We start from the raw sequence: 57,671 nt of genomic DNA on the forward strand, positions 1-57,671 counted from the left end.
GCCGCGGCGAGGCGGACACGCACCTGCCCGGGTCCGGGCGCCGGCAGGTCGATGTCGTCGATCCGCAGCGGTGCTCCCACCGCGGGCAGGACGGCGGCGCGGGTCATGGGGCATGCCTCCTCGTCGGGGGTCCGCGGCCCGTGGCCGCGTATGACTCGTCCGAAGGTACCCGCGGGTACGGCCGGTGCCCAGGGCCGTTGACGGGTCCAATCCTCTGGTGAACCATAGGATTCACGGACAGGTACCGAGCACGATCCGATCCTCACGAGGGAGTGGCGATGAGCGGGAGCGGCGGCACGGCGGGCGCGGGCAGCGCGGGGCAGGCAGCGGGCGGCGGCGAGGCGACGGGCACGGACGCGGTCGAGCGGGCCAGGAAGGCCGCGGGCGGCCTCGCCGGGCTCTCCGGATTCGGCAACGAGCACAGCTCGGAGGCGGTGCCGGGCGCCCTGCCGAGCGGGCGCAACGCGCCGCAGCGCGCGCCGCTCGGCCTGTACGCGGAGCAGCTGAGCGGCACGGCGTTCACCGAGCCGCGCGCCCACAACCACCGCTCCTGGCTCTACCGGATCCGACCGTCGGCCGCGCACCCCGCGTACCGCAGGATCGGCAACGGCACCCTGCGCGGCGCCCCCTTCACCGAGACGGAGCCCGACCCCAACCGGCGGCGCTGGGACCCCCTGCCCGAGCCGGCGCCGGGCACCGACTTCCTGGCGGGCCTCTGGACGCTGGGCGGCAACGGCGACGCGACGCAGCGTGTCGGCATGGCGATTCACCTCTATGCCGCCAACGCGCCCATGCAGGACACGGTGTTCGGCAACGCCGACGGCGAGCTGCTGATCGTCCCCGAGGACGGGGGGCTGCTGCTGCGCACCGAGTTCGGGCTGCTGGCGGCGCGCCCCGGCGAGGTCGCGCTCGTCCCGCGCGGCGTCAGATTCCGCGTCGAGCCGCTCGACACGGCGGTCAGGGGCTACGTGTGCGAGAACTACGGCCGCCCCTTCGAGCTGCCCGAGCTCGGCCCGATCGGCGCCAACGGGCTCGCGAACGCACGGGACTTCACGGCGCCGGTGGCGGCGTACGAGGACGTCGAGCGCCCCGTGCGCGTGGTGCACAAGTTCTGCGGGAACCTGTGGGCCGCCGAGTACGACCACTCGCCGCTCGACGTGGTCGCGTGGCACGGCAACCACGTGCCGTACGTCTACGACCTGCGGCGCTTCAACGTGATCGGCTCGATCAGCTACGACCACCCGGACCCGTCGATCTTCACGGTGCTCACCTCACCGTCCGACACCCCAGGACTCGCGGGCGTCGACTTCGTGGTGTTCGCACCGCGCTGGCTGGTGGGTGAGGACACGTTCAGGCCGCCCTACTTCCACCGCAACGTCATGAGCGAGTACATGGGCCTGGTGCAGGGCGCGTACGACGCGAAGCAGGCGGGCAAGGGCGGTTTCGTGCCGGGCGGCGGCTCGCTGCACAACATGATGTCGGCGCACGGGCCCGACCGCACGACCTACGAGCGTGCCAGCACCGCCGAGTTGAAGCCGCAGAAGGTCGACGACGGCCTGGCGTTCATGTTCGAGACCCGGTGGCCGGTCACGGCCACGGCGCAGGCGGCCGGCGCCTCCCACCTGCAGCCGGACTACGACCGGGTGTGGCAGGGCCTGGAGCGCCACTTCCGGGCATGAGCGGCGGCGCGGGGGCCCCGGCGGGCGACGCCGGGGCCGGCGCGTTCGCGCCCGACTCGCTCATCCTCAACCGCAAGCTCCCGCTCTGGTACCAGGTGTCCCAGTCGCTGCGCGCCTCGATACTCGGCCGCCATCCCGGCGACCCCCTGCGGCTGCCCACCGAGGAGCGCCTCGCCGCGCACTACGGCGTCGGCGTCCTCACGATGCGCCAGGCGCTCGGCGAGCTGGAGGGCGAGGGCCTGATCAGCAGGCACCGGCGGCGCGGCACGTTCATAGAGCCCGGGGCGCGCCGCAGCGCGCCCCGGCGCCTGCTGGGCTCGGTCGACGCGGTCGTCGCGCAGCAGTCGGGCGACGTGACGACGGTACTCGGCCACGGCCCGGCAAAAGTCACCGGCGAATTGGCCGAATACTTTCCCGATCTGGCCGAGATCATGTCGTACACCCGGCTGCGCCGCGACCGGGCCAGTGACGAGCCCGTGAGCTGGGCGGAGAACGCGGTACGCCCGGACGTCGCCGCGCGCCTCGACGCGGCCGACCTGGAGGACGCTCCGATGACCAAGGTGCTGCGCGACGTCGCGGGGGTCGCCATCGGCAGGATCACGGACACCGTTCGCGCCACCCTGGCCGACCCGGTGACCGCGGAACTGCTCGGCGTTCCGCTGCTCAGCCCGATCCTCCACTACACCGGCGTGACGCACGACGAGGCGGGCAGGGTGGTGGACGTCGCCAGGATCCGTTACCGCGGCGACAAGTTCTCGTTCTCGGTCACCGTGGAGGCATGACGGCCGGGAGGCATCCGGGGTCGTTACGAGCTGGTGCACGATCGTGCACCGTCTCGTTAGGCTTCCCGGCGGGATCGCCGACCGATCAGGAGGGGGTACGGGTGGCCGACACGTCAGGCGCGCCCACCGGCGCGACCGCCGGGGCTCCGCAACTCGCCGACCTCATGCCCTGGTCCGTGGCGCCGCTGCGGCTCGGCAGGACGTGGGTCCTGGCGCCCGACGCGGCGTCGCTCGCGGCCCGCTGGGAACGGCTCGTGCGCGCGGAGGGCGCCGAGCGCGACGCGCTGTTCTCCCCGTCCCGCGCACGCACCCAGCACACGCCCGTCGCCGCGCTGCCCGGCGGCGCACCCTCCACGGCGCGCTTCGCCCGGGAGGACGACCGCTGCCCGCCGCCGCTGCGCGTCGCACACGGCCCCTTCGACGAGCAGTGGCTGATCCCCGATCACCGGCTGATAGACGTGGCGCGCCCGGAGTTGTGGCGGGTCGCCGACCAGCACCAGGTGTTCGCCGTCGAGCAGGGGCACGTGCCGGGGGACGACGGCCCGGCGCTGCTGGTGTCGGCAGCGCTGCCGGACGGCCGCTCCCCCGCGAGGCGGCCGGGCCGTATCCGCCCGCTGTACCGCAGGCCGGGCGGCACGGAGCCGAACATCACGCCCGGGCTCACGGCGCTGCTCTCCGCGCGCCACGGGCGCGACGTCGGCGCGTACGAGGTGCTCGCCTGGGCGCTGGCTGCGGCGCGTACCACGCCGCGCGGCTGCGCCGTGCCGCTGCCGGCCGACACCGCGCTGTGGGAACGCGGCGTGGAACTGGGCGCCGAGCTTGCGCGGATACAGACGCGCGGCACGCGCGGCGGCGAGCGGCCCAGGCTGCCCGGCGGGCGGCGCCCCTATGTGCGGGCAGCGCTTCCCGCACGCCCCGGTGGCCTGTCCTACACGCCCGATGACGAGACGCTCCACGTGGGCGGCGCGGGCAGGATCTCGCCCGTCCCCGAGGGCGCGTGGGCGTACAGGGCGGGCGGCGTCCGGGTGCTGGAGCTGTGGTTCGACCGGCGCACGGCACGCGGTGAACCGGGCACGCTGGACGCGATCGTGCCCGCGGCGTGGCCCCAGGCGTTCACGTCGGAGCTGCTCGAACTGATCACGGTCCTCGCGCTGCTCGCGGATCTCGCGCCCCGCCAGGAGGCGCTGCGCGCCGAACTCGGGGCCGACCGGGCGCGCACCACGATCGGCAGGGCCGAGCTGCGGGCGGCGGGCGTGCTGCCGACGCCTGCCGCGGCGCAGCGCCCCGCGTCGGTGCTCGACCACCACGAAGAGGGCCCGGACGGGCAGTTCGCCCTCATCTGAGCCAAGGCGTCCCGAGCCAGGGCCGTACGGCGCCGTGCGGGCCCGTACGCCGCCGGGTGGGTGGGGAGGCGGCGGACAAGGGTGACGCGGCGCGGCTGACGGGCCGTCGGGACGACCGGCCGGGACCGGGCGGTGGGCCCGGGCCGGTCAGCGGCGGTTGCCGAACAGGGAGCGGCGCAGCCGCCTGAGGGGGGCGAACAGCGAGACCATGGCGCCCTTGCGGGTACGCGTCCGCGTCTCGTCGCGCGAGGTGAGCTCGCGCATCAGCAACGTCGCCTCCGCCGACTCGCGCGGAGGCACGGCAGGACCGCCGAGTACCGCGAGGTGCCGGTCGAGACGCGAGCTCGTCGCGCTCGTCCCGCACGTGATCGCAGGGACTCGCGCCCTGCTGTGCGCCGTTATCTGCTTCATCTCACTCCCCACCCGTACGACTGGGCCCGGCCCCGGGCACATTAACCCTATCGCTACACCGTGACACCCGTGTATCCCGTCTCAGGCACCAAGCACACCCGTACGAGTTGGGTCGATGATCGTTCTGTACCGGCTATTTCAGGGCGAGTTGGACAGATCGGCCGCCAACTCGGGGCGGGATGTCCGGTTCATGGGATTACGCGCGAGATCGCGCCCTCAGAGGACCGCGGGGGCACGTTTCCGCCCGCGCGCCCGTCGGCGGCTGCGGCGGGCGGGCGGGCGGGCGGTCCGGAGACGCGCGGGCGTCAGGACGCGGCGGAGGTGAGGACCGGCAGGTAGCCGCCGGACTGGCCGGCCGCCGTCGGGTGGTACGACTCGCTGATGTGCAGGATGTTCACGCTGTGCAGCCATGAGGTGCCCGAGGAGCAGATCTCGTGGCCGGCGAACCTCTGGGTGACGTCGCCGAAGGTGAAGCCGTGGTCGGCGGCGCGCTTGGCCGTCACGGCGTTGAGGTGGTCGGCCGCGTCGTTGATGGCGGAGCGCTCGGTCTCGCTGAGGCCGACGATGCAGGAGCCGTTCAGCTCGTAGAAGCGCGGATAGCCGAGGACGACGACATGGGCGCCGGGCGCCTTGGCGCGGATGGCGTCGTAGAGGCTGTCGAGAGAGCCTGGAAGCGTCTTGTCGATATAGCTGTTGGCAGTGGCGAGGTCGCTGAGGCAGGTCGACTCGGACTTGAGCACGCACGCCGTCATGACGTCGGAGAATCCCGCGTCGTTGCCGCCGATGGTGATCGAGACGAGATCGGTCGCAGAGGACAGCGACGAGAGCTGGCTCGCCTTGACGTCACCCGTACGAGCACCGGAGCAGGCGGCGAAGGTGAACGTGGCGGGCGCGTGCGCGGCCGCCCAGAGGGCGGGGTAGGCGCGCGGGGTGCGCTTGCAGTCGCCGCTCGCACTGTCGTAGTCGCCGGAGCCGAGGCCGGAGGAGTACGAGTCGCCGAGCGCCACGTAGTCGACGCCGGCGGCGGCGTGCGCGGCGGCCGCCCCGGTGAGGGCCAGGGTCACTCCGAGTGCGAGCGAGGTGGCGAGGGCCGCGAGTCTGGAACGCGTACGCCGTGTGGTGGGACGTTGCATGAGACCTCCCGTAGCAGTTTTCTGCTGCCGCTCAGCGGTGTGCCGCCGTCAACGTTGGTACCAGCAGAGCCGCTTCACCGGTAGTGGACATGACAGGATTGTTACCGACGGGTACCGAAGACGTCGGCGCCGCGGATACCCGTACCGTAGATAGCGGACGCCCCTCCACTGCGCAGAAACGCTGGTGACTTCGATGCGCGTGGGGCGGAAGAAAACCTCTGGGACGAAATGGATGATCGAAGTCGACCGCCTCTTTGCGTAATCGACCGTCGAAGAACGGCCAATGTACGGAAAAGGCCAGCCACTCTCCGGGTCTTGCCATACAGTCCCTTTCGTCAATACCGTCGTACATCCACCCGCATCGGTTCTTGATGTACACCGGCCCAAGGGGAGGGCTCAGAAGCCGGAAAAGGACCGGAGCGGGGCGCGGTAGGGGGGTGCCGTGCTCGGTTGTCCTCGGGCAGTCCTGTCCGCGGGCAGGGCCGAGTCATGGGCCGCGCGCGGGAGGTAACACCAGCTCAGCACGGTGCACGGAGCTCGCTTCCGCATGCCCTGGCTGAGAACCCCCCTTTCGAACCGGTAACTCAGCCGGACCGCCCGGGGGTGGGCGGTCCGCCGGACGAGAGGGAAATGACTCGTGAGCTCCATTCTGCGCCCGGCCGCCTCGGGCCTCGATCGGTTAACTTCTCCCCGCCGCGAGGCACGGGAGTATCTGCCGATCTCGTCCCATCTCGCCATAGCCCCGCCCGTCAGCGTGGTCATCCCGGCCATGAACGAGGCGGAGAACCTTCCGTACGTGTTCAAGACGCTGCCCGACTGGATTCACGAAGTCGTGCTCGTGGACGGCAATTCCACTGACGGCACGGTCGACGTGGCGAGACGCCTGCGGCCGGACGTCAAGGTCGTTCAGCAGCGCGGCAGAGGCAAGGGGGACGCCCTGATCAGCGGCTTCGCCGCGTGTACCGGGGACATCATCGTGATGGTGGACGCGGACGGCTCGGCCGACGGCCAGGAGATCGTCAGCTATGTCTCGGCGCTCGTCTCCGGCGCGGACTTCGCCAAGGGCTCGCGCTTCGCCAACGGCGGCGGCACCGACGACATGACGTTCGTCCGCAAGCTCGGCAACCGCGTCCTGTGCGCCACGGTGAACGCCAAGTTCGGGGCGAGGTACACCGACCTCTGCTACGGGTACAACGCGTTCTGGCGCCACTGCCTGGACGCCATCACGCTGGACTGCACGGGCTTCGAGGTCGAGACCCTGATGAACATACGGGTCGTCAAGGCAGGCCTCAGGGTGCAGGAGATACCGAGCCACGAGTACGACCGCATCCACGGGGTCAGCAACCTGAGCGCGGTCAGGGACGGGTTGAGGGTGCTCAAGGTGATACTCAAGGAGAAGGGCGTACCGCGCTCAGGGCGCCGCTGGACGGGCCGCCCCGGCGCGTTCGGCAGGGTGGCGCTCGGCGAGGCCTCCCCCGGCGAAGCACGGCTCGGCGAGGCTCCCGTCGGGGAGGCCCGGTGAGCCGACGCTCCTGCTCGGTGGTGATCTGCGTCTACACCGAGGAGCGGTGGGCCGACATCCTCGCGGCGGTCGACTCGGTACGCGCACAGGACCCGGCACCGCTGGAGACCGTGCTCGTGGTCGACCACAACGAGGCGCTGCGGGCGCGGCTGACCGCCGCGTTCGCGGCGGCCGGCGGGGTGCGGGTGCTCGCGAACGCGGGCCCCCGCGGCCTGTCCGCCGGGCGCAACACCGGTGTGGCGGCGGCACGCGGCGAGGTCATCGCCTTCCTCGATGACGACGCCGTGGCCCAGCCCGGCTGGCTGCGCCACTTCGACGAGGCGTTCGACGACCCCCGGGTGCTCGCGGTCGGCGGCCGTACCCTGCCGGCCTGGGCGTCGGGGCGGCGCCCGGCCTGGTTCCCCGAGGAGTTCGACTGGGTCGTCGGCTGCACCTACCGCGGGCTGCCGGCGGGCCGGGTGCGGGTGCGCAACGTGCTCGGCGGCAACGCGTCGTTCCGGCGCTCGGCGTTCGACGCGGCCGGCGGGTTCGCGACGGGCATCGGGCGCGACGGGGACCGGCGGCCCCTCGGGTGCGAGGAGACCGAGCTGTGCATCCGCCTCGCGCGCGCGGTGCCGGGCGCGGTGGTGCTCATCGACGACAGGGCCGTCATCCACCACAAGGTGCCTCCCGCGAGGGAGCGGTTCGGCTACTTCCGCACGCGCGCGTACGCGGAAGGGCTGTCCAAGGCGCTCGTCGCACGGAGCGTCGGGGCGGGCAAGGGCCTGGAGTCGGAGCGCCGCTACGCGACGCGCGTCCTGCCGGCCGGGATCGTACGGGGCCTGCGCGACGCGACGCTCCTGCGGCCCGGCGGCGCCGCCAGGGCGGCGGCGATCGTCGTGGGCGTGCTGACGACGGCGGGCGGCTACGCGGTGGGCCGGGCACGCACGCGCGGCGGCGCCGTCGCGTTCTCGTCGGGCCCGATCGCGCCCTTGGCGCCCGCGCCCGACGGGGCGGAGGCGGCATGAGGACCACGACGGCGGGCACGGGCCCCGTCCCGATCCTGATGTACCACGCGATCGCGCGGACGCCGTCACCCGCGACCCGCGCGCTGTCGGTCGCGCCTGAGGCGTTCGCCGCGCAGATGGCGCTGCTCAGGGAGCGCGGCCGCACGCCGCTGACGACGGCGGCGCTCGGCGAGGCGTGGCGCCGCGGCGGCGCGCTGCCGCCGCGCCCCGTGCTGATCACCTTCGACGACGGGTACGAGGGCGTGCACCGGCACGCCCTGCCGGTCCTCGCCGCGCACGGCTTCACCGCGACGGTGTTCGTGTCGACGGGATGGCTGCGCGACGGGCGGGGGGCGGGCAGCGGCGCGCCCGGCACCATGCTCGACTGGGACCAGGTGCGCGAACTGGCCTCGGCGGGCCTGGAGATCGGCGGCCACAGCCACACGCACCCGCAACTCGACCAGCTCGGCGAGCGGCGGCTGCGCACGGAGATCGAGCGGTGCCGCACGATCACGGCGGAGGAGACGGGCACGCCGCCCGTGTCGTTCGCGTACCCCTTCGGCTACTCGGACCGCCGGGTGCGGCGAGCGGTGCGGGAGGCGGGTTTCGCCCAGTCACTCGCGGTGCGCAACGCGCAGGCCGTCCGCGAGCAGGGCCCTTACGCCCTGGCCCGGCTGACGGTACGCCGCAGGACGGGCATCGAGGAGTTCGGCCGGCTGATCGACGGGGTGGGCGTCGCCCGGGCGTTCGCCGTGGACCGCGCGCTGACGAAGGGATACGCGGCGGTGCGCAGAGCGCGAGCGGCGACACGCACGCTCACCGCGGCGGGCGCGGCCCGCCACTGACGCGCGCCCGGCGCGCACCGGGCGGGCAACCGGCCGAAACGGCCCCGGGGCCCGCCCGACGTCGGGCGCCGACGGCTCCGGGCCCGGGGCCCGGAACCCGGGTCCTGCCGGCCTCACGGCGCCGGAGGCGGGACCGTCCGGAGGAGTACTGCCCGGAGCGCATCGGCTGCCCGCGCCTGGGCGCGAGTCGGCTCCCGCCGCCCGGCCGGGCCCGCGCGGGGGCCGGCCGCCGCGGCGCCCACACGGCACAGACGCCCGCCGGTCCCGGACAGCCGCAGGGCCCGAAACCCGGAGACCGGTGGCCCGCTGGTCGCCCCGTCATGCGCTGGCGACCGGATCATCCCGGCACCCGCAGAGGTCAGGAGGAGGCCACGCCGAGCAGCCTGCCCGGCCGACGCAGCGGGCAGAAGCCAGGGCGCCCGGGCACGTCGGCTGCCCGCGGGGCCGCGAGTCGGTCACCGCCGCCGGACGGGCAGCCGGCCACTGGGGCCGGGTCGCCCGCGCGGCCCCGGCAGCGCGCGGCCCCGGGCTGCCAGGGTCCGGGACAGTCAGGCGGTCCGGGACCCGACCCGATTGCCAGGAGCCCGTTGGCGTGCCCGGTCGGGCGCGACCCAGGGCGTAGCGCCCCCGCCCCGGGGGCGCTACGCGTATGCCGCGCGCAGGGCCGCGTCGAGCGCGTCCCGTGCCTCGCTCGGGGTCAGGCCGAGGCGCCGTGCCCGGAGGGCGAAGGCGCGGGCCGCCTCCGCCACCTCGCGCGCCGCCGCGTCCCCCGCCGCCGCGACGAACGTGCCGTTGCGGCCGCGCGTCTCGATCACGCCGTCCGTCTCCAGCGCCCGGTAGGCCTTCGCCACCGTGTTGGCCGCGAGGCCGAGGTCGGCGGCGAGGCCGCGCACGGTGGGCAGCTTGTAGCCCACGGGCAGCTCGCCCTCGCGCACCCGCTCCGCGACCTGGGTCCTCAGCTGTTCGTAGGGGGCGTCCGCGCCCTCGGGGTCGATCACGATCCGCAACGTCACACCGCCGATTGTCCTCCTCTTCCCACCCCCGGGAAAAATGGCGCGCGCCGGGGCCGCCGCGCCGCGTACGGTCTTCGGCCATGGCCCTGATCGTCCGTGACTTCCGCCCCGACGACCCGGGGGACGCCGCGGCCGTCGTCCGGGTCAGGCTCGCGGCCCTGCCGCACCTGGTGCTCACCGAGGAGTACGTCAGGTACCGGGCCGCGACGGCCCACCCGGGCGAGCGCTTCCGCCTCCTCGTCGCCGAGGAGGACAGCCGGGTCATCGGTGTCTGCGGGACCCTGCTGCACTACGACAGCCCCGTGCCCGGCCAGGGTTCGGCCAACCCCCAGGTGCACCCGGACCACCGCGGCCGGGGCGCGGGCGCGCTGCTGCTGCGCGCGGCGGAGGACCACCTCGCCGCCGCCGGGGCGAGCGCGGTCTTCTCCTGGGTGCTGGACGAGCCCGCGCACCGCGCGTTCGCCGCACACCACGGCTACCGCCCGGGCAGGGCAGCCCACTTGCAGCACCTCGACCTGACGGCCGCGCGGCTGCCCGAGCCCGGCGTGCTGCCCGCCGGGGTGCGGCTGCGCACGTTCGCCGGGTACGCCGGCGACCCGCGCCCGCTCTTCGCGGCGGACGCGGAGGTTACGGCCGACGAACCGGGCGACGTGGCGGCCGAGTTGGCGGACTTCGACGACTGGCTGCGCCACACCTGGCACGACCCGCGCCTCGACCGGGACCTGACGTCCGTGGTCGAGGTCGACGGGCAGGTCGCCGCGTTCTCCCTCGCGCACACCGACGGAGGCAGCCGCTACTGGTCCGGCATGACGGGCACCCGGCGGGCGTACCGCGGCCGCGGCCTCGCCCGGCTGGCGAAGACGGACTCGCTGCGCAGGGCGCGCGCCGCGGGCTTCACCGACGCGCACACCGGCAACGACGCGGAGAACGCCCCGATGCTGGCGGTCAACCGCCGCCTCGGCTACCGCGTCTCGGCCACGGAGCTGCGCCACGTCAAGGCGCTCGCCTGACGCTCTCCCCGTACATCACCCCCGCCCCGGCAGCCGGCTGACCGGCAGCGCGACCGCCCGCGAGGGGCCGTCCGGCGCGTAGGCGATCGTGTCGCCGTCCTCGTGCCAGTGCAGCACGAACCGCTCACCCGCCCGGTAGGCCGCGAGGCCGGCGGCGCAGTACGCCACCATGTCGCCGGGCAGATCGGCGAGCGGATGCCAGGACAGGCCCGCGCACTTGTCCGGCTCCCTGTTGCTCGGCTCGGTGTCGGGCGCGATCCCCGCGCCGTACTCCGCCTCGAAGAACCAGCCGGTGCGCGGGGCGCCGCCGGGGCCGCGGTGCTGCATGACGAGCGCGGCCCTGACGTCCTCCGGGGCGAGGCGCACCCCGATCTCCTCCCAGGTCTCGCGCAACACGGCGGCGCGCACGTCCTCGCCGTCCTCCACGTGGCCGGACGGCGCGTGCAGCAGCCCGTCCGCGTACCCGGTGCCCGAGCGGCGCGCGAGCAGGACCTCGCCGCCCCTGCGCAGACGAAGCATGGCGGACCATGCTGATCAACCGGTTCGGTACCGTCCGTCCGTTCTTGAGGCTGCTGGTCAGCGTGGTGGACTTCGACGCCACCCCGGTGGGTGAGGCCGTGCTGAGCGCGCTGTTGTCGCTGCCGGGGCTGATGGGCGGCAAGAAGGTCGGACCGGCTGAGATCGACACCGGTCTGCTCACCGGCTCCTGGCGGCGTCTGGTCCTGGCCGCGCCCCATCTGGAGCCGGGAACGGTGTTCTGGAGGGCGTACACGTTCTGCGTGCTGGAGCACCTGCACCGGATGCTGCGCAGCAAGCAGGTCTTCGCCCGCAGCTCCTCCAAGTGGGGCGACCCGCGGGCGAAGCTGCCGGCCGGCGAGGCATGGAAGCAGGCAAGGCCGACTGTGCTGGCCTCGCTCAACCTGCCCGGTGAGGCGGGCGGGCACCTGGTGGCGCGGGCCGCGCTACTGGAGGGCACCTACCGGGAGGTCGCCGCCCGGGTCCCGGACAACGCACAGATCGTCTTCGACGGCGACGGCCGTCTGCACTTCGCCGCCCTGGAGCCGGAGCCCGAACCGGCGTCCCTGCTGGAGCTGCGGGCCGCGGTGAACGCGATGCTGCCGCGGGTGGACCTGCCTGAGGTGCTGCTGGAGGTGTTCTCCTGGACCGGCGCCGACCAGGCGTTCACCTCGGTCACCGGCAGTGAGGCGAGGCTGAAGGACCTGCCTGTGACGATCGCGGCGCTGCTGGTCGCCCATGGCTGCAACGTCGGCTACACCCCGGTGACGGGCGGCGCGGATGCGCTGAAGTACGGCAGGTTGTCCCACGTGGACCAGACGTATCTGCGGCCGGCGACCTACCGGGCCGCGAACTCGACCCTCATTGAGCATCAGGCGTCCATCGATCTCGCGCAGGCGTGGGGCGGGGGCCTGGTCGCCTCGGTGAACGGGATGCGGTTCGTCGTGCCCGTCCCCAGCGTGTACGCGCGGCCGAACCAAGGCCGCCACGCGCTCGCCCGGAAGATCTTCCACGGCCGGGCAGGACAGCTCTACCAGCGCTACCGGGACGCCATGGAGGACCAGATCGGCGCGCTGGGCCTCGTCCTCAACGCACTCGTACTGTTCAGCACCCGCGGCTCTCCCCACGTGGACGAGTTGTGATGGGGCAGCGGCGGGGCCGGCGCCGGACGGTGCATCCCTGTGGGGCCGGACGCGCGGGCCAGGCTGGACGGAAGGGGTCAGTGTCAGCGCGGTACGCCGAGGCCGTCGAGGACGATGCCCACGGCCCGGTCGAGTGCCTCGCCTTCGCTGAGGTCCGTGGCGTATGCGAGGGCGCGCAGGAGGAGGGAGACGTCGTCGCCGGTGACGTCGGGGCGCGCGGAGCCGGCGGCCTGGGCGCGGTGGAGTGCGCCTTCGAGGGCCGCGCGGAAGGCGTCGGCGGCCTCGGTGACCGGCCGGGACAGGCCCCTGCCGTCGTCGTCGTGCGGGGGCAACAGGTCCAGCAGGGTCACCTTCACCGGCCCGGCCGCCGCGAGGGACTTCATCAGGGAGGCGAAGGCTTTTCCGGGGTCCTGGCTTTCGGCGAGCGCCAGCGCCTGGGCGGTCAGTTTCTCCAGGTAGCGGCACGCGGTGGCCTCGATGAGGTCCTGCTTGGTGGCGAAATTCCGGAAGACGGTGGCGATGCTGACCCCGGCCCGCCGCGCGACCTCCTCGGTGGAGGCGGCCGCCCCCTTCTCGGCGAAGACATGCTCGGCGGCCAGCATGACCTTCTCCCTGTTGGCGGCTCCGTCGCGGCGCATATCCGACCCCTTTTGCAAACGTAGTGGACACTACGTATTATGCGTAGTGGAGGCTTCGCTTAAGGGTAGGGGGTTTCGCCCCGCTGTGCCAAACGGCGGGACGCCCCATGTCCGGCGATCGCCCTGAACAGAGCAGGCCGATGAGCGCACGGCCCTCCCCACGGGCCGGCAGAAAAACACAAGGAGAACCGACCATGTCCGTAACGGACGAGAACACCACTGTCGTGATCGTGGGCTCGGGTGTCGCCGGGCTCGCCCTCGGTAACTTCCTCCTGCGCAGCGGGATCGACTGCGTGGTACTGGAGCGGCACAGCCGCGAATACGTCGAGCAGCGCCAGCGCGCGGGGGTCATCGACCCCAGGGCCGTGCGCATGTTCCGCGAGTGGGGCCTGGAGGACCGGGTCCTCGACGGCGCCCCCTTCGCGCCGGTGCTGAACTTCCGCGTCGACGGCGAGACGCGGCCCTTCCGGTACGTGACCGACGACCACGTCGACGGACGCTTCTGTCCCCAGCAGATCCTCGTGCGCAACCTCATCGACGTCTTCGTCAGCGACGGCGGCGACCTCCGCTTCGAAGCCGAGGACGTCGAACTGGAGGACCTCACCGGCCCCCGGCCCCAGGTGCGCTACCGCGACAGCACGGGCGTGACGCGGACCATCACCTGCGACTTCATCGCCGGCTGCGACGGAGACCACGGCGTCAGCCGGGCGAGCATCCCCGACAACGTACTCACCCGCCAGTCCCACGAGTACGGGTACGCCTGGCTGACCGTACTGGCCGACGCCCCCGCCAACCACCAGTCCATGATGGCGATCCACGACCGGGGATTCGCCGGCCAGTTCGCCCGCGGACCCCAGGCCAGCCGCTTCTACCTCCAGTGCGCGCTGGACACTGCCGTCGAGGAGTGGACGGACGACCGGATCTGGGAAGAGATCGGGGCACGCTTCGGCGAACCGGTCACCGCGAAGGGACCCATCACCAGCAAGACACTGGTGCCGCTGCGCAGCGTGGTCTACGACCCGATGAGCTACGGCCGCCTGCACCTGCTCGGGGACGCCGCGCACATCGTGCCTCCCATGAGCGCCAAGGGCATGAACTTGGCGCTGCACGACGCCGACGTGTTCGCCACGGCCGTCCTGAAGCAGGTCAAGGAGCAGGACGCGGGCCCGCTGGAGGCGTACTCCGCCACCTGCCTGAAGCACGTGTGGAACTACCAGGCGTACGCCGCATGGTTCACCGACCTCATGCACGACGCGGGAGACGTCTCCTACCACGGCGAGTTCCGGCGCAGCCTGGCACGCGCCGAGTTCGAACGCCTCTACGACTCCGAAACCGCCAACCGGCTCTTCGGCGAGTTCCTCACCGGCCTGAACTGAGCCCCCACCTCCTGGCCGAGTAAACAGAGTTTGCAGGCCTGAGCAGCCGGGCTGGTCATGAACACCATGCCCTGACAGTTCGGTGGCGCAGCTTCATCCTCTGCTGCCTCCCGGAGCGAGCAGGCTGGTCAGTTCCGCGATTTCCTCTGCAGAGGGCTTGAAGTATCAGCGCACGTTCTCCGGCTTTTTGTGCCACGGCTTCGCCATCAGCATCAGCAGCGATGCCCCCTGCTCCCCCAGATGCGTCAGAGCGGAATGGCGGTACTCGTGCAAGTCCCAGCCTGTACCGGGCCCCGCACAGCCGTGTGCTCATCCAGCAGTTCCAGGGCCTCGCCGATCTCGTCGTCCGCGACCGACCCCAGCGGGCGAGCCTCCCCGATCTGCTCGGCTGTCTTGCCGACGCCGACTCCGTAGCTGCGGACGGTGTTCGGGTTAGGGAGCGGGCCGAGGAAGGCGTCAGCCGTCGCCCGGACGGTAAACGTCTTCCCAATCTCCCGCAGGCAATAGGGCGTTATCCGTGGAGCGACTTCAGACCGGCCCCACAGCCGATGCTCCGTCAGCCGCCCGCCAGGGCCGACGAACGCTTAGCGCACGATCTGACACAGATGTTCCTCAGACCCCGAGTACCGCGTAGCGGTCGTCGTCGATCTGCTTGCCCCACAGGGCGCTGTCGGCGGAGAGCGGGACGTGCTGGACCCGTTCGACCAGCGGGGCGAGTGCCGCGACGACCCGTTCGTGCGGCAGGCCCGCGCCCTGCCAGACGCCCTCCACGAGCACCAGCCGGCCGCCGGGCCGCAGCAGCGAGGCCCAGTGGCGCAGGACCGCGTCCGGGTCGGGCAGCGCCCACAGCACGTGCCGTACCAGCACCACGTCGAAACGGCGGCCGCCGACCGGTGGCGCCGCGGCGTCTCCCAGCAGGACCTCGGCGCCCGTGCCGGCCAGCTTGGTGCGCGCCCGCTCGGTCATGCGCGGCGACAGGTCCACGGCCGTGACGTGGTGGCCGCTCTCGGCGGCGAGCAGCGCGAGGGAGCCCGTGCCGCAGCCGAGGTCGAGGACGGCGGACGGCCGGGCGGGCAGCCAGGCGGCGAGGCGGGCGGCCCAGGCCGCGCGTACCCCGGGCCGCGTCAGGCCGTGGTCCGGTTCGTCGTCGAAGGTGGCGGCCGCTGCGTCCCAGTCCGTGGTGGTCATGGTGCGATGGTGCCGCACGCCACTGACAACGGGCCCAGGTCCTGAGTACGTCAGGACCCGTGAGGGGCGACAGGCTTGCGGTAGTGCACTCGGTCGTAGCGGCCCTCCGTCGTGCGGCCCGTGCGGACGTAGCCGACCCGCTCGTACAGCGCCTGGTTCTCCGTCATCAGCGCGTGCGTGTACAGGCGCACCTCGGGCAGCCCGAGCGCGGCGGCCCGCCGCTCGGTGAACTCCAGCAGGGCGCGCCCCGCGCCCGTGCCGCGCGCGTCGGGGTGGACGGCCACCGACACGAGCAGGAGGTGGTCCTCGTGCGGCTCGATGACGAGGACGCCGGTGACGGGCCGGCCGGTGACGAATACACGCCCCGCGGCGATGTCCGCCGCGTGGTCGGCCGCCATCGGCGCCGGGGCCAGGCCGATGCGGGCGACGTAGGGGCGGTACGCCGCGTCGGTGACGGCCGCCACGCGCGGGGCTTCGGCGGTGACGGCGGCGCGCACCGGGTGGTCGTGGTCGTCCATGCGGGCACCGTACGCCCGCGTCTCACGCCGCGAGCGTGCCCGGCCGGATCGCCGACGGGCCGAAGCGCGCGCGTGCGCGGTCGGCCGTCTCCTCCAGGCGGCGGGCGCGTTCGTCCGCGGGGTCGAGGGTGAGCTGGCGGGTGGCCCTTGCCTCGGGGACCAGTCCGTCCGCGCGCAGGGAGAACGCCCGGACCCTGGCCCGTTGCAGGCCGAGCGCGTCGTGCATGCGGTACGCGGTGGCGGTGAGGGCCGGCGTGTGTGCGGTCGCCTCGGGGAGGGTGCGGGTGCGCGGGGTGGTGGAGCCGTCCGCGTAGCGCACCACGAGCGTCAGCGAGCGGCACACCTGGTGGGAGTCGCGGAGCCTGCCGCCCAGTTCGCCGGCCGCGGACAGCAGCGCGCGGCGCTGGGCGCCGCGGTCCACCTCGTCGTGGCCGAAGGCGCGCTCGGCGGCGAGCGTGCGGGCGCCCGCGCCGGGGACGACGCGCGTGCGGTCGATGCCGTGCGCCTTCTCGTGCACCTCCCGTCCCACCCGTACGCCGAGGAGACGCTGGAGCGTCGCCAGCGGCACGCCCGCGGCCTTCCCGACGGTGCCGAGCCCGTAGGTACGCAGGGTCCTGGCGGTGGCGGCGCCGACGCCCGGCAGCGCGGTGACCGGCTTCGGCGCGAGGAACGCGGCCAGTTCGCGCGGGTCGTCCGCCACGACGAGCGTCGTGCCGTACGCCGCCTGCCTGGCCGCCATCCGCGCGGTCAGCGGGGTGGCGGCCACGCCGATGGCGCAGTCGGCGCCGGCGTGCGCGAGCGCGCGCACCCGCAGCACCGAGGCGATCCCCGCCGCGTCCTGGCCGAAGTAGCGCCGCGCGCCCGCGACGTCGATGAGGGCGGTGTCAGGGGGCAGCGCCTGGGCCACCGGGCTGATGTCCTCGGCCACCCCGAGCAGGTCGGGCAGTGCCGCGCCGTCGCGCAGCCGTACGCAGATGATCATCTTCCCGCGCTCCCCGGGCTCGAATGCCACAACTTCCTTCCCGTGGCCGGGCCTTCGCCGGCGGGGCGCAGGTCGGACCAGGGGTTCATCTCGTAGCCGGTCGGCAGCTGGATCCTGCGGCCGCCGTCAGGCGCGGGCCCGCCAGGCGTGCCATCGCCCGCCGCGCCGCCGCCAGGCGCGGGCGCCGCGAGCGCCGCCGCGACCGCGTCGAGCCCCTCCTGCTCCCGCAGTCCCACCAGCTCCGCGAGGTTCCACGCCCTCGCGCCCACCACGCTCAGGCTGCGCGGCCCGCGCCGCTGCACGACCCCGCGCACCAGCAGCAGCCAGGAGTGGAAGACGGGGTACGCGCACGCGTCGTGCGAGTCGTCGAAGAACGCCAGGTCCACCAGGCCCGTGCCGTCGTCGAGCGTGGTGAAGATGACCCGCCTGCCGGACCGGATCGGCGGCGTCTGGGTGGCCACCTTGGCGCCCGCGACCAGTACCGTCCTGCCGTGCGGCGCGTCCCGCAGCCGTTTCGCCGAGTGGACGCCGAGCTCGGCGAGGAAGGCGTGGTGGTCGTCCATCAGGTTCCTGGACGTGTCCATCGACAGCACGCCGAGCTCGGCGCTCAGCCGCTCCGTCTCGTCCAGGTCGGGCAGCCCGGCCGCCGCGGTGCCCCGCCCCTCCCCCAGCGGCAGCTGCGCCCCGCCGGCTGCCTTGCCACGCTGCGCGCCGTGCAGTTCGGACAGGTGCAGCAGCAGGTCGCGCCGGTTGGCGCCGAACGCGTCGAGCGCGCCGACCTGCGCGAGCCGCTGCGCCACCGGCCTGCCCGGGCGGGCGCGCTGCCAGAAGTCGAGCAGCGAGGCGTACGGCTGCCCCGCCTCGATACGCGCGCTCTCGGTCTCGCTGATGCCGTGCACGTCGGACAGGGCGAGCCGGAGTCCGTACCGGCCCGCCACCGGACCGCCATCAGACACCAGTTCGATTCGGTGGGCGACCGCCGACCGGTTCACGTCGAGCGGCAGCACCGGCACCCCGCGCCGCCGCGCGTCCGCGAGCAGCAGCCGCTTGGGGTACATCCCCGGGTCGTGGGTGAGCAGTCCCGCGTAGAAGGCCGCCGGGTGGTGGGCCTTCAGCCACGCGGACTGGTACGTCGGCACGGCGAACGCGACCGCGTGCGCCTTGCAGAAGCCGTACGAGCCGAACGCCTCGACGATCTCCCAGGCACGCGTCACGGTCTCGGGCGTGTAGCCCTTCTCCCCGGCCGCCCGCTCGAACCAGGCGCGGATCCTGCCCTGCGACCCGGGGTCCGACAGGCCGCGCCGTATCCGGTCGGCCTCTTCAAGGCCGCACCCGGTCATGGTGTCCAGCATCCTGATGATCTGCTCGTGGAAGACGACCACCCCGTAGGTCTCGCGCAGCGCGTCCTCCAGGTCCTCGTGCGGGTAGCGGGCGGGCGCCTTGCCGTGCCTCGCCTCGATGAAGGGCCGCACCATGTCGGCGGCGACGGGTCCAGGACGGAACAGTGAGATGTCCACGACCAGGTCGTGGAAGGTGGCGGGCTGGAGCCTGCCGACCAGGTCGCGCTGGCCGGGCGACTCGATCTGGAAGCAGCCGAGCGTCTCGGCCGAGCGGATCAGCCGGTACGTCTCCCGGTCGCCCTCCGGCACCTGCGCCGGGTCGTCGAGGTCCACCGCCTCGCCGGTGGCCCGGCCGATCTCGGCGACGGCGTGCGCCATCGCCGACTGCATCCGCACGCCCAGCACGTCCAGCTTGAGCAGCCCCAGGTCCTCGACGTCCTCCTTGTCGAACTGGGACATCGGGAAGCTCTCCCCGCTGGTCGGCACCACCGGGGTGCGGCGCAGCAGCGAGGCGTCGGAGAGCAGCACGCCGCAGGGGTGCATGGCGACGCCGCGGGGCAGCGCGTCCAGCGACTCCACCAGCTCCCAGAACCTGCCGTAACGTTCCTTCTCCTCCGCCAGGTCCTTCAGCTCGGGCAGCTCCGCCAGCGCGGCGCGGGCGTCGCGAGCCCTGATGTGCGGGAACGCCTTGGCGATCCGGTCGATCTCGGCCGGGTGCATGGACAGCGCGGCGCCGACGTCCCGCACGGCGTGGCGCACCCGGTACGTCTCCGGCATCGCGACGGCCGCGACCCGCTCGGGCCCGAACCGGGCGAGGATCGCGCGGTAGACCTCGAGGCGGCGCGCCGACTCCACGTCGATGTCGATGTCGGGCAGGCCGGGGCGGCGGCTGGAGAGGAACCGCTCCATCAGCAGGCCGTGCGCGACGGGGTCGGCGGGCGCGATCCCCAGCAGGTGGTTGACCAGGGATCCCGCGCCGGAGCCGCGGGCGGCGACCCGGATGCCCATGTTCCTGATGTCGTCGCTCACCCCGGCGACGGTGAGGAAGTACGAGGCGAAGCCGAACGCGTCGATCGTGCGCAGCTCCTCGTCCATACGCCGCCAGTACTCCCGGCGGTCGGGGCGCAGGTCGTAGCCGCGCGCGACCATCCCGGCGGCGGCGCGCGAGCGCAGCACCCGGGAGGCCGTGCGGCGGCCGGCGCCGACCAGGCGCGACTCGGGGAAGTGCACGTTGTCCTCGCCGAACCCCTTCGACGGCTCGATCAGGCCGATGTCGTCCGCCGGGTCGACCAGGCAGGCGGCCGCGGTCCGCTCGGTCAGGGCGAGCAGGCGGTGCGCGGCGTCCCGCCCGAGGCCCGCGGCCTCGGCGACCAGGCCGGCGGTACGCGCCATCCCGGCCGCGTCCTTCAGCCACCGCTCCCCCGTGTCGAGGCCTCTGCGGGGGTCGACGGGGACGAGGCGGCGTGCCGCGTCGAGCACGTCGGCCACCGGGCCCTGCCCGGGGTCGGCGTACCGCACGGCGTTGCCGAGCACCGCGCGTACGCCCTGCTCGGCGGCGAAGCCGAGGGTGCGGGCGGCATGGCGCAGCGAGCCGGGCCCCGCGCCGGGGCGGCCGTGGTGCACGACCTCGAGGCGCAGCGCGTCGCCGTACGCCTCGCGCCAGGGCGCGAGCAGCCGGGCGGCGCGGTCGGGCCGGCCGGCGGCGAGGGCGCGGCCGACCTCGGAGTCGGGGCCGAGGAGGACGGTGAGGGCGTCGCCATGGTTGTCGCGCCAGGTCAGCAGCGGTCCCGACGGTCCCGTGCCGTGCGCGGTGGACACGAGCCTGCACAGGTCGGCCCACCCGCCGGCGCCACCGCGCGCGAGGAAGACGGCGCGCGCGGCCGACTCGTCGACGAAGGCGCCGCCCCGTACGGGAGTGGCGCGGCGGCGCGCCACGGCCCTGCCCGGACCCGCGTCGGGGAGTGCGCCCGCCACGGCGAGGTCCACGCCGAACACCGGCCGCACCCCTGAGGCCTCGCACGCCTTGGCGAACCTGACGGCACCCGCGAGGGTGTCGCGGTCCGTGAGGGCGAGGGCGTCCATGCCGCGCTCGCCGGCGCGCTCGGCCAGCAGCTCCGGGTGGGAGGCGCCGTAGCGCAGGGAGTACCCGGAGGCGGTGTGCAGATGCGTGAACGACTCCACCTCCACCTCCCGCGCTGTCCGAAACTCGCCCCCACGGTCCCCACCATAACCAGTTTCGAACGTCCGTGCGAACGATGTGGGAGGGCTCTCTCCGGACCCGCTCCGGGCGCCTCCCCTGCGGGCGTGCCGCGGCCGTGGCGCCTCCGTTCAACCACTCCGACCTGCGTGAACGCCGCCCAGGGGCCGCGACGTGCCCGCGGCGGCGCCGCGCGGGTTCCGGCCGCGCGGGGGAACAACGGGTCTCCGGCCGGCGGGCGAGGTGGCGCATCCCGGCGGGGATCGCCGGACAGCGTGAGGGGCGGACGGGAACCAGTCCCGTCCGCCCCTCACGCGCCTCACGCGCCCCGCGGGCCGGCCGCGGCGCCGCGGCCGGCCCGGCGCGTCAGCCGATCTGGGCGCCGAACGCGGACAGCGCCGCGGGCACCGGCTGGAAGAACGTCTCACCGCCCGACGTGCAGTCGCCGCTGCCGCCCGACGTGAGGCCGATCGCCGAGCTGCCGGAGAACAGCGAGCCGCCGCTGTCGCCCGGCTCCGCGCACACGTCGGTCTGGATCAGCCCGTTCACGACGTCGCCGTTGCCGTAGTTGACCGTGGCGTCGAGCCCCGTCACGGTGCCGCCGTGCACGTGCGTCGTGGAGCCGCTGCGCTGCACGCTCATGCCGACCGTCGCGTCGGCGGCGCCCGTGATCTTCTGGGTGCTGCCGTTGTAGAGGTCGACCTCGCTCGGGTGCGGCGTGTCGGGCGACGCGTACTTCACCAGGCCGTAGTCGTGGCCGGGGAAGTCCGACCCGGCGTTGGAGCCCAGCTCGTTGCCCTGCGCGTCCGTCCAGTCCTGGATGGCCTGGGTGCAGTGACCCGCCGTCAGGAAGTACGGCTGGCCGCCCTTGACGACGTTGAAGCCGAGCGAACACCGCCCGCCCGAGCCCTGGATCGCGTCGCCGCCCGCGATGAACGGCTTGAACTCCCCCGCCGTCCGCTTGAGCTCGGCCTTGGAGCCGAGCCCCTTCACCACGCCGCTCAGCCTGCTCAGCGCGGCGCCCTTGACCGTGCGGTCGGCGGTGACGACGACCTTGTTCGCGACCGGGTCGATCGACCAGGACGTGCCGGCCACGGACGACGCCGCACCGGAAAGGGTCTTCCTGGCGCTCTTCAGCTCGCTCAGCGAGTTCGCGACGACTCTCGCCTTGCCGCCGGCCTCGCGCACCGCGTCCGCCGCGTCCTCACCCAGGACGTTCACCACGAGCGCCTTCGACTTCGCGTCGTAGTACGAGCCGGCGGAGTCGTTCACGCCCAGGTCCTTGACGAGCGAGGAGGAGAGCTTTCCGGCCGCCAGCGGGGTCAGTGACTTCACCGTGGACTGCGGTGATCCCTCGGACGCGTTCGCAGTCTGGAAGGTGATGCCCGCCAGTACGAGCGCGGCCACGGCACCTCCCGCGACGGCGGTGCGCCTCCCGGTTATTCGCCTGTGCTGACCATCTTTCATGTACGAGCCTCCTGTGGGGGGACCGCACCGGAGCCATGTGGGGTGGTCCGATACGGAAGATGTGGCCGCCCACTATGGCGAAACCCGCGAGTAACCCACAAGACCCCCTTCAGGACTCGTCTGTGGCGAGCACCACATTGGCGCGCCGGCCGGCCTCGGCAGGAGCCGCCATGGTCGTTCCGATCGCGAACACCCGGTGCGATCACAGCCACAGCGCAGGGTGATGATTCGGGGTGTCCGGAAACAGTCCATGAACCTGTGCGGCACCTGTGGGCCCGTCAGGCCCCTGGCGGGCAGGGCCCGATCGCGCGAGGCCCCGCGGACACGAAGCCGCACTGGAGGCGATGGCGCCCCGCGGCGCACGGCACGGCCCCGGGTCACCCGGACGCCCGATAGATCACCCGTCTGGGCCGAAATTCATATTTCGTGCTGATTCATCGTCTCCGCAGGGGAAGAACCCTGACGAACCGCCATATCCTGTGTGCCAGAAGCGTCACGAATCATCTGCACGGCGGTTATCCCCTTGGCGCCGGATCAGCATGATGGATGACCATAGAGGGGATGCGGAACCACAAGTGACCGCGGTGAAAGGAGGCGTCCATGGGATCGGTGCGCAAGGCGAGCGCCTGGCTGGGCCTCGTCGAGGACAATGACGAGCGGTACTACGACGACGACGAGTACTCCGAGGGTGTCGAGAGCGGCGACGCCTGGAAGACCGACCTCCGTCTCCGCGGCGCGGCGGAGGCCGCCCAGGACCAGGACCGCAGGATCGCGACCGTGTCGCCGGACAGCTTCCGGGACGCGCGCGGCATCGGCGAGCTGTTCCGTGACGGCATCCCCGTCATCGTGAACCTCACGGCGATGGACCCGGCGGACGCCAAGCGCGTGGTCGACTTCGCCGCGGGCCTGATCTTCGGCCTGCGCGGCTCCATCGACCGCGTGGCCAACCGCGTCTTCCTGCTGACCCCCGCCCACACCGAGATCGTCTCCGACGACGGCAGCAGCCGCCCCCAGGACGGTTTCTTCAACCAGAGCTGAGCAGGGCCGCTCACCGGAAGGCGTCGAGACCGGTGAGCGCCTTGCCCAGGACCAGCTGGTGCATCTCCACGGTGCCCTCGTAGGTGAGCACCGACTCCAGGTTCGTCGCGTGCCGCATCACGGGGTATTCGAGGGAGATGCCGTTGGCGCCGAGGATCGTCCGCGCGGTCCGGCAGATCTCGATCGCCTCGCGCACGTTGTTCAGCTTGCCGAAGCTCACCTGCTCGGGGCGGAGCGTGCCCGCGTCCATCCGCCGCCCGAGGTGGTGGGCGAGCAGGATTCCCTTGTGGAGTTCGAGCGCCATGTCGGCCAGCTTCGCCTGGGTGAGCTGGAAGCCGCCGATGGGCCTGCCGAACTGCTCGCGCTCGCGCGCGTAGCCGAGCGCGGCCTCGAAGCAGGCGCGCGCGGCGCCCATCGCACCCCACACGATCCCGTAGCGCGCCTGGTTCAGGCAGCTGAGCGGCCCGCCGAGGCCGCGCGCCCCGGGCAGTTCGGCGCCGGCGGGCAGCCGCACCCCGTCGAGGACCAGCTCACTGGTGACGGAGGCACGCAGCGACCACTTGTGCTTGATCTCCGGCGCGGAGAATCCCGGCGTGTCCGTCGGCACCACGAACCCGCGCACGCCCTCGTCGGTTGCCGCCCAGACGACGGCGACCCCGGCGACGCTCCCGTTGGTGATCCACATCTTGTGGCCGTCGAGCACCCAGTCACCGCCGTCGCGGCGCGCCCTGGTGCGCATCGCCGCGGGGTCGGAGCCGTGGTCGGGCTCCGTCAGGCCGAAGCAGCCGATCGTCTCGCCCGAGGCCATGGACGGCAGCCACCGCGTCTTCTGCTCCTCCGAGCCGAAGCGGTGGATCGCGTACATCGCGAGCGAGCCCTGCACGGAGACGAGGGAGCGGATGCCGGAGTCGGCGGCCTCGAACTCCAGGCAGGCGAGTCCGTACTGCACCGCGCCGGCGCCGGCGCATCCGTAGCCCTCCAGGTGCATGCCGAGCGCACCGAGGCCGCCGAGCTCGCGGGCCAGCTCGCGCACGCCGGGCAGCTCGCCGCGCTCGTACCAGCCGGCGATCTCGGGCAGGACGCGGTCGGCCGACCAGGCACGCACGGTGTCGCGCACGGCGAGGTCCTCGGGGGCCAGCAGGTCGTCGATGCCGAGGGGGTCGCCCGGGTCGAAGGGCGGGCGCTTGGCGGCGGACGGCTTGGACATGGTGTTACCTCCGGCGGCACCTGAAAACTAGCAGTGGTAGTCATCGGCCGTGCCCGACGTTACGGGCAGCACGGCCGGGGCGTCCAGGGCGAGCGGACGGGAAACCCCGCACGACGCTTCGGTGAACGAATTCATGGCAGCATGCGGAATCACCTCGCACGGCGTGTCGAATAAAAAAGAACAAGATCACTTGAATTTCGGGAACCGCTTCGGATAAACCGCGACCTGAGACATACTCCACATCACATCGTCATCACAAAGAGACCTGATCGACCTGCCCGCTCACTCACTCGCTGTAACGTCGATTGGGTGCGTACCGACATCTTTGCCCGCCTCGACCGGGAGCCGGTGCCGCCGAAGATAGTGATCCCGCGGATGAGCTCCACCCGCACGGCTCTCTTCGGCGGGACGTTGGCGTTCTACGTCTTCGTCGTGGCTGCCGTGCTCACCGACTCCTGGCTGGTGGCGCTGGACTGGAAGACCTTCCTCTTCCGGCCCTACCAGCAGTGGCCGGGGCTGCACGCGTTCCTCGACTACTTCGTGGTCCTCGGGCAGCGCGGGCCCACGGCCGTGATGATCGCCGCCTGGCTCGGCTGGCGGTCGTGGCGGCAGCACACGCTGCGGCCCCTGCTGGTGCTCGGCACCTCGCTGCTGCTGCTGAACGTCACGGTCGGCGCGGTGAAGCTGGGGCTCGGCAGGCAGGGCCCGCACTACGGGACGCAGGTCGGTTCGCCCGAGCTCTTCTCCGGCGGCGACATATTTCCCTCGGGCCACACCGCCAACGCGGTCGTGACCTGGGGCATCCTCGCCTATCTCGCCACCACCCCGCGCACCCGCCGCTACCTCTCGCTGGGCTCGTCCGCGCTCGCCCTCGGCGTCGGCGCGACGACCGTCTACCTCGGTACGCACTGGGTCAGCGACGTCCTGCTCGGCTGGGCGGCCGGCCTGCTGATCCTGCTGGCCATGCCCTGGTTCGAGCCGATGATCGGCCGCGCCGAGCTGGCGATCTTCGCCGCACGCGACCGGTGGCGCGCCTACCGCGGCGCGAGGGCGGGCGCCCCGGCGCCGGCCGGCGGGGACGAGCAGCTGCCGCCCAGGCGGCCCACCGACGGCGAGCCGCCACGCAGGCCGGTCGGAGCCGCGCGTGCGGGTCGTGCGGGGGCCGCCGGCCCCTCAGCCGCGCCGGGTTCCGGCAAGGGCACGCTGGCGCAGTCGAGGACGCACCACCCGGTGCGCTCGGACCGCCCGCCGGTCACGCCCGCGGGCAACCGCAGGCCGCCGCAGTCCCGGCAGATCGCCGGCGGCTGACCGGAAGGGACAAGCCCTGCGCGGGCACGGGCGAGCGTCAGCCGCGCCAGCAGCGGACCACGGAGCCGTCGTCCACCTCGAAGTTCAGGCGCCCCTCGCGGAACTCGAGCGTCACGACCGAGCCGGGGGGCAGCGCGCGCACCGTGGTCCAGCCGTGCTCCCGCGCCCTGCGCTCCGCGCTCTCGGCGTCGAGGCCGACATACGCCTCCGTGGCGTCGTCAGGGCCCTGCTGGGGTCGGGGTGTCGGTGCCATGCCCTCACCGTAGGCCGGGTCCGCACGCGGCGGAAGGCGCCGATCGGTGCGCGAGGGCGCGGCACCCCCTTTCGGCCCACCGGAGTCACACTTCTGTCACAGAATCTCGACAGCTGGCAGAGGGTAATGGCGAACCGGACACCGGGCCGCCATATGCCGTCCCCCTGAATTTCACGCGGCCCGCGAACCTGAGAAATTCCGTTTACCGCATTACTCGTGTCCATGACGACTCGTCGCGGCAGCACTTTCGAATACCGGAACGCGAGGTAATTCCGCTCACGGGGTGGCAGCCGCGAGGTGCGCCGGTTCCAGCCGCACGCTCAGCCCGTTGTCCTCCGTGTAGCACGGCACGGCGCGCACGCCCGCCGACTCGTGCGCCGGGCCGACCGTCCAGCCCCGCTTGTCCCACACGTCGTCGAGGATCCGCGAGATCCGCGCCGCCGGAAGGCCCCCGCCCGGCACCAGCCACAGGTCCCACCACTGCCGCCGCTCCACGCACGTGCGGGCGAGCGGCCTGTACGGCAGCGTGAAGGCGAAGACGCCGCCGCGCCCGGTGGCCGGCACCCGGTGCACGAGCCCGCCGCCGCGCAACCGCGCCTCGACCGCCGCACCGCCCGACCCGCCCGCACTCCCGTACCAGACGCCCTCGACGGTGACGGCGCCCGGGAGGCAGTGGATCTCGCCCGCCTCTGCGTGCGGCTCCCTGACCCAGCTGCGCACCGCGAGGCCGCCGTCAGCCGTCGGGTACGGCAGGCGCACCGAGACGGGGCCGGCCTCGGGCACCCGGCCGACCAGCGCCCGCACGTCCCGCACGCCCGTGCGCAGCGGCTCGTCCGTCCCCGTGGCGCCGCACCGGACGTCCCAGTGACCCTCGGCCAGTTCGACGGTGGACGGCAGGACGGCGCGCCTGCGGCCGTCGTCGGCGGCCATGAGCGGCAGCCTGACCTCGGCGCGTCCGCCGCCGTCCCCACCGCCGTCCCCACCGCGGGCCCCCAGCACGAGGACCGCGCGATCGGCCGGCCCGTCGCACGGGATGTCGAACGTGATACCGCCCGCCGAGTCCGCTATGCAGTCGACGGCGCACCCGGTCGCCTGGGCGAGGTGCTCGGTGGAACCGTTCATGCGGTCTGGCTTCCTCGTTCTTCCGCTGTCTGGTGGCTGGAGCCCGGCGCGCGGCACCGCGCGCGTCCCGGCGGGCCACGGCGCCCGCCCCACCGGTGAGATGCGGAATGCGGACGTTCGGTGCCGTTTCCCCGAAGATCGGTGCCGTTTCCCGGAAGATTCGACCCTTCCATGGGGCACCGTTGCGTGACCCCGGCCACGGATCGCCCGTTGTCTTCGTACGAGCCGGGAAGAACCCGGCGCCACGTACCGAGTTCGAGGAGCCACCCGTGCCGCGCATGCTCGACGTCAGCGAAGACGTACGCGCCGAGATCGGCGACGAAGAAGCCGATCGGCTGCTCGCCGGCGACAATTCGCCCGGCAGCTACGACTGCACCTCCTGCCGCACGCCCGGTGACTCGGAGCAGGAGCGTACGAGCACCGTGCTGTTCGTCGGCGAGGAGACCGCCGTGCTCGCCTTCGCCCACGCATCCTGCATCCCTTCACAGGTCGTGCAGGTGGCGGAGGACCAGCTCCAGGGGGCGGTCAGGTCCATCACCGGCGGCGATGGCGGGGACGCCGCCCCGTCCGGCCGGCCGGAGCAGGCCGTGCTCGGCGTCACGAGCGGGCTCGTCCTGATCGACGGCGCCCTGCACCCCGCCCTGGTGGTGGAGCCGACGGCGCCCATCGCGCGCCCCGGCACGACGGGCCCCGACCAGTTCCTCCAGCTCCTCGTGGAGCAGGGCTTCCGGCCCGTGCGGGACCTGTCCGCCACACCCGAGGCGCTGCCCGGCTGGTCGGTGCTGCTCGCCATGGGCAAGCTGCACGCGGTGCTCCAGCCCGGCGCGAACGGCGGCGGCCAGGTCGCCTGGTGGCAGGCGCACCAGCCTTTGCAGGTCACCGAGGGGTGGCGCGCCGAGGCCGGCAGGTCGAGCCGGGTACTGGTGTTCGCCGCGCCGGTCGGCTCGATCGGGCAGCAGCCGCGCGAGGACCTGCTGCGCGACGCGCTGGACAAGGCGGCGGCCGACGGCCGCCTCGTCGCCGCCGCCATGCCGCTGGCGGGCACGTGACGGGCCGTCATACCGCCGGTCCCCGGCGGCCCGGCGAGCAGCCGGCGGCCGGGGACCCGTCCAAAAACAGGGCAATAACGCCCGATACCCCGCATCCCGAAGGTCGCGGGGTCGTTGGGCGTCACGTGTACGCCTACGAACCGACCCGCGCCCACCTTCCCTCGATGCGCCCCGCGCAGGACCTCGTCGACGGGTACAGCACGACGCCGATCTACGACGCGCTGTACTCCGAGTACCTGAGGTCGTTCAGAGCCCTGCCGGGCGACAGGAGCGGCGAGGAGGACCTCGGCTTCACGGCCTTCGGGATCCGTCCCGTCCCGCGCGGCGGCTACGCCGGCCGGTACGGGGAGCGCGCCGTCCAGTCCGGGGGGTGGCAGCGCGACCCGTACCAGCAGCCGCGCCACGCGCAGGCCGCGCTGCCGCCCGCGCGGCGGCGCCCCGTGTGAGGCGCCCCGGATGCCGGGCCGAACGCGGCCGCTCGACCGTCGCCCGAATCACTTCTTGCGGCCGCGCTTCTCCCGCACCCGTACGGAGATGTGGATCGGGGTGCCCTCGAAGCCGAACTCCTCGCGGAGCCTGCGCTCGATGAACCGCCGGTAGCCGGCCTCGATGAACCCGGACGCGAACAGCACGAACCGGGGCGGCCTGGTGCCGGCCTGGGTGCCGAAGAGGATGCGCGGCTGCTTGCCGCCCCTGATCGGGTGCGGGTGCCCTGCGACGAGCTCGCCGAGGAACGCGTTCAGCCTGCCGGTCGGGACGCGCGTCTCCCAGCCCGCGAGCGCCGTCTCGATCGCCGGGACGAGCTTCTCCATGTGGCGTCCCGTGCGCGCCGACACGTTCACCCGCGGCGCCCAGGAGACCTGTCCGAGCTCCGAGTCGATCTCGCGCTCCAGGTAGTACCTGCGCTCCTCGTCCAGCGTGTCCCACTTGTTGTAGGCGATGACGAGCGCGCGGCCCGCGTCCACGGCCATCGTGAGGATCCGCTGGTCCTGGACGGTGATGGACTCGCCGGTGTCGATGAGGACGACGGCGACCTCGGCCTTCTCGACGGCCGCGGCGGTGCGCAGGGAGGCGTAGTAGTCGGCGCCCTCCTGCATGTGGACGCGGCGGCGGATGCCGGCCGTGTCGATGAACTTCCATGTCTTCCCGCCGAGTTCGATGAGCTCGTCGACGGGGTCGCGGGTGGTGCCCGCCAGTTCGCTGACGACGACGCGCTCCTGTCCCGCGACCTTGTTCAGCAGGGACGACTTGCCGACATTGGGCCTGCCGACGAGCGCGATCCGGCGCGGGCCGCCGACGGCGCCGCCGAACGTCTCCTTCGGCGCGTCGGGCAGCGCTTCGAGCACGGCGTCGAGCATGTCGCCCGTGCCGCGCCCGTGCAGCGAGGAGACGGGGTGCGGTTCGCCCAGGCCCAGCGACCAGAGCATGGCCGCGTCGGCCTCGCCGCTCGGTCCGTCGACCTTGTTGGCGCAGAGCACGACCGGCTTGCCGGCCTTGCGCAGCAGCCTGACGACCGCGCCGTCGGTGTCGGTGGCACCGACCGTCGCGTCCACGACGAAGATCGCGGCGTCGGCCGCGTCCATCGCGTACTCGGCCTGGGCGGCGACGGAGGCGTCGATGCCGAGGACGTCCTGCTCCCAGCCGCCGGTGTCGACGACCTTGAAGCGGCGGCCCGACCACTCGGCCTCGTAGGTCACCCGGTCCCTGGTGACGCCGGGCCTGTCCTCGACGACCGCCTCGCGGCGGCCGATGATGCGGTTGACGAGAGTCGACTTGCCGACATTGGGGCGGCCCACGACGGCGACGACGGGGAGCGGCCCGTGGCCGGCCTCGTCGAGCGCGCCGTCGACCTCCTCGGGGTCGAACCCCTCCTGCGCGGCGATCTCCATGAACTCCGCGTACTCGGCGCCGCCGAGCTCGCCGTGCTCGTCGCCCGAGCCGGTCCCGTTCTGGTCGTCCATGAAGTGGTTCCTCGTTCGTGGTGGTCGGTGGCCGCCGGGAGGCGGTCCACCGTGTGAAGTGTGTGCGGCCGCGCCGGGTGCGCGGCGCGTGCCCCGGCGCCCTTACCGGCCGGTGAGCTGCCGGGCGGTCTTCAGGTGGCTGGTGAGCCGCTCCTGCACCCGCACGGTGGCGTCGTCGAGCGCCGCGCGCGTGCGCCGCCCCGACGGCACCTCGAAGGGGTCGCCGAAGACGATGTCGACACGGCTGCGCAGCGCGGGCAGCTCCCGTATCAACCGTCCGGGCCGCTCCGCGCTTCCCAGCACGGCGACGGGCACGACCGGCGCCCCGGACCGTACCGCGAAGTACGTGAGTCCCGCGCGCAGCGCACCGAAGTCGCCGCCCCCTGCCCTGGTGCCCTCGGGGAATATCCCCAGCACCTTGCCGTCGGCGAGTACGCCGAGCGCGTCCGTGACGGCCGAGCGGTCGACGGCCTCGCGGTCGACGCTCAGCTGGCCTATGGAGCGCAGGAACGTGCCGAGCGGGCCGGCGAACGCCTCCTTCTTTATGAGGAAGTGCACCGGCCGCGGTGCGAGCCCCATGAGCAGGGGCCCGTCGACGTTGTGCGAGTGGTTGACGGCGAGGATGACGGGGCCCTGAGCCGGGACGCGCCAGGAGCCGAGCACGCGAGCGTTCCACAGGGTGTTGATCAGCCCGATGCCGAGGCCCCGGCCGAAGGCCGCGCCGCGCTCCGACGCGTTGTTCTGCCCCTTGCGCGAGGTGCCTGATGTGCTCACTTCGCGGCTCGTTTCTCCTCGACGAGGGCGACGATGCGGTCGATGACCTGGGCCAGCGTGAGGTCCGTGGTGTCGATCTCGGTCGCGTCGCCGGCCTTCGCGAGCGGTGAGGTCTTGCGGCCGGAGTCGGCCGCGTCCCGCTTGATCAGCGCTTCCCTGGTGGCGGCGACGTCCGCGGTGGCGGTGGACCCGAGCTCGCCGCTGCGGCGGGCGGCGCGCGCCTCGGCCGACGCGGTGAGGAACACCTTGACGTCCGCGTCGGGCAGCACCGTCGTGCCGATGTCGCGGCCCTCGGCGACGATGCCGTGGGGCGCGGCCGCGGCGATCGAGCGCTGCAGCCGCGTGATGACCGCACGCACCTCGGGCACGGCGCTGACGGCGCTGACCTTCGCGGTGACCTCGGGGGTGCGGATCGGCCCGGACGCGTCCGTGCCGTCCACGGTGATGGCGGGGGCCGCCGGGTCGGTGCCCGAGACGATGACGGGCTTGTGCGCGGCCGTGGCGACGGCCGCGGCGTCCGCCACGTCGATGCCGTTGCTGATCATCCACCAGGTCATGGCACGGTACTGGGCGCCGGTGTCGAGGAAGCTCATGCCGAGTCTGACCGCGACGGCCTTGGACGTGCTCGACTTGCCGGTGCCCGAGGGGCCGTCGATGGCGACGATCACCGCCGGCCCGGCGGCGGGGGCGGTGGTGGCGGCAGTTGCGGCGGTTTCCACGGGGGCGGGCACCTTCCTGGGTGGCGCGGGTACGCATGCTGTGTACAGCGACGCCGCGGCACACACGTGTCCCGCGCATCGACTTCCTCCGTAGAGGTTACCGAGTGCCCGGCGCGTGCGATGCACTCGTTCGGCGCAGTGCCGCCGCGCCGCCGTGCGGGCGCCCCCCGCACCGGTGGGTCACTGCCGGATGGACCAGCCGCGTTCGCGGAGCGCGGCGCTGAGCACCGGGGCGGCCGACGGCTCGACCATGAGCTGCACGAGCCCCGCCTGCTGGTCGGTCGCGTGCTCGATCGAGACGTCCTCGACGTTGACGCCGGCCGCGCCCGCGTCCGCGAAGATCCGCGCCAGCTCGCCGGGGCGGTCGGTGACGAGCACGGCGACGACCTCGTAGGCGGCGGGCGCCGCGCCGTGCTTGCCCGGCACGCGGCTGCGGCCCGCGTTGCCGCGGCGCAGCAGGTCCTCGACGGCGCGTACACCGCCCTGGCGCTTGTCGTCGTCGCTGGACTCCAGCGCCCGCAGCGCCTGGACGACCTCGCCGAGGTCGACGGCGATGTCGGCGAGCACGTCGGCGACGGGGCCCGGGTTCGCGGTGAGGATGTCGATCCACATGCCGGGGTCGGAGGCCGCGATCCTGGTGACGTCGCGCACGCCCTGCCCGCACAGCCGCACGGCGGACTCCTCGGCGCCCCGCAGGCGCGCGGCGACCAGGGAGGACATGAGCTGAGGGGTGTGCGAGACGAGCGCCACGGCGCGGTCGTGCGCCTCGGCGTCCATCACGACGGGGACGGCGCGGCACAGGGAGACGAGTTCCAGCGCGAGGTTGAGCGCCTCGGTGTCGGTGCCCCTGCCCGGCGTCAGCACCCACGGGCGTCCCTCGAAGAGATCGGCGGTCGCGGCGAGCGGCCCGGAGCGCTCCTTGCCCGCCATCGGGTGGGTGCCGAGGTACGAGCCGAGGTCGACGCCGAGCGTTTCGAGCTCGCGGCGCGGCCCGCTCTTGACGCTGGCGACGTCGATGCAGGCGCGGGCGAGGCCCGCGCGGACGGCGCCGGCGACCGTGGTGGCGACGTGCGCGGGCGGTACGGCGACGACGGCGAGGTCGACGGGCCCTTCGGGCGGCTCCTCGGTGCCGGCGCCGAGCGCGGCGGCCGTGCGTGCGGTGCCCGGGTCGTGGTCGGAGAGGTGGACGGCGACACCGCGGGCGGCGAGCGCGAGCCCGACCGAGGTGCCGATGAGTCCCGTCCCGATGACGAGGGCGGTCCTCACTGCGCGATGTCCTTGCGCAGGCTCGCGGCGGCGCCGAGGTAGACGTGCGAGAGGCCGGCCTTGGAGCGGTCGGACTCGATGTGGGCGAGGATGCGCACGACGCGGGGCATGGCGCCCGCGATGTCGAGCTCCTGCGCGCAGATCAGTGGCACGTCGACGATGCCGAGCTCGCGCGCGGCGGCAGCGGGGAAGTCGCTGTGCAGGTCGGGGGTGGCGGTGAACCAGATGGAGATGAGGTCGTCCGCGGTCAGGGCGTTGCGGTCGAGGATCGCCGTGAGCAGCTGTTTGACCTGGTCGGCCATGTGTCCGGCTTCGTCCCGCTCAAGCTGCACCGCTCCACGAACCGCTCGTACCGCCACAACGTGCTCCTCAGTGATCGTCTGCCTCCCTTTCAGCGTAGTGTCCGTGACCGCCCGCCGGACATCGCCTCTCGCCCTGCGAGACGGGCGGATACCCACCGGACGGCTCAGGCGTCCCAGAGCGCGCCGAAGGACAGCAGTTCGGCGCGGTACTCGATGCGCGCGGTCCAGGCGGCCGGCCAGGCTCCCGGTCCGAGGTGGGCGCCCGCGAAGGCCCCGGCAAGGCAGGCGATGGAGTCGGAGTCGCCGCGGGTGCAGGCCGCCCTGCGCAGGGCGGTGACGGGTTCGCCGGGGAGGAGCAGGAAGCACTGCAGCGCCGTGGCCAGCGCTTCCTCCGCGATCCAGCCGTCACCCGTGGTGAGGCAGGGGTCGGTCTCGGGCGAGGGGGTGCTCAGGGCGCTTCGCAGCCGGTCGAGCGCGGCGAGGCAGTCGTCCCAGCCGCGGGCGATGAACTCGCCCGGGGTGGCGTCGCCGGCGCGTTCCCACAGGCCGCCCAGCCAGGCGTGGTGGTAGCGGGTGCGGTTCTCCCACGCGTAGGAGCGCAGCCGCCCGACGAGGCCGGCCGGGTCGGCGCCGTCCGCGAGCAGGCGCACGGCGTGCGCGGTGAGGTCGCCGGCGGCGAGCGCCGTGGGGTGGCCGTGGGTGAGGGCGGACTGCTGTTGCGCGGCGCCCGCGCGCTGCTCCTGGCTCAGTCCTGGCACGAGGCCGATCGGCGCGACGCGCATGTTCGCGCCGCAGCCCTTGGACTCCATGCGGGAGGCCCGCTGCCACGGTTCGCCCGGCCGGTCGAGGCGTTCGAGTGCGGCGCAGGCGGACAGGCAGGTGTTGCCGGGCGCGCGGTTGTTCTCGGGGTCGCGGTACCAGCGGACGTAGGCGTCGCCGGTCTCCTTCGCGAGCCGCGCGGGGTCGAGGGTGCCGCCGTCGGCACTCGCGCGCAGCGCCCCGGCGAACGCGAGCGTCATCTGGGTGTCGTCGGTGACGACGGCGGGGTCCGGCAGCTCCGTCTCGCGCCAGGGGCCGTACTTGGCGAGGATCGCCGGGACGCTGCTGAACTCGGTGGGGAAGCCGAGCGCGTCGCCGAGCGCGAGCCCGGTGAGCGCGCCCGTCGCGGCCTGTCCTGTCGGTGTTCCTGGCGGTGTTCCTGTCGGTGTCACGGGGTGGGTCCTTCCGGTCGCAGCAGAGGCGGGTGGAGCGCGGCGGCGTCGCCCGCCCGGTAGAGGACGGCGGGTTTGCCGCGGCCGCCCGTCCTGCGCCTGCCGCCTCGCGCGGGCGCGACGAACCCGGGTGTCGCGAGGACCTTGCGGCGGAAGTTGGGCCGGTCGAGGGTGACGCCCCAGACGGTCTCGTACACCTCCTGGAGCTCGCCGAGGGTGAACTCGGGCGGGCAGAATGCGGCGGCGAGTCCGGTGTACTCGAGCTTGGCGCCGACGCGTTCGTGCGCGTCGGCGAGGATGCGGTCGTGGTCGAAGGCGAGGCCGCGGGCGCGTGCGAGTGGCGTCCAGCCGGCGCGTGCGGCGTCGCCGCCGCCGGACGGCTCCGGCAGGTCGGGCACGAGCGCCGCGTAGGCGACGGAGACGACACGCATCCGCGGGTCGCGGCCGGGGTCGCTGTAGGTCGCCAGCTGTTCGAGGTGGGGCGCGCCCGTGGCGTCGCCATCGAGGCCGGTCTCCTCGGCGAGCTCGCGCCGCGCGGCCGCCTCGGCGGACTCGCGGGGATGCAGGAACCCGCCGGGCAGCGCCCAGCGGCCCCGGTAGGGCTCCTCGCCGCGCTGGACGAGCAGGACGTGCAGGAGCGCGTCGCGCACCGTGAACACGGCGAGGTCGACGGTGACGGCGAACGGCTCGAACGCGCCCGGGTCGTAGCCCTCGGGCGCGACGTGCCCCGAGTGGGGTGATGGCGTGTGCTGCGGTGGTTTGTTCAACGCTTCTCCGGCAAGGGTGGTGCGAAGTCCCAGCCGCGTCCGAGCAGTTCGTCGACGGCGGTGACGGCGGCCGCGAGGCGCGCCGTGCGGGAACCGTGCACGAGGCGGAACGTACGTCCGGTGCGGGTGAGTTCCGCGCGGAAGCGGTCCGTCATCCACGGTCCGAGGTGTGCGCCGTCGCGCAGTCCGTCGTCCTCGAACGGCACGCCGCGGTGGTCGGTGAGCAGCCACAGGTGGTGCGTGACGCGGTCGGCCACCGCCTCGACCGCGGGGTTGCGCGTGCCGAGGTAGCGCTCGTGCCACACGGTGGTGGCGAACGAGTCCGTGTCGCAGACGAGGAGCGGCGATCCGTCGCGGGCCGCGGCTTCCTCGGCCGCGTTCTGCCGCTCGGCGATCAGCGGGAACTCGTCGCTCGTGAAGGTTGCGTCGCTCCAGTGCGCGCCGGGCCGCACGGAGCGCAGCGCGGCGAGCTTGTGCTCGCTGAACTCGCGCCCGTACTCGGGTACGCACCGGGTGCGTGCCCACACCCCGCCGCGCCGCCGGTAGTGGGCGGCGAGGTCGCGGGCGAGGGTGGTGGTGCCGGTGGACTCGGCGCCGACGACCACGACTCGGCGGGCGAGCGCGGCGCGTACGGGCGGCGCGAGGAAGTCCCAGCAGCCGGCGGGGTCGGCGCGTACCGCCGTGCCCGAGACGGGGTGGGTCAGGCGCTCGGGGTCGACCTGCTCGGACACCGCGCCGAAGCGCCGGGCCAGCTCGCCCCCGTACGCCTCGGACGTGAACACGGCGTCGACGGGTTCGGGCACGGCGGCACGGAACACGGCCATGTGCGCTTCCCAGACGTCGGGGTCGTGCACGTCCATGGGCACGTCGTCGACGGCCCCGACGACGGTGGCGTCGGGGTGCGTCTCACGCATCCAGGCGACGCGGTCGGCCAGGGGCACCGATTCGACGGACGCTGCGCACACGAGCACGGTGAGCCGGGCGCAGCGGGCGCGCGCGGTGCGCACGAGGTGGTGGTGGCCCGCGTGCGGCGGGTAGAACTTGCCGAGGACCAGGCCGTGCGGGTACGGGGCGCGGCTCACGCGGGCACCCCCTGCCCGGGCCGGTGTACGGCGGCGGCCGCGAGGTCGCGGTGCCAGCCGCGCAGCCCGGTGACGCACAGGGCGACGAACCCCACGTAGAGCAGCGAGGTGAGGTACAGGCCCTTGTACGCGTACAGCGGCACGTAGACGAGGTCGGCGGCGATCCACAGCCACCAGGACTCGAGCAGCTTGCGGCACTGGCCGTAGGTGGCGGCCAGCGAGAGCGCCGTGGTCAGCGCGTCCCAGAAGGGGACGGTGGAGTCGGTGAACCGGCCGAGCAGCAGGGTGAGCGCCGCTGTCCCCACCGTCCCCGCCGCGCACAGCAGCGCCCATTCGGCGCGCGTACTGCGGCGCACCGGCAGGGCGCCGGCGGATTCCGGGCCACCCCCGTGGGCCCAGACCCACCAGCCGTACGCGGCGAGGACGATGAAGACGATCTGGAGGCCGGCGTCGGCATACAGGCCGGTCTGCGCGAACAGCAGGAGGTAGAAGAGGTTGTTGGCGATGCCGACCGGCCAGTTCGCGAGGTGCTGGCGGGCGACGAGCCACACGCACAGCGCGCCGCTACCGAAGCCGAGGACCTCCGTCCAGCTCACGGTGGTGCCGAGCACGGTCACCAGGGGGTGCTGAAGGGGCGCGAGTATGCCCGAGACGCTCATGACCGCCTTCTTTATAGTCATCCTGACTATAAAGAGGAACGGTCCCCCATGGCAAGGGGATTCACGCGGGGACGCCCGGGGGACGCCACGGCAGACGGCCGGGCGGCTGCGGGGGCCCGGCGCGGCAGCGCGCCGTCGCGCCCCCGCAGGGCGTGGACCGCCCCCGCCGCGCCGCCGGTCCCGGCGGGCCGCTCACGGCCGGCGGGCCGCCGTCACCAGCAGGGCCGCCGTGCCCGCGTGGGAGCACGCGGGCACGGCGGCCCCTGAGGCCGGGCGGCATGCGTCAGAAGCGGCCTACAGGCCGACCTCGTTCATCAACATGCCGACCTCGGTGTTCGTCAGGCGCCGCAGCCAGCCTGACTTCTGGTCGCCCAGCGGGATCGGCCCGAACGCCGTGCGCACCAGGCGGTCGACGGGGAAGCCCGCCTCCGAGAGCATGCGGCGCACGATGTGCTTGCGGCCCTCGTGCAGGGTCACCTCGACGAGGTAGTTCTTGCCGGTGTTCTCCACGACGCGGAAGTGGTCCGCGCGCGCGTAGCCGTCGTCGAGCTGGATGCCGTCCTTCAGCCGCTTGCCGATGTCGCGCGGCAGGGGCCCCTGGATGGCGGCCAGGTACGTCTTCTTCACGCCGTAGCGCGGGTGGGTGAGGCGGTGCGCCAGCTCACCGTGGTTGGTGAGCAGGATGACGCCCTCGGTCTCGGTGTCCAGCCTGCCGACGTGGAAGAGGCGCGTCTCGCGGTTGGTGACGTAGTCGCCGAGGCACTGCCTGCCGTCCGGGTCCTCCATGGTGGAGACGACGCCCGCGGGCTTGTTCAGCGCGAAGAACAGGTACGACTGCGTCGCCACCGTCAGCCCGTCGACCTTGATCTCGTCGTGGTCCGGGTCGACGCGCATGCCCTGTTCGAGGACGATCTCGCCGTTCACCTCGACGCGCGCCTGCTCGATCAGCTCCTCGCAGGCCCGCCGCGAGCCCATGCCCGCCCTGGCGAGCACCTTCTGCAGCCGCTCGCCGTCCTGCTCGCCGCCGGCCGGGCGCGGCTTCGCCGTGCGCGCCTCCGCGTACCGGTCGCGGTTGCGCTGCTCGATCTTCGCGTCCAGTTCGCGCGAGCGTGCCGGGGCGCCACGGCGCCCGGCCCCGCGCTTCGCGTCGCCGCGCGCGGGCCTCGGGGTGCCCTTGGCGCCGCCGCGTGCCGCGTCACCGCGGCCCTTGCGGGGACCGCCGCCCTCGCCCTGCGCGCCGCCGACGTCGTAGCGCCGCTCCTCGGGGCGCGGACGCCGGGGGCGCCGGTCCTGCCTGTCGGACTGCCTGTCGGACTGCCTGTCGCCTTGCCGGTCGCCTTGCCGGTCGCCGGCTCCCCGGGGGTTCCGGTCGTTCCTGCCGCTGCCGCTGCTTCGCATCAAAGTTCCGTCGTCGTCTCGTCGTCTGCGTGGGTGTCCGGGGCGTCCGGATCGAACGACGGAACGCCTTCCAGCGACTCGGCCTCGACCGCGTCCGCCTCGGGGAGGAAGGGCGCGAGCTCGGGCAGCTCGTCAAGGCCGCGCAGGCCCATGCGCTCCAGGAAGTAATTCGTCGTCCTGTACAGGATCGCACCTGTTTCGGGTTCCGCGCCCGCCTCCTCCACCAGGCCGCGCTGGAGGAGCGTGCGCATGACGCCGTCGCAGTTCACCCCGCGTACCGCCGAGACGCGGGAGCGGCTGACCGGCTGGCGGTAGGCGACGACGGCCAGCGTCTCCAGCGCCGCCTGGGTCAGCCGGGCGTGCTGGCCGTCCAGGACGAAGCCCTCGACGGCGGGCGCGTACTCGGCGCGCGAGTAGAAGCGCCAGCCGCCTGCGACCAGCCGCAGCTCGAAGCCGCGGCCGTCGGCGGTGTACTCGTCGGCGAGTGCGCGCAGGGCGTCCGCCACCGCGCGCGGCGGCCTGCCGAGCACCTTGGCGAGGTGCTCCTCGGTCGCGGGCTCGTCCACGACCATGAGGACGGCCTCGAGCGCCGGGCCGAGGGGCAACTCCTCGACTGCCTGTGACTCGACTGCCTGTGACTCGCTCACGCGGATGCCTCCTCCTGTTCGTGTTCGTCCTCGGGGCCGTCACGTCCCGCTTCGCCGTCCGGTTGCGGCACGAGGTCGAACTCGCCGACCCTGAGCTCCCCCGTGCTCGCCTCCCCCGTCCAGTGCACGACCAGCGGCCCGAGCGCCTGCTCCTGGTCGAGGCCGACGGCGCGGGCCCGGTAGAGCTCAAGCAGCGCCAGGAAGCGTGCCACGACGGTGAGGGTGTCGTCGGTGTCGTCGGTCAGCTCCTGGAAGGTCGCGTGCCCGCGCTCGCGCAGCAGCGTGACGACGACCTCGGCCTGTTCCCGCACCGAGACGAGCGGCGCGTGGATGTGGTCGATGTACACCTGCGGCTCCGGCTTGGGCTGCATGGCCTTGACGGCGAGCCGCGCGAACCCCTCGGGGCCGATGCGGATGACGACGTCGGGCAGCAGTTCCGCGAGCCCGGGCTCCAGGCCGACGGTGCGGGGGTAGCGCCGCGCCTCGGTGTCGAGCCGCGCCGAGAGGACGGCGGCGACCTCCTTGTACGCGCGGTACTGGAGCAGGCGCGCGAAGAGCAGGTCGCGCGCCTCCAGGAGCGCGAGGTCGGCCTCGTCCTCGATCTCGGCGGCGGGCAGCAGGCGGGCGGCCTTGAGGTCGAGGAGCGTGGCGGCGACGACGAGGAACTCGGTGGTCTGGTCGAGGTCCCAGTCGGGGCCCATCGCCCGGATGTGCGCCATGAACTCGTCGGTGACCTTGGAGAGCGCGACCTCGGTCACGTCCAGCTTGTGCTTGGAGATGAGCTGGAGCAGCAGGTCGAAGGGGCCCTCGAAGTTGACGAGCCGTACGGTGAACCGCCCGTCGTCCGCGGCCTCCGCGGCGGACGACGGGCCGTCAGGCCCGCTGTCCGCACGCCCATGCGCCTCCGCGCCCGACGCGGGCGCCGAGTCCGGATTCTCGGGCGTCCCACTGGCGTCCGCACGGCCGTGGGCGGCGCCGGGGCGCCCGGCCGGGGCGGCCAGTGCGGCGTCCTGCGGCTCGGCGGGAATTCCGGCGGCCGGTACGGCCGGGGACGGCTCGCCTTCCGGCGTCTCCGGGTCCGGCGCCGGGGCCGCGTGGGGGTCCTCGGCCCGCCCAGCGGCGTCCGCGCGGCCGCGGGCGGCGTGCTGCGGGTCCGCCGCAGGGGCGCTGACCGGTCCGGTGAACCGCTCCGGGACAGGGGACACTTCCTCCGCCGCGGAGCGCGCGGACCCGGTACGGGTGAACGGGACAGGGGACACTTCCTCCGCCGCGGAGCGCGCGGACCCGGTACGGGTGAACGCCGCCGCAGGGCCGCTGTCGGGGGCGGCGCCGGGGGGTGGGCCGGGCGCGTCCGCGGGGGCGGCGTCCGGTGCCTCGTCGGCCGGGGCCGGCGGCGACGGGCGGCGGGGCGCCGTGCCCGGGCCTTGGCCGAGGGGACGGCGCGGGGGGTTCGTGGGCGGCATCTGGGTCCAGGGCAGGGGCGCGGACCGCGGCGTGCTGGTCAGCGGCCGCGCAGGCGCCGTACGAGAATGCTGGCGTCGCCGCGCGATTCGAGGTCCGCGAGGACCACGGCGACCGCCTCACGGACGATACGCCCGCGGTCCACCGCGAGGCCGTGCTCGCCACGCAGCACAAGCCGTGCGTGTTCGAGGTCCATGAGCTCCTCGGCCGAGACGTACACGGTGATCTTCTCGTCGTGCCGCTCGCGCCCGCTGGGCCTGCGGTTCGCGCCGCGTCCCTTGCGGCGCTGCTGACCGCCCTGCGCGGACGCCGCGGGCCCGGGCTGCTGCGGTACCGCGGGGCCGCCGCCCTGCTGCTCGGCGAGCGGCCTGCGCGGCTGCCCGGCGGTCGCGGGCCGCTGCTCGTCCTCCGCGGTGCGGGAGCGCGCCGCGGCCGCGTCACCGGGGCCGGGCTCGGCGGCCGGGGAGTGCTCTTCCTCGGCGTGGGTGGCCGCCGGGGAAGCCGCCGCGGCCCCCTCGCCCCCCTTGCCGCCCTCGGTCCTGCCGGCCTCGGCCGGCGCGGGCACCCGTGCCTCGCCGTTCGCGCTCCGGCGGCGGTCCGCGGGCGAGGAGGCCTGCAAGGCCGTGCCACCGGTCGTACGGAACAGTTCGTCGGCGCCGGGCAGACTCACTCGGCGTGACACCGGGCGAGCACCTCCCTGGCGAGCTGTCGATAGGCGGCCGCTCCGACGGAGTTGGAGGCGTACGTCGTGATCGGCTCGCCGGCGACCGTGGTCTCCGGGAAGCGCACCGTGCGGCCGATCACGGTGTGGTAGACGTTCTCGTCGAACGCCTCGACGACGCGGGCGAGCACCTCGCGGCTGTGCACCGTGCGTGAGTCGTACATCGTGGCGAGGATGCCGTCGAGCTCCAGGTCGGGGTTGAGCCGCTCCTGCACCTTCTCGATCGTCTCGGTGAGCAGCGCCACACCGCGCAGCGCGAAGAACTCGCACTCGAGCGGCACGATGACCTTGTGCGCGGCGGTGAGCGCGTTCACGGTCAGCAGGCCGAGCGACGGCTGGCAGTCGATGACGATGTAGTCGTAGTCCTGCATCAGCGGCTTGAGCGCGCGCTGCAGGGTCGACTCGCGGGCGACCTCGCTGACGAGCTGGACCTCGGCCGCCGACAGGTCGATGTTGCTCGGCAGCAGGTCCATGTTGGGCACCGCCGTCTTGAGCAGCACCTCGTCGGCCGCCATGCCCCGCTCCATGAGCAGGTTGTAGACGGTGAGGTCGAGCTCCATCGGGTTCACGCCGAGGCCGACCGACAGCGCGCCCTGCGGGTCGAAGTCGACGAGCAGCACGCGCCGCCCGTACTCGGCGAGCGCGGCGCCCAGGTTGATGGTCGACGTGGTCTTGCCGACGCCGCCCTTCTGGTTGCACATCGCGATGATCTTCGCGGGGCCGTGGTCGGTCAGCGGGCCCGGGATCGGGAAGTAGGGCAGCGGCCGCCCGGTGGGGCCGATGCGCTCCCTGCGCTGGCGCGCTGCGTCGGGGGCGAGCGTGGCCGCGTACTCGGGGTCGGGCTCGTACTCGGCGTCGGGGTCGTAGAAGCGGCCCTCGGGCACTTCGTCGTATGCGGCCAATGGGGTGGGCTCTCGGCTTCCCTCGTTGCCGGCCGTGGCGTTCACGTGTTGGCCGTCCATCGTCTGGTGGTCTGTCGTCATGTGCTGGGTGGTGGCGGAGGTGCGAACAGCGACGGAGCCGACAGCCTCGAAGCCGGACGGAGCGCTCACGCCCGCCGTGGGCATTCCTGGTTGACCACCCCCGGGAGTAAATGTCGACTCATTCACAAGTCGTCTTACCTCCTTGGGTGTGACCAGGACACTTAATCGATAGGTCAGCGTGGCACCATGCCGACGGTTCGCGACTCTATGGCGTGTCACCGCTCCACAGCAACACAATCCGCCGGACCGGGCCCGATGTGTCGGCAACCGAACACCCGCGTGTCAAGGGCGCACACCCCTCTCACCAAGGCACGGCGCACGGCCCGACCGGGTAAGCAAACCGGTACAAGGCCGACTTTCAGCGCGTGTTGACGTCGCGCGGTTCCGGCGGCGAAAGTGGCCCGACACACACCCGGGCCGGACCTCGCAGGGCAAGGTCCGGCCCGGGGCGCGACGTTGACGGCGCCGATTGACGGTTCAGCCGAGCAGCGCGTCCAGTTCGACGTGGTCGAGACCGTGCGCCTCGGCGACCTCTCGGTAAACCACCTGGCCCTCATGGGTGTTGAGGCCCTTCGCGAGCGCCGCGTCACGGCGCAGGGCGTCGCGCCAGCCGCGGTCCGCGAGCTCCACGATGTACGGCAGTGTGGCGTTCGTCAGCGCGTACGTGGACGTGTTCGGGACGGCGCCCGGCATGTTGGCGACGCAGTAGAAGACCGAGTCGTGGACGCGGAAGGTCGGCTCGGCGTGGGTGGTGGGCCGGGAGTCCTCGAAGCAGCCGCCCTGATCGATCGCGATGTCGACAAGGACACTTCCGGGCTTCATCTTCGCGACGAGTTCGTTGGTGACGAGCTTCGGCGCCTTCGCACCGGGGATGAGCACGGCGCCGACGACGAGGTCCGCCTCGGTGACCGCGCGCTCCAGCTCGTACGCGTTGGAGACGATCGTCTGGACCTTGGTGCCGAAGAGGCGGTCCGCCTCTCGGAGCTTGTTGATGTCCTTGTCGAGCAGGGTCACGTGGAAGCCCATGCCGACCGCGATCTGCGTCGCGTTCCAGCCGGAGACGCCGCCGCCGATGACCACCGCGCGGCCCGCCGCCGTACCGGGCACGCCGCCGGGCAGCACGCCGCGGCCGCCGGCCGAGCGCATCAGGTGGTACGCGCCGACCTGCGGCGCGAGCCGGCCCGCGACCTCGGACATCGGGGCGAGCAGCGGAAGCGCGCGGCCCGCGGTCTCGACGGTCTCGTAGGCGATGGCGGTGGTGCCGGATGCGAGCAGCGCGTCCGTGCAGGCGCGGGACGCGGCGAGGTGGAGGTAGGTGAAGAGGGTCTGGTCCTTGCGGAGCCTGTGGTACTCCTCCGCGATCGGCTCCTTGACCTTGAGCAGCAGGTCGGCCGCCGCCCACACCTCGTCGGCCGTCTCCAGGATGGCGGCGCCCGCGGCGGTGTACTCGTCGTCCGTGATGGAGGAGCCGGCGCCGGCGTTCCGCTCGACGACGACCTCGTGGCCGTGGCGCACCAGCTCGTGCACGCCTGCCGGGGTGATCGCCACCCGGAACTCGTTGTTCTTGACCTCGCGGGGGATGCCGACCTTCACGTGGATCACGGTCCTTGGCTCAGAGGGGCGCCTGTAGTGCATACATACCCGGACGAACGGCGCTTCCAGCTGTCAGTGGACGCAAACGGGCACAGACAGGCATGGATGCCGCACATCGGGAGAGGCCACGGAAAGCCGCAGCGGAGCCAGTCTAATGAAGGATTTGCCGCTGTCTAGCCTTGTAAAGCTGGAATCTTCCCGAGAGGTGCTGCGGAATTCGTAGGCCAGTCCCTCTCATGCCCGTGCTTCGTCCGGTCCGAGCAGGCGGTTCGCCCTCGTCCTGTGCAGCGCGGCGGCCGCGGGATCGCCGACCCGCTCCAGGGTGTCCGCGAGCCTGAGGTGCAGGGCCGCGCGCAGCCGCTCGTCCTCGGCGAGGCCCGCCCACTCGAGTGCCTCTTCGCAGGTGCGCAGCGAGTCGTGCGGGCGGTCCGCGTACTCCTGGACCCTCGCCACCTCGCTCAGCGCCCTCGCCACGCTCGGCAGGTCGTCGAGGCGCCGGTAGCAGGCGACGGCCGCGCGCCACTCGCGCAGCGCCTCCCCGTACGCCCCCGCCTGCGCGTGGACGGCGCCGAGACGCCCGTAGAGCCGCGCCTCGTCGGCGCGCTCCCCGCGGCTAAGGCGCTGCGCGAGCGCCCTGCCGTACCAGTCGCAGGCGCGGGGGAAGTCCTCCAAGTCCTGGTACGCGCCGCCGACGGACTCCATCGCGCGGCCCGTCGCGTAGTGGTCCTGGGCGGAGCGTCCCGCGTCCAGCGCGGCGCGATAGCGGACGAGGGCGTCGCGCGTGCGCCCGGTGCGTGCGTCCAGGTCACCGATGTTGAGCAGCGCGGCCGCACGCTCGCGGTGCAGTCCGCGCCGCTCGGCGACATCGAGGACGAGGCGGTGGAGTCCGTAGAGGTCGGGGGCCGCTGCCTCGGTGCCCTCGTGGGCGGCGAGCGCGCGGACGAGGGCGGCGACGAGGCGGCGGGCCAGGGTGTCGAGCTCCCCGTCGGCGACGGCCAGGCGGGCGGCCGCGAGCAGCGCGGGCCGGTGGACGCGCAGCCAGGCGGCGGCCGCGACCGCGGTCGGGAAGCGCAGCGCCCTGGGCACCGCGGCGAGCTGGGTGCGCGCCGTGGAGCCCTCGGGTTCGGTGATGGCGCGGCAGGAGCGCAGCAGCCGGACGGTCCGCTCCAGCATGCGCGCCCTGGCGAGCTGCAGCTCGCCAGGCCTGTCGTGGGCGGCGCTGCGGGCGCGCAGCAGCGGCACGAGGCAGCCGGGCAGCACGTACCGGCCGCCGGGCCCGTGCACGCCCTCGTCGCCGCGGCCCGCGGGCAGGCGCCCAGGACCGGTGACCGCGGGGGCTGGTGCCGGCCTGAGCATGCCGAGGTCCACGAGGTCGCGCAGGGTGGCGGCGGCGTCCTGCACGGAGCAGCCGGCGAGCGCGGAGGCGACGTGGGCGTCGGTGAGGCCGGCGGGGGCGAGGGTGAGCAGCCGCGCCAGCCGCGCGGCCGTGGGTGGCAGCGACTCGTACGCGAGCCGGAAGGCCCGGGCAAGCGGCCGGTCGCCCTCGGGTACGTCGAGGTCGGGCGGCAGCTCGCGCAGTCGTCTGGCCAGGTCGGCGACGGACGCGGTGGGGCGGGCGGCGAGCCAGCCGCCGGCGAGCAGCAGCGCGGCGGGCTGGCCCCCGCACTCCTCGGCGAGCGATTCGGCGGCCTGCGGGTCGACGGTGATCCGTACGGCCCCGGTGCGGCGCCCGAGCACCTCCACGGCGGCGGCGCTGTCGAGGCCGCCGACGGTGCAGGGCCGCACGTCGGGGATGCCGGTGAGCGGGCCCCGTGAGACGGCGACGACCAGGCAGTCCGCGGTGTCGGGGACGAGCGGGTCGACCTGCTCGGCGTCGGTGGCGTCGTCGAGCAGCAGCAGCGCCTTCCGCGCGGCGAGCGTCTCGCGCACCCGCTGGGTGAGGCCGTCCTCGGCCTCACCGGGCGGCGCCTCGACGCCGAGCGCGCCGAGGATGTCGCGCGCGCAGCGCTCCGCGGGCACGGGCGCGCCGCCGGGTTCGGTGAGGACGGCGCGCACGACGCCGCCCGGGTAGCCGCCGCGCAACCGCCTGGTGATCTCGTCGGCGAGCGCCGTGCGCCCGGAACCCGGCCGTCCGGCGACGAGCAGGACGCGGGCGCGCGGCTGTTTGCGGCCCGAGATGGTGTTGAGCCCGGCGCGTTCCAGGTCGCTCCGCAGGTCGTTCAGCTCGCGCCGGCGCCCGAGGAACGGTGGCTCCGCGGCCTGGCCGGGGCTGTCCACGTCCACCGCCTGATCCGTCACGGGACCACGCTCCGTCCACCTGCCCGCAAGCCGAGCCCACGGGGCCCCGCGGGCGCCCCGAGCCTAGTTGACCACTCGCCGGGCCCATGGCGGACGTGCCCGGAGTATCACCAGATCGGATCAGCCGATAGTCGGACTGTCAGGACGAGAAGGGACGGGCGGGCCAGGGGGCGTCGGCCGGGCGGAGGGAGTCGATCCCGTCGCCCGCCAGGGCCGCCGTCAGCGCCAGCACGCCGATCGCCAGGCAGCTGTTGTGCAGCTCCCCGGCGAGTACCCCGCGCGCCAGGTCGGCGAGCGGCACGCGCGCGAGCTCCATGTCGGCCTCCTCCTCGGAGACGGCGAAGCGCTCGCCCTCCGCCGCGCCGAGGTCGCGCGCGAGGAAGACGCGCACCGCCTCGTCCGAGCCGCCGGGAGAGGTGAACACGTCGGCGAGCACCCGCCAGTCCCCCGCCTTGACGTGCGCCTCCTCGTACAGCTCGCGCTGCGCCGCGTGCAGCGGGTTCTCGCCCTCGACGTCGAGCAGGCCCGCGGGGACCTCCCACAGCTTCCGCCGCACCGGGTGGCGGTACTGGTGCAGCACGACGACCGCGCCGTCGTCGTCGAGCGCGAGGATCGCGACGGAACCGGGGTGCACCTGGTAGTCGCGCTTGACGACCGCGCCGTCCGGCATCACGACCTCGTCCGTGCGCACGCCGGTCTTGTTGCCGCGGAAAGGCGTCTCGGTCCCGGTGACGCGCCACTCCTCGCGGGTGTCCCTGATGATCATGACACGGCCCTCCACACGTACCGGCGAAACGGACAACCGGGGCGCAGGACCGGCCCGACCGGGCCGATCGACTCGATCGGCCCGACCTGCTTGATCCACGCCCCGGTCCCACCGTATCGCCGGGTCGTCCGGCGTCCGGCCGGCTCCCGGCCGGGCCGAGCCTACGCGCCCGCGCCGGTCTTGCGCTCGACCGCCGCCTTCACCAGGCCCGCGAACAGCGGGTGCGGGCGCGTCGGCCGGGAGCGCAGCTCCGGGTGCGCCTGGGTGGAGACCAGGTACGGGTGGACGCTGCGCGGGTACTCCACGTACTCGACGAGCCGGTTGTCGGGCGACGTGCCCGAGAACACCAGGCCCGCCTTCTTCTCCAGCTCCGCACGGTAGGCGTTGTTGACCTCGTAGCGGTGGCGGTGGCGCTCCTCGACGTACGGCTCGTCGCCGTACGCCTCCCGCACGAGCGACCCCTCGGCGAGCTTCGCCGGGTAGAGGCCGAGGCGCATGGTGCCGCCCAGGTCGCCCGCGCCCTCCACGAACGCCTTCTGCTCCTCCATCGTGGAGATCACCGGGTGCGCGGTGCCCGCGTCGAACTCGGTGGAGTTGGCGTCCGGGATCTCCGCAAGGTTGCGCGCCGCCTCGATCACGATGCACTGCAGGCCCAGGCAGATGCCGAGGAGCGGGATGCGGTTCTCGCGCGCGTACTGGATGGCGCCGATCTTGCCCGTGACGCCGCGGTCGCCGAATCCGCCGGGGATCAGCACACCGTCCACGCCGGCGAGCTGCCGTGCCGCGCCCGCGGGCGTCTTGCAGTCGTCCGAGGTCACCCACTTCACGTTGACCCTGGCCCGGTTGGCGAACCCGCCCGCGCGCATGGCCTCCGTCACGGACAGGTACGCGTCCGGCAGGTCGATGTACTTGCCGACGAGCGCGATCGTGACCTCGTGGTCGGGGTTGTGCACCCGGTCGAGCAGGTCGTCCCAGACCGTCCAGTCCACGTCGCGGAACGGCAGGTCGAGCTTGCGCACGACGTACGCGTCGAGCCCCTCCGCGTGCAGCACCTTCGGGATGTCGTAGATCGACTTGGCGTCGATCGCGGCGACGACGGCGGCCTCGTCCACGTCGCACATCAGCGAGATCTTGCGCTTGATGGGCACCGGGACCTCGCGGTCGGCGCGCAGCACGATCGCGTCGGGCTGGATGCCGATGCTGCGCAGCGCCGCCACCGAGTGCTGGGTGGGCTTGGTCTTCAGCTCGCCCGAGGGGCCGATGTACGGCAGCAGCGAGATGTGCACGACGAAGACGTTGTCGCGCCCCACCTCGTGGCGCACCTGACGGACCGTTTCGAGGAACGGCTGGGACTCGATGTCGCCGACCGTGCCGCCGACCTCGGTGATGACCACGTCGACGTCGTCGGTGGCCATGCGCCGGATGCGGTGCTTGATCTCGTTGGTGATGTGCGGGATGACCTGCACCGTGTCGCCCAGGTAGTCGCCGCGGCGCTCCTTGGTGATCACGGTCGAGTAGACCTGGCCCGTGGTGACGTTGGCGCTGCCGTCGAGTTCGACGTCGAGGAAGCGCTCGTAGTGCCCCACGTCCAGGTCGGTCTCGGCGCCGTCGTCCGTGACGAACACCTCACCGTGCTGGAACGGGTTCATCGTGCCGGGGTCGACGTTCAGGTACGGGTCCAGCTTCTGCATGGTGACCCTGAGACCGCGCGCCTTGAGCAGTGCTCCGAGGCTGGAGGCGGTCAGGCCCTTGCCGAGGGAGGAGGCGACACCCCCGGTGACGAAGATGTGCTTGGTCGTCGAGGATGTCGTGGATCGGTTCGGCATGGCCAAGAGGGGCTCCCGTGGTCGCGGTCTGAGGTGGCGTCGCTGCGGCTTCGGTGCGCCCTGCGTGCGACTTTCGCGCCTGGAGGGGGACCACCGGCCCACGGGCTACCAGACTAACAGCGCCGGGGACCGGCTGCTTCCGGCCATACGCCACGAACGGCACCCGCCGCCTCGCCCGTGACTCGGCGGTCCGTCGGACCTATGGTTCGGATCTATGGTGCGGTGAGCGTGACGCGGACGACCAGGTGAGCCGTATGCTGCTCGGACATTCGCTGCCGAGTCAGGCCGGCAAACGGCAACACCCCGCCCGTATTCCCGGAAAAAGAGCTCGTCAACGACCCTTGACCGCAGTAAGAGCCCCTTCGGGGCGACGTGGCCGTTGGACTGGAGATGCACGTGGCAGGGCGCATCGAGGATTACGCACTCATCGGAGACATGCAGACCGCGGCACTGGTCTGCCGGGACGGCACGGTCGACTGGCTGTGCCTGCCCCGTTTCGACTCCCATGCCGTGTTCGCCTCCCTCCTGGGCACCGACGAACACGGTTTCTGGCGACTGGGACCCTCGTCCCCTGCGGAAACCGTCCCGCCCAACGCCGACAGGCGGCGCTACACGGGCGACTCCCTCATCCTCGAGTCGGAGTGGGACACACCTCGCGGCACGGTCAGAGTGACCGATTTCATGCCCCCGCGCGACGGGGCACCGCAGCTCGTGCGGATCGTGGAGGGCATCAGCGGACGGGTGCCGATGCGCTCGGCGCTGCGCATGCGGTTCAGCTACGGGCGGGTCACCCCCTGGGTGCACAAGATCGACGACCGCACGGTCGCCGTCGCGGGACCCGACTCCGTGTGGCTCGACACCGACGCGGAGACGTACGGGAAGGACCTGACGACCTACTCCGACTTCACCGTCTCGGCCGGCGAACGGGTGGCCTTCACGATCAGCTGGCAGCCCTCGCACCGCGACCAGCCCGCGCTGTCCGACCCGGAGAGCGCCCTGGTGGCGACGGCCGAGTTCTGGCGCGACTGGGTCGACCAGTGCACGTACCACGGCCCCTACCGTGAGGCCGTGGTCAGGTCGCTGATCACGCTGAAGGCGCTGACGTACGCGCCGACCGGCGGGGTCGTCGCGGCCCCCACCACGTCGCTGCCCGAGGAGATCGGCGGCGTGCGGAACTGGGACTACCGCTACACCTGGCTGCGGGACGCGGCGATCACCCTGTCGTCGCTGCTGCGCACCGGCTACCGGGAGGAGGCACGCGCCTGGCGCGAGTGGCTGCTGCGTGCCGTCGCGGGCGACCCGGAGAACCTCCAGATCATGTACGGCATCGCCGGCGAGCGCGAGTTGGGCGAGGCGGAGCTCGACTGGCTTCCCGGGTACGAGGGTTCCACCCCCGTCCGGGTGGGCAACAACGCGGCGCACCAGTTGCAGCTCGACGTGTACGGCGAGGTCATCGAGGCGCTGCACCTGGCGCACATGACGGGCCTGGCGCGCAACGACTACGCGTCGGAGCTCCAGCTCCGGCTGATCCGCTACCTGCAAACGCACTGGAACCAGCCGGACGAGGGCATCTGGGAGGTGCGCGGCCCGCGCCGCCACTTCGTGCACTCGAAGGTGATGGCCTGGGTCGCGGTCGACCGCACGATCAAGCTGCTGGAGTCGGGCGACGCGGGCGGTCCGCTGGAGCAGTGGCGCGAACTGCGCGACGACATCCACCGGGACGTGTGCGAGAAGGGCTACGACGCGGAACGCAACACGTTCACGCAGTCGTACGGCTCGCAGGAGCTCGACGCGTCGCTGCTGCTGATCCCGCAGGTGGGTTTCCTGCCGCCGGACGACAAGCGCGTCATCGGCACGATCGAGGCAATCCAGCGTGAGCTGTCCACCCCGGACGGCTTCGTGCTGCGCTACCCGACATCGGGCGTCGAGGCGGGCCTCGACGGGCTCGCCGGCGACGAGGGCGCCTTCCTCGCCTGCTCGTTCTGGCTCGCCGACGACCTGGCGATGATCGGCAGGGTGGACGAGGCGCGCAGGCTCTTCGAGAAGCTGCTCGGCCTGCGCAACGACCTGGGGCTGCTCGCGGAGGAGTGGGACCCGCACGCGAAGCGCCAAGTCGGGAACTTCCCCCAGGCGTTCAGCCATGTGCCGCTGATCGACACGGCGCTGCGGCTGACGGCGTCGGGCGCGTACCAGGGCTGACCCGGACGTGGCGGAGGCCGGACCCGGCGCGGCGGACGCCGAACCGGGCGTGCCGGAACAGGGCGGCATCACCGTGCAGCGGGCGCTGGAGCTGCCGGGGCTGCGCGGCGGCCTGCCCGAGGTGGTCGCGGGGGACGGCAACCTCGGCCGCACGGTGCGCTGGGTGCACGCGGGCGAGGTGCCGAACATCGCGTCCCTGCTCAAGGGCGGCGAGCTGCTGCTGACGACGGGGCTGAACCTCGGCACGCGCCCCGCCGAGCAGCGCGGGTTCGTGTGCCGCCTCGTGGAGCGCGGCATCGCCGCGCTGGTCGTCGAGCTGGGGCCGCGCTTCGAGCAGTTGCCTCCCGCACTGGTCGAGACGGCGCGCGCCGCGGGCCTGCCGCTGGTGCAGCTGCACCGCGAGGTGGCGTTCGTCTCGGTGACCGAGGAGGTCCACACCGAGATCGTCAACGGCCATTACGCGATGGCGCGCCAGGCCGACGAGGTGCACCACAGGTGCACGCGCGCCCTGCTCGGCGGCGGCGGCATCCCCGAGGTGCTGCGCGTACTCGCCGGCTTCTCCGGCGGCCCCGTCTTCCTGGAGGCCGCGGACGGCAGGCTGCTCTACGCGGCGGCTCCCCCGGCCGCGCCGGGCACGGACCGCGGGGCGGCCGATCCGCTGGAGGTCTGGGAGGGTCTGCGCGGCGGCCCTGCGGCGCGCCTCACCGGGCCGCCGGCGGGCTCGGTGCTCGTGGACGTGGCGGGCGGCGGGCACGGCACGGGCGCGGTGCGGGCGAGGCTGCTGCTGCCCGCGGTGTCGGCGCCGCTCGGGCAGGTGCACCGGCTCGCGGCGCAGCGGGCGGCGGGCACGCTGGCCGTGGTGCTGATGCAGGCGCGCCAGGAGGACGAACTGGCGGCGCGCGGCCGCGGCGACTTCCTCACCGACCTGGCGGAGGGACGGATCTCGCCGCAGGACGCGCCGGGGCGTGCCCGGGTCCTCGGTTTCCGCCCCGGCTCGGGGCCGCTGCTGCCGGCCGTGATGCGGCTGGCGCCCGAGCAGGACCCGTCGGGCAACTGGGCCGTACTGGCGCGGGCCGTGCTGGAGGAGCTCGCGTCGGTGGGCGTGCCGGTGCTGCTCGGGGTGCGCCCCGTGGAGGGCCGGGTGCCGCTGCTGCTGGGACTGCGCGCCGAGCAGCAGCGCGCGGCGGTGGCCGACCGTGTCGCGGCGGCTCTGCGGGCCGGCGTCGAACGGGCGGGTCTCGACCGGGCGGGCTCGCATCCGCCGGTGGTCGTCGTCGGGGTGGCGGGCGGCTGGGCGGCGGCCGGCGGGGGCCTGCGGCACGCCGGGGAGACGGCGGCCGCCGCGCACGGCCTCACGAACCGCCCGTGGTACGACGCGCGCGGTCTCGACATCGACCTGCTGCTGTGGCGGCTGCGCGAACACCCCGACCTGGCGGCCTTCGTGGAGCGGGCGATCGGCCCGCTGCGCGCGCACGACCGGGCGTCGCGGCCCGCGCTGACCCCGACGCTTGAGGCGTACCTCGCGCATGCGGGCAGGAAGGCGGAGACCGCGCGCGAACTGCACCTGAACCGCCAGACGTTGTACAACAGGCTGGCGCGGATCGCGGAGTTGCTCGGCCGCGACCTGGACGACCCGCAGACGGTGCTGACGCTCAGCCTCGCCCTCCAGGCGCGCCGTCACACGCCGTGAACAGGCCGCCCGAGCAGTGGCCTGCGGCGGTCAGGGGTTCTCGCGCGCCCCGGTCACCTCGTCGTAGACGCTGAGCACCTGCGCGACCGTCTCGTCCTCGGTCGGCCAGGCCGCCGCCTGTGCCCGCCCCTCGGCGGCCAGTTCGGCGCGCCTGCCGGGATCGGTGAGCAGCCGCAGCAGGGCACCGGAGAGGGCGGCGGGATCTCCGTACGGTACGAGCTCCGCGGCGCGGCCCACCAGTTCCGGCATGCCGCCGACGGCGGTGGCGACGAGCGGCACGCCGAGCCGCAGCGCCTCCTGTGCCAGTAGGGACCGCGACTCCCACCGGCTGGACACGACGGCCGCGTCCGCGGCCGCGAGCAGCTCCGTGACATCGTCGCGGCTGCCGAGGAGGAGGACCGGCAGGTCCTCGTCCACGATGCGGCGTTGCAACGCCGGGCGCTCCCGCCCCTCCCCCGCGATGACGACGAGCGGTAACGGGTCGATGTCCTGCCCCCGCCACAGCGCGACGGCGTCGAGCAGCAGAGCGTGGCCGTGCTCGGGCACGAGGCTGCCGACCGCCATGGCCAACGGGCGTTCGACGGCGCCGAGTTCGGCGCGCGCCTTGCTGTCGGTCCCGGTAGCGCCCTGGACGCGGGGCGCGGGCACGGCCAGCGGCGCGAGCCGCACATCGCGGGCGCCGCGCGCCCGGGCCGTGTCGACGAGCCCGGACGAGGTGGCGAACACGACGGACGCTGAGCGCAGGGCACTTCGCTCGAAGAGCCGGGTGAGCCCGCCACGCGCTCCGGCGTACGCCGCGGCGCGGGCGTGCCAGGTGACGACGAGCGGCACGGGCATGCCGCCGAGGGCCAGCGCGGTGCGGTAGGCCGCGTGCAGGCCGTGCGCGTGCACGACGTCGGCACCGGCGCACGCGGCGCGCAGCGCGGCAACGGACACGGGGTCGCCGCGGCGCGGCACGTGCAGATGGAGCGCGCCGCAGCCGCGGAAGTCGTAGGCGCGCTCGGCCTCTTCCGGCGCGCAGACGGTCACCCGCACGCCGCGCGCCACGAGGCCGGCGGCGAGCGACCTGACGTGCGCGCTGCTGCCCGCGCTGCCGCCGCCCAGCACTTGGACCGAACGCAGCGGTGTCACGTGCACGGCTCCCGGGTCGAGATCGGATCGGAATCGGCGAATCGGCGGAATCGGCGGAATGGAATCAGCGGAATCGGCTCCCAAGGATGCCAGGAGGAGGCCGCGCGGTTCAGCCGCCTCGTTCACTCGCGTGGGTGAATGGCGGCCCATTCGCCGTACGCGGCACCCGCCGCGACCCCCAGCGCGTGCGCGGCGAGCCCGAGACGCCCGTTGGTCCCGACGACGGCGGCACCGAGCGCCGCGCCGAGCGCGTGCGCGCCGCCCGCGCCGAGCGTCGTCTCCTCTGCGAGGTCGCCGCCCGCCACGGCGCCCGCCACCCCGACCGGGACGGCGGCGAGGGCGCCGCCGCGCCGCACGAGGCCGGGCGCCGCGAAGGCGGCGGCCGCGAGCACGGCGCTGCCCGGCCTGCGGTCGGCGAGCCGGACGCAGTGCGCGGCGCCCGCGATGACCACGGCGGCGAGGGCGCGATCGACAGGCCGCTCCTTCATGAGCACACCCGCGACGACGGCGCCGGCCACCAGGGCGCCGGGCACACCGGAGCCCGCCCCGAGTACGGCGACCCCGGCGCCGGGCTCCACAGCGCCGGCGACGAGGGCACCGGGGAGGGCGCCTCGGAAGAGGCGGGAGAGCCCGTAGGAGGCCCCGAGGGCGACGGCGCGGGGCACACGTGAGACGGCCATGCCCGCCACTGTACGAACCACGCACCGTCCCCGGCCCGGCACCCCGACGTCCGGCGGTCCTTCCTGGAGCCGCACCGGCGGCGCGGGGCCTGCCTCCGGCCCACCTCGGCCGGTGCACCGAAGGCCTTCGGCGGATGCTCCGGCCGGGTGCCCGCACGCATCGCCCGCATGGACGGACGGGCCGGGCCCCGCGGGGACACACGGGGCGCCGAGTACGGCCCTCAACAGCCTGGCGGGCGGTGGTGGACGGCCCCCGACGCCCGCGTTCCGGCGCGGGCCTGCGGTCAGCGCCCGCTCGTTCGGCGCCGGAGCGCAACGGCTGCGCCCGGCCCGCCGGCGCACCTTTGCGAGGTGCACCGGCAGCACCTCGGCAGGCGCCGCGCGGGCAACCGGTCGGCGACGGCTAGTCCGGCTGAAGCTGCGCCGGCACGGGGACCGCCGCCGTCGCACCTCCGAGGGCACGACGGCGGCCCCTCGACGAACGCCCCGCCAGCGACCGCAGGCGCCCGCCTCGACGACGGCCGCTTCACCGCCGCGCGTTTCGGGCTCGTTCCGCGCCCGACGCGGACCGCACCCGGCCGCATCGCCCGCCCGGCGGCGTTCACGGTCCGGCGGCCGTCAGCCGGGTCCTGCTCAGCGGGCGCGAGGCACCCGCGGCCCGGAGCGGCGCGATGCGGCCCGGACCCGTAGGGCGCACCGCGCCCTACGCCTCGCCGCGCGCCGCCGCGAGCAGTTCCTCCGCGTGCGCCCGCGCGGACGACGAGTCCGCCTGGCCCGCGAGCATGCGCGACAGCTCGCGCACCCGCTCCTCGCCCTCCAGGACCGTCACACCCGACCGCGTCACCGTTCCGTCGTTCGTCTTCTCCACCAGCAGCTGCCGGTCGGCGAACGCCGCGACCTGCGGCAGGTGCGTGACGACCACGACCTGCGCCGACTTCGCGAGTTCCGCGAGCCGCCTGCCGACCTCGACCGCCGCCTTGCCGCCGACGCCCGCGTCGACCTCGTCGAAGAGGTACGTGGGCACCGGATCGGATCCGGCGAACACGACCTCGACCGCGAGCATCACGCGTGACAGCTCACCGCCCGACGCGCCGCGCGCGATCGGCCGCGGCGGGGCGCCCGGATGCGGCGCGAGCAGCAGTTCGACCTCGTCGGCGCCGTGCGGCCCGTACGCCACCGTCCGCCCGCCGACCTCGATGCCGTCCGCCGCAGCCGGGTCCACCTCGACCTGTCCGATCGCGAACGACACCCTGGCGTGCGGCATCGCCAGCGACGCGAGTTCCGCCGTCACCGCCGCCGCGAACCGCTCGGCGGCCTCCGTGCGCGCGTCCGTCAGCGCCTGTGCGAGACCCGACAGCTCGCCGCGCAACGTATCGCGCTCCGCCTCCAGTTCGCCGATGCGGTCGTCGTCGCCCTCCAGCTCCGTCAGCCGCGCGGCGCTCGCCTGGGCCCACGCGAGCACGGCGGCGGCGTCCTCGCCGTACTTGCGGGTCAGCGCGGTCAGCGCCGCCCTGCGCTCCTCGACCGCGGCGAGGCGCAGCGGGTCCGCTTCCAGGTCGTCGGCGTAGCCGGCGAGTTCGCCCGCGACGTCCGCGAGGAGGATGGAGATCTCGCCCATGCGCTCGGCGAGCGCGCCGAGCGCCGGGTCGTGTGCACGTACCGCTTCCAGGGCCCGCCCCGCCGCGCCGACCAGCGTCGTCGCGTCGACGGCCTCCGGGTCCTCCGGCACGCCGGCGAGCGCCGCGTGTGCGACGGACGCCGCCGACGCGAGCGCCTCGGCGTTGCCGAGCCGCTCGGCCTCGGCCGCCAGTTCGGCGTCCTCGCCCGCGACGGGCTCGACGGCCGCGATCTCCCCGAGCCCGAACCTCAGCAGGTCGGCCTCCTGCGCACGCTCACGCGCGCGCGTCGTCAGCTCGTCGAGTTCGGTCGCGACGGCCCGCAGCCGCCGGTAGGCCGCCAGGTACTTCTCCAGCGGCACGGACACCGCGTCACCGGCGTAGCGGTCGAGCGCGCCGCGCTGCCTCGCGGGGCGCAGCAGCCCCTGCTGGTCGGTCTGGCCGTGAACGGCCACGAGGTCGTCCGCGAGCTCCGCGAGCACTCCGACGGGCACGGATCTGCCGCCGAGATGGGCGCGCGAGCGCCCCTCCGCCGAGACGGTTCTGCTGACGAGCAGCGCGCCGTCGTCCAGTTCCGCGCCGGCCTCCTCGGCCCGCAGCGCGGCAGGCGCTCCCGGCGCAAGGGAGAGCCTGCCCTCCACGACCGCGGCCTTCGCGCCGATCCGCACGAGCGCGGGGTCGGCGCGACCGCCGAGCAGCAGCGCGAGGCTGGTGACGACCATCGTCTTGCCCGCGCCCGTCTCGCCCGTCACCGCAGTGAAGCCCGGCGAGAGCTCGACGACGGCGTCGTCGATGACCCCGAGCGACCGTATCCGCATTTCCTCCAACACGGACATGACCATACGAGGTACCGGCCCTCCTTTGCACGGCCCGGCCCCGCCCCGGCCCCCGGCGGGGGTCAGCCGGGGGCGCCCCGCCACCCGGAGACCGGGAGCGCGAACTTCGCGACCAGCCGGTCCGTGAACGACGCGTGGTGCAGCCGCGCGAGCCGTACGGGTACCGCGCCTCGGCGCACCTCGACGCGCGCCCCGGCGGGCAGTTCGACCGTCCTGCGCCCGTCGCACCACAGCACCCCGTGCGGGGTGTCCGCCTGCACCTCCACGGCGAGCACCGTCGTGGGCGAGGTGACCAGCGGCTTCGCGAAGAGGGCGTGGGCGCTGATCGGCACCATGAGCAGCGCCTCCACGTCCGGCCACACCACGGGCCCGCCGGCCGAGAACGCGTACGCCGTGGACCCGGTCGGCGTCGCGCAGACGATGCCGTCGCAGCCGAAGCCGGTGACGGGCCGCCCGTCGATCTCCAGGACGACCTCCAGCATCCGCTCGGGCGACACCTTCTGCACCGCGGCCTCGTTGAGCGCCCAGTCGGTGTGCACTATGTCGCCGTTGTTGTGCACGACGACGTCGATCGTCATGCGCTCCTCGACGTCGTACGAGCGCGCCACCACGCGTTCCACCACGCGTGCCAGGTCGTCGCGCTCCGCCTCGGCGAGGAACCCGACCCGGCCGAGGTTGACTCCGAGCATCGGCACGCCCGAGGCGCGCGCGAAGGCGGCGCCGCGCAGCAGGGTGCCGTCGCCGCCGAGCACGATCAGCAACTCGCAGCCGTCGAGGACGTCGGGCGTCGCTTCGGCGACGGTCTGCACGGACGCGGGCAGCGGCGGCAGGTCGGCCGCCTCCTCCTCAAGCACCCGCACGCCGATGCCGCCGTGCTCAAGGGCGGCCACGACGAGCTGCGCGCTGCGCACGGCGGCGGCTCTGCCGGTGTGCGCGAGCAGGAAGACCGTACGGCCCTGCTCGTCCTGGTCCGCGGCCGTGATCTGTTCGCCTAGAACCGTCATCTGGGGCCCTCCTCGA

General features: G+C 73.6%; 49 protein-coding genes and 4 pseudogenes (2 of these 53 only partly in view). 15 read left to right on the forward strand and 38 right to left on the reverse strand.

Features of this window, described 5'->3' with window-relative positions; all coding sequences use genetic code 11:
- Positions 1-107, reverse strand: partial view of a Zn-dependent alcohol dehydrogenase gene (locus IH48_RS0122995; RefSeq protein WP_030907801.1) — the beginning only. 973 nt of this gene lie to the left of the window's left edge; 107 of the gene's 1,080 nt are visible here — the first part of the coding sequence; it begins with the start codon at positions 105-107; its stop codon lies beyond the left edge, outside the window.
- Between the two features lie 171 nt (positions 108-278).
- Here IH48_RS0122995 and hmgA point away from each other — a divergent pair, with 171 nt between their 5' ends.
- From hmgA to IH48_RS0123010, 3 genes are all read left to right on the forward strand, one after another.
- Complete coding sequence (gene hmgA, locus IH48_RS0123000; protein ID WP_051840375.1) at positions 279-1,679, forward strand: homogentisate 1,2-dioxygenase; 1,401 nt, start codon at positions 279-281, stop codon at positions 1,677-1,679.
- On the forward strand, positions 1,676-2,461 hold the full coding sequence (locus tag IH48_RS0123005) for a GntR family transcriptional regulator (RefSeq protein WP_051840376.1): 786 nt from the start codon (positions 1,676-1,678) through the stop codon (positions 2,459-2,461). Before hmgA ends, IH48_RS0123005 begins: the two co-directional genes overlap by 4 nt.
- A 101-nt stretch (positions 2,462-2,562) precedes the next feature.
- Positions 2,563-3,804, forward strand: coding sequence for a type ISP restriction/modification enzyme (locus IH48_RS0123010; protein ID WP_030907806.1), 1,242 nt, complete (start codon positions 2,563-2,565; stop codon positions 3,802-3,804).
- A 147-nt stretch (positions 3,805-3,951) separates the two neighbouring features.
- Here IH48_RS0123010 and IH48_RS0123015 read toward each other — a convergent pair whose 3' ends face one another.
- Positions 3,952-4,215, reverse strand: a complete 264-nt coding sequence (locus IH48_RS0123015; protein ID WP_030907808.1) for a hypothetical protein — start codon at positions 4,213-4,215, stop codon at positions 3,952-3,954.
- 305 nt (positions 4,216-4,520) lie between these two features.
- Positions 4,521-5,348 (reverse strand): SGNH/GDSL hydrolase family protein, encoded by an 828-nt coding sequence (locus tag IH48_RS0123020; protein WP_030907810.1) that lies wholly within the window; start codon positions 5,346-5,348, stop codon positions 4,521-4,523.
- Positions 5,349-5,985: 637 nt separating this feature from the next.
- Between IH48_RS0123020 and IH48_RS0123025 the strand changes: the two genes are divergently transcribed.
- The 3 genes from IH48_RS0123025 to IH48_RS0123035 are packed head-to-tail and all read left to right on the forward strand — an operon-like array spanning position 5,986 to position 8,701.
- Positions 5,986-6,870 carry a glycosyltransferase family 2 protein gene (locus IH48_RS0123025; RefSeq protein WP_051840378.1) on the forward strand — a complete coding sequence of 295 codons (885 nt, stop codon included), beginning with the start codon at positions 5,986-5,988 and terminating at the stop codon, positions 6,868-6,870.
- The gene (locus tag IH48_RS0123030) at positions 6,867-7,877 is read left to right on the forward strand and encodes a glycosyltransferase family 2 protein (protein ID WP_037842959.1); all 1,011 of its coding nucleotides are present in this window, start codon (positions 6,867-6,869) and stop codon (positions 7,875-7,877) included. The genes IH48_RS0123025 and IH48_RS0123030 overlap by 4 nt, the downstream gene beginning before the upstream one ends.
- Complete coding sequence (locus IH48_RS0123035; protein WP_030907815.1) at positions 7,874-8,701, forward strand: polysaccharide deacetylase family protein; 828 nt, start codon at positions 7,874-7,876, stop codon at positions 8,699-8,701. The genes IH48_RS0123030 and IH48_RS0123035 overlap by 4 nt, the downstream gene beginning before the upstream one ends.
- Before the next feature lie 641 nt (positions 8,702-9,342).
- Here the strand turns inward: IH48_RS0123035 and IH48_RS0123040 are convergent.
- A complete protein-coding gene (locus IH48_RS0123040) occupies positions 9,343-9,714 on the reverse strand; it encodes a GntR family transcriptional regulator (protein ID WP_030907817.1) in 372 nt (123 codons plus the stop codon).
- 80 nt (positions 9,715-9,794) lie between these two features.
- Here IH48_RS0123040 and IH48_RS0123045 point away from each other — a divergent pair, with 80 nt between their 5' ends.
- Complete coding sequence (locus IH48_RS0123045; RefSeq protein WP_030907819.1) at positions 9,795-10,724, forward strand: GNAT family N-acetyltransferase; 930 nt, start codon at positions 9,795-9,797, stop codon at positions 10,722-10,724.
- A gap of 15 nt (positions 10,725-10,739) precedes the next feature.
- Here the strand turns inward: IH48_RS0123045 and IH48_RS0123050 are convergent.
- Positions 10,740-11,240, reverse strand: a pseudogene (locus tag IH48_RS0123050) (NUDIX hydrolase); the annotation flags it as partial.
- Between IH48_RS0123050 and IH48_RS0123055 the strand changes: the two are divergent.
- Positions 11,231-12,355 (forward strand): annotated as a pseudogene (locus tag IH48_RS0123055) (Tn3 family transposase); the annotation flags it as partial. The pseudogenes IH48_RS0123050 and IH48_RS0123055 overlap by 10 nt on opposite strands.
- A gap of 110 nt (positions 12,356-12,465) precedes the next feature.
- Here IH48_RS0123055 and IH48_RS0123060 read toward each other — a convergent pair.
- Complete coding sequence (locus IH48_RS0123060) at positions 12,466-13,020, reverse strand: TetR/AcrR family transcriptional regulator (protein ID WP_030907824.1); 555 nt, start codon at positions 13,018-13,020, stop codon at positions 12,466-12,468.
- Between the two features lie 194 nt (positions 13,021-13,214).
- On the opposite strand from IH48_RS0123060, the gene IH48_RS0123065 reads away from it, so the two are divergent.
- Complete coding sequence (locus IH48_RS0123065; protein ID WP_030907826.1) at positions 13,215-14,396, forward strand: 4-hydroxybenzoate 3-monooxygenase; 1,182 nt, start codon at positions 13,215-13,217, stop codon at positions 14,394-14,396.
- A gap of 93 nt (positions 14,397-14,489) precedes the next feature.
- Here the strand turns inward: IH48_RS0123065 and IH48_RS37120 are convergent.
- The 6 genes and pseudogenes from IH48_RS37120 to IH48_RS0123090 form a co-directional block, all read right to left on the reverse strand.
- Positions 14,490-14,911: pseudogene (locus IH48_RS37120) on the reverse strand (hypothetical protein).
- Positions 14,912-15,017: 106 nt separating this feature from the next.
- Positions 15,018-15,584: pseudogene (locus IH48_RS0123070) on the reverse strand (class I SAM-dependent methyltransferase); the annotation flags it as partial.
- 50 nt (positions 15,585-15,634) lie between these two features.
- A complete protein-coding gene (locus IH48_RS0123075; protein ID WP_030907832.1) occupies positions 15,635-16,102 on the reverse strand; it encodes a GNAT family N-acetyltransferase in 468 nt (155 codons plus the stop codon).
- 22 nt (positions 16,103-16,124) lie between these two features.
- On the reverse strand, positions 16,125-17,084 hold the full coding sequence (locus IH48_RS0123080) for a DNA polymerase Y family protein (protein WP_030907835.1): 960 nt from the start codon (positions 17,082-17,084) through the stop codon (positions 16,125-16,127).
- Complete coding sequence (locus IH48_RS0123085; protein ID WP_051840382.1) at positions 17,081-20,605, reverse strand: DNA polymerase III subunit alpha; 3,525 nt, start codon at positions 20,603-20,605, stop codon at positions 17,081-17,083. The genes IH48_RS0123080 and IH48_RS0123085 overlap by 4 nt, the downstream gene beginning before the upstream one ends.
- 382 nt (positions 20,606-20,987) lie before the next feature.
- A complete protein-coding gene (locus IH48_RS0123090; RefSeq protein ID WP_037842961.1) occupies positions 20,988-22,088 on the reverse strand; it encodes a S1 family peptidase in 1,101 nt (366 codons plus the stop codon).
- Positions 22,089-22,688: 600 nt separating this feature from the next.
- Between IH48_RS0123090 and IH48_RS0123095 the strand changes: the two genes are divergently transcribed.
- Positions 22,689-23,126, forward strand: coding sequence for a cell division protein SepF (locus tag IH48_RS0123095; RefSeq protein ID WP_030907843.1), 438 nt, complete (start codon positions 22,689-22,691; stop codon positions 23,124-23,126).
- Positions 23,127-23,136: 10 nt separating this feature from the next.
- Here the strand turns inward: IH48_RS0123095 and IH48_RS0123100 are convergent, their stop codons facing one another.
- Positions 23,137-24,333, reverse strand: coding sequence for an acyl-CoA dehydrogenase family protein (locus IH48_RS0123100; protein WP_030907846.1), 1,197 nt, complete (start codon positions 24,331-24,333; stop codon positions 23,137-23,139).
- A 309-nt stretch (positions 24,334-24,642) separates the two neighbouring features.
- Between IH48_RS0123100 and IH48_RS0123105 the strand changes: the two genes are divergently transcribed.
- Positions 24,643-25,641, forward strand: coding sequence for a phosphatase PAP2 family protein (locus tag IH48_RS0123105; protein ID WP_030907848.1), 999 nt, complete (start codon positions 24,643-24,645; stop codon positions 25,639-25,641).
- A gap of 37 nt (positions 25,642-25,678) precedes the next feature.
- Here the strand turns inward: IH48_RS0123105 and IH48_RS0123110 are convergent, their stop codons facing one another.
- Positions 25,679-25,894, reverse strand: a complete 216-nt coding sequence (locus IH48_RS0123110; RefSeq protein WP_030907851.1) for an I78 family peptidase inhibitor — start codon at positions 25,892-25,894, stop codon at positions 25,679-25,681.
- A gap of 276 nt (positions 25,895-26,170) precedes the next feature.
- A complete protein-coding gene (locus tag IH48_RS0123115) occupies positions 26,171-27,016 on the reverse strand; it encodes a hypothetical protein (RefSeq protein WP_030907854.1) in 846 nt (281 codons plus the stop codon).
- Positions 27,017-27,285: 269 nt separating this feature from the next.
- Here IH48_RS0123115 and IH48_RS0123120 point away from each other — a divergent pair, with 269 nt between their 5' ends.
- Together IH48_RS0123120 and IH48_RS37660 are read left to right on the forward strand one after the other, a co-directional pair.
- Positions 27,286-28,065, forward strand: coding sequence for a hypothetical protein (locus IH48_RS0123120; RefSeq protein ID WP_030907857.1), 780 nt, complete (start codon positions 27,286-27,288; stop codon positions 28,063-28,065).
- Between the two features lie 164 nt (positions 28,066-28,229).
- Positions 28,230-28,511 (forward strand): hypothetical protein, encoded by a 282-nt coding sequence (locus IH48_RS37660; RefSeq protein WP_420705526.1) that lies wholly within the window; start codon positions 28,230-28,232, stop codon positions 28,509-28,511.
- A 48-nt stretch (positions 28,512-28,559) separates the two neighbouring features.
- Here the strand turns inward: IH48_RS37660 and der are convergent, their stop codons facing one another.
- From der to IH48_RS0123215, 18 genes are all read right to left on the reverse strand, one after another.
- Positions 28,560-30,026, reverse strand: a complete 1,467-nt coding sequence (der, locus tag IH48_RS0123130) for a ribosome biogenesis GTPase Der (RefSeq protein WP_030907864.1) — start codon at positions 30,024-30,026, stop codon at positions 28,560-28,562.
- 102 nt (positions 30,027-30,128) lie between these two features.
- Positions 30,129-30,800, reverse strand: a complete 672-nt coding sequence (locus IH48_RS0123135; RefSeq protein WP_030907867.1) for a lysophospholipid acyltransferase family protein — start codon at positions 30,798-30,800, stop codon at positions 30,129-30,131.
- Complete coding sequence (gene cmk / locus IH48_RS0123140; RefSeq protein WP_037842962.1) at positions 30,797-31,531, reverse strand: (d)CMP kinase; 735 nt, start codon at positions 31,529-31,531, stop codon at positions 30,797-30,799. The genes IH48_RS0123135 and cmk overlap by 4 nt, the downstream gene beginning before the upstream one ends.
- A gap of 168 nt (positions 31,532-31,699) precedes the next feature.
- Positions 31,700-32,785: a prephenate dehydrogenase gene (locus IH48_RS0123145; protein WP_030907872.1), complete on the reverse strand. Its 1,086-nt coding sequence runs from the start codon at positions 32,783-32,785 to the stop codon at positions 31,700-31,702.
- The gene (gene aroH, locus IH48_RS0123150) at positions 32,782-33,144 is read right to left on the reverse strand and encodes a chorismate mutase (protein WP_030907874.1); all 363 of its coding nucleotides are present in this window, start codon (positions 33,142-33,144) and stop codon (positions 32,782-32,784) included. The genes IH48_RS0123145 and aroH overlap by 4 nt, the downstream gene beginning before the upstream one ends.
- 107 nt (positions 33,145-33,251) lie before the next feature.
- Positions 33,252-34,298: an ADP-ribosylglycohydrolase family protein gene (locus IH48_RS0123155; protein ID WP_030907877.1), complete on the reverse strand. Its 1,047-nt coding sequence runs from the start codon at positions 34,296-34,298 to the stop codon at positions 33,252-33,254.
- Positions 34,295-35,065 (reverse strand): NUDIX hydrolase, encoded by a 771-nt coding sequence (locus IH48_RS0123160; RefSeq protein WP_037842964.1) that lies wholly within the window; start codon positions 35,063-35,065, stop codon positions 34,295-34,297. Before IH48_RS0123160 ends, IH48_RS0123155 begins: the two co-directional genes overlap by 4 nt.
- Entirely contained in the window at positions 35,062-36,147 is a 1,086-nt protein-coding gene (locus IH48_RS0123165; protein WP_030907883.1) for an AAA family ATPase, read from the reverse strand. Before IH48_RS0123165 ends, IH48_RS0123160 begins: the two co-directional genes overlap by 4 nt.
- Positions 36,144-36,806, reverse strand: a complete 663-nt coding sequence (gene pnuC / locus IH48_RS0123170) for a nicotinamide riboside transporter PnuC (protein WP_030907886.1) — start codon at positions 36,804-36,806, stop codon at positions 36,144-36,146. Before pnuC ends, IH48_RS0123165 begins: the two co-directional genes overlap by 4 nt.
- Before the next feature lie 294 nt (positions 36,807-37,100).
- Positions 37,101-38,204 carry a pseudouridine synthase gene (locus IH48_RS0123175; protein WP_030907889.1) on the reverse strand — a complete coding sequence of 368 codons (1,104 nt, stop codon included), beginning with the start codon at positions 38,202-38,204 and terminating at the stop codon, positions 37,101-37,103.
- Positions 38,204-38,851: an SMC-Scp complex subunit ScpB gene (scpB, locus tag IH48_RS0123180; protein ID WP_030907892.1), complete on the reverse strand. Its 648-nt coding sequence runs from the start codon at positions 38,849-38,851 to the stop codon at positions 38,204-38,206. The genes IH48_RS0123175 and scpB overlap by 1 nt, the downstream gene beginning before the upstream one ends.
- Complete coding sequence (locus IH48_RS0123185) at positions 38,848-40,056, reverse strand: segregation/condensation protein A (protein ID WP_420705528.1); 1,209 nt, start codon at positions 40,054-40,056, stop codon at positions 38,848-38,850. The genes scpB and IH48_RS0123185 overlap by 4 nt, the downstream gene beginning before the upstream one ends.
- Positions 40,057-40,352: 296 nt before the next feature.
- Positions 40,353-40,994, reverse strand: coding sequence for a hypothetical protein (locus IH48_RS0123190; protein WP_199809988.1), 642 nt, complete (start codon positions 40,992-40,994; stop codon positions 40,353-40,355).
- Complete coding sequence (locus tag IH48_RS0123195; RefSeq protein ID WP_030907902.1) at positions 40,979-42,100, reverse strand: ParA family protein; 1,122 nt, start codon at positions 42,098-42,100, stop codon at positions 40,979-40,981. The genes IH48_RS0123190 and IH48_RS0123195 overlap by 16 nt, the downstream gene beginning before the upstream one ends.
- A 393-nt stretch (positions 42,101-42,493) precedes the next feature.
- On the reverse strand, positions 42,494-43,609 hold the full coding sequence (gene ald, locus IH48_RS0123200; RefSeq protein ID WP_037843039.1) for an alanine dehydrogenase: 1,116 nt from the start codon (positions 43,607-43,609) through the stop codon (positions 42,494-42,496).
- Between the two features lie 234 nt (positions 43,610-43,843).
- Entirely contained in the window at positions 43,844-45,907 is a 2,064-nt protein-coding gene (locus IH48_RS0123205; protein ID WP_030907908.1) for a tetratricopeptide repeat protein, read from the reverse strand.
- Between the two features lie 139 nt (positions 45,908-46,046).
- On the reverse strand, positions 46,047-46,673 hold the full coding sequence (locus tag IH48_RS0123210; RefSeq protein WP_030907910.1) for an NUDIX domain-containing protein: 627 nt from the start codon (positions 46,671-46,673) through the stop codon (positions 46,047-46,049).
- Positions 46,674-46,834: 161 nt separating this feature from the next.
- Positions 46,835-48,499, reverse strand: a complete 1,665-nt coding sequence (locus tag IH48_RS0123215) for a CTP synthase (protein WP_030907913.1) — start codon at positions 48,497-48,499, stop codon at positions 46,835-46,837.
- 390 nt (positions 48,500-48,889) lie between these two features.
- On the opposite strand from IH48_RS0123215, the gene IH48_RS0123220 reads away from it, so the two are divergent.
- Together IH48_RS0123220 and IH48_RS0123225 are read left to right on the forward strand one after the other, a co-directional pair.
- Complete coding sequence (locus tag IH48_RS0123220) at positions 48,890-50,698, forward strand: glycoside hydrolase family 15 protein (RefSeq protein WP_078849957.1); 1,809 nt, start codon at positions 48,890-48,892, stop codon at positions 50,696-50,698.
- Between the two features lie 49 nt (positions 50,699-50,747).
- Positions 50,748-52,388, forward strand: coding sequence for a PucR family transcriptional regulator (locus IH48_RS0123225; RefSeq protein ID WP_030907919.1), 1,641 nt, complete (start codon positions 50,748-50,750; stop codon positions 52,386-52,388).
- Positions 52,389-52,418: 30 nt separating this feature from the next.
- Here the strand turns inward: IH48_RS0123225 and IH48_RS0123230 are convergent, their stop codons facing one another.
- From IH48_RS0123230 to IH48_RS0123250, 5 genes are all read right to left on the reverse strand, one after another.
- Positions 52,419-53,519, reverse strand: a complete 1,101-nt coding sequence (locus tag IH48_RS0123230) for a glycosyltransferase family 4 protein (RefSeq protein ID WP_030907923.1) — start codon at positions 53,517-53,519, stop codon at positions 52,419-52,421.
- A 122-nt stretch (positions 53,520-53,641) separates the two neighbouring features.
- The gene (locus IH48_RS0123235) at positions 53,642-54,199 is read right to left on the reverse strand and encodes a hypothetical protein (RefSeq protein ID WP_078849963.1); all 558 of its coding nucleotides are present in this window, start codon (positions 54,197-54,199) and stop codon (positions 53,642-53,644) included.
- 703 nt (positions 54,200-54,902) lie between these two features.
- The gene (gene recN / locus IH48_RS0123240) at positions 54,903-56,651 is read right to left on the reverse strand and encodes a DNA repair protein RecN (RefSeq protein ID WP_234434357.1); all 1,749 of its coding nucleotides are present in this window, start codon (positions 56,649-56,651) and stop codon (positions 54,903-54,905) included.
- Between the two features lie 62 nt (positions 56,652-56,713).
- Complete coding sequence (locus tag IH48_RS0123245) at positions 56,714-57,655, reverse strand: NAD kinase (protein WP_051840385.1); 942 nt, start codon at positions 57,653-57,655, stop codon at positions 56,714-56,716.
- Positions 57,652-57,671, reverse strand: the 3' end of a protein-coding gene (locus IH48_RS0123250; protein WP_030907934.1) for a TlyA family RNA methyltransferase. The gene runs 796 nt beyond the window's last position; 20 of the gene's 816 nt are visible here — the last part of the coding sequence; the start codon falls outside the window, past its right edge; the stop codon is at positions 57,652-57,654. The genes IH48_RS0123245 and IH48_RS0123250 overlap by 4 nt, the downstream gene beginning before the upstream one ends.

The organism is Streptomyces sp. NRRL F-5126 (genome assembly GCF_000721265.1).
Taxonomy (GTDB): domain Bacteria; phylum Actinomycetota; class Actinomycetes; order Streptomycetales; family Streptomycetaceae; genus Streptomyces.

Bases quoted from the DNA above. Each gene is read 5' to 3' on its own strand.
- IH48_RS0123245 (WP_051840385.1), bottom strand. From the start codon at position 57,655: ATGACGGTTCTAGGCGAACAGATCACGGCCGCGGACCAGGACGAGCAG.
- IH48_RS0123095 (WP_030907843.1), top strand. From the start codon at position 22,689: ATGGGATCGGTGCGCAAGGCGAGCGCCTGGCTGGGCCTCGTCGAGGAC.
- IH48_RS0123235 (WP_078849963.1), bottom strand. From the start codon at position 54,199: ATGGCCGTCTCACGTGTGCCCCGCGCCGTCGCCCTCGGGGCCTCCTAC.
- IH48_RS0123035 (WP_030907815.1), top strand. From the start codon at position 7,874: ATGAGGACCACGACGGCGGGCACGGGCCCCGTCCCGATCCTGATGTAC.
- IH48_RS0123110 (WP_030907851.1), bottom strand. From the start codon at position 25,894: ATGGCACCGACACCCCGACCCCAGCAGGGCCCTGACGACGCCACGGAG.
- IH48_RS0123175 (WP_030907889.1), bottom strand. From the start codon at position 38,204: ATGCGAAGCAGCGGCAGCGGCAGGAACGACCGGAACCCCCGGGGAGCC.
- IH48_RS0123045 (WP_030907819.1), top strand. From the start codon at position 9,795: ATGGCCCTGATCGTCCGTGACTTCCGCCCCGACGACCCGGGGGACGCC.
- IH48_RS0123005 (WP_051840376.1), top strand. From the start codon at position 1,676: ATGAGCGGCGGCGCGGGGGCCCCGGCGGGCGACGCCGGGGCCGGCGCG.
- IH48_RS0123090 (WP_037842961.1), bottom strand. From the start codon at position 22,088: ATGAAAGATGGTCAGCACAGGCGAATAACCGGGAGGCGCACCGCCGTC.
- IH48_RS0123195 (WP_030907902.1), bottom strand. From the start codon at position 42,100: ATGCCCACGGCGGGCGTGAGCGCTCCGTCCGGCTTCGAGGCTGTCGGC.
- IH48_RS0123080 (WP_030907835.1), bottom strand. From the start codon at position 17,084: ATGATCATCTGCGTACGGCTGCGCGACGGCGCGGCACTGCCCGACCTG.
- IH48_RS0123220 (WP_078849957.1), top strand. From the start codon at position 48,890: ATGCACGTGGCAGGGCGCATCGAGGATTACGCACTCATCGGAGACATG.
- IH48_RS0123215 (WP_030907913.1), bottom strand. From the start codon at position 48,499: ATGCCGAACCGATCCACGACATCCTCGACGACCAAGCACATCTTCGTC.
- IH48_RS0123020 (WP_030907810.1), bottom strand. From the start codon at position 5,348: ATGCAACGTCCCACCACACGGCGTACGCGTTCCAGACTCGCGGCCCTC.
- pnuC (WP_030907886.1), bottom strand. From the start codon at position 36,806: ATGAGCGTCTCGGGCATACTCGCGCCCCTTCAGCACCCCCTGGTGACC.
- IH48_RS0123060 (WP_030907824.1), bottom strand. From the start codon at position 13,020: ATGCGCCGCGACGGAGCCGCCAACAGGGAGAAGGTCATGCTGGCCGCC.
- IH48_RS37660 (WP_420705526.1), top strand. From the start codon at position 28,230: ATGCGCCCCGCGCAGGACCTCGTCGACGGGTACAGCACGACGCCGATC.
- der (WP_030907864.1), bottom strand. From the start codon at position 30,026: ATGGACGACCAGAACGGGACCGGCTCGGGCGACGAGCACGGCGAGCTC.
- IH48_RS0123015 (WP_030907808.1), bottom strand. From the start codon at position 4,215: ATGAAGCAGATAACGGCGCACAGCAGGGCGCGAGTCCCTGCGATCACG.
- hmgA (WP_051840375.1), top strand. From the start codon at position 279: ATGAGCGGGAGCGGCGGCACGGCGGGCGCGGGCAGCGCGGGGCAGGCA.
- IH48_RS0123075 (WP_030907832.1), bottom strand. From the start codon at position 16,102: ATGGACGACCACGACCACCCGGTGCGCGCCGCCGTCACCGCCGAAGCC.
- IH48_RS0123100 (WP_030907846.1), bottom strand. From the start codon at position 24,333: ATGTCCAAGCCGTCCGCCGCCAAGCGCCCGCCCTTCGACCCGGGCGAC.
- IH48_RS0123210 (WP_030907910.1), bottom strand. From the start codon at position 46,673: ATGATCATCAGGGACACCCGCGAGGAGTGGCGCGTCACCGGGACCGAG.
- recN (WP_234434357.1), bottom strand. From the start codon at position 56,651: ATGTCCGTGTTGGAGGAAATGCGGATACGGTCGCTCGGGGTCATCGAC.
- IH48_RS0123115 (WP_030907854.1), bottom strand. From the start codon at position 27,016: ATGAACGGTTCCACCGAGCACCTCGCCCAGGCGACCGGGTGCGCCGTC.
- IH48_RS0123065 (WP_030907826.1), top strand. From the start codon at position 13,215: ATGTCCGTAACGGACGAGAACACCACTGTCGTGATCGTGGGCTCGGGT.